Source organism: Ruegeria lacuscaerulensis (genome assembly GCF_013034685.1).
Taxonomy (GTDB): domain Bacteria; phylum Pseudomonadota; class Alphaproteobacteria; order Rhodobacterales; family Rhodobacteraceae; genus Ruegeria; species Ruegeria lacuscaerulensis_B.
Map to the genome: position 1 here is coordinate 448400 of NZ_WQGO01000004.1, position 57077 is coordinate 505476.

At 57.6% G+C, this 57077-nt stretch carries 53 protein-coding genes, 1 tRNA gene and 1 riboswitch (2 of these 55 running past the window's edge); of the genes, 17 read left to right on the forward strand and 37 right to left on the reverse strand.

Features of this window, described 5'->3' with window-relative positions; translation table 11 throughout:
• Positions 1 to 1772, forward strand: partial view of an AsmA family protein gene (locus GOV80_RS13310; RefSeq protein ID WP_170785367.1) — the 3' portion only. It extends 973 nt beyond the left edge of the window; the window shows 1772 of its 2745 coding nt (coding positions 974–2745); its start codon lies off the left edge, out of view; its stop codon occupies positions 1770 to 1772.
• A gap of 11 nt (positions 1773 to 1783) precedes the next feature.
• Here the strand turns inward: GOV80_RS13310 and GOV80_RS13315 are convergent, their stop codons facing one another.
• A complete protein-coding gene (locus GOV80_RS13315; protein WP_170785369.1) occupies positions 1784 to 2284 on the reverse strand; it encodes a hypothetical protein in 501 nt (166 codons plus the stop codon).
• Between the two features lie 466 nt (positions 2285 to 2750).
• On the opposite strand from GOV80_RS13315, the gene GOV80_RS13320 reads away from it, so the two are divergent.
• Complete coding sequence (locus GOV80_RS13320) at positions 2751 to 3800, forward strand: GlxA family transcriptional regulator (protein WP_170785371.1); 1050 nt, start codon at positions 2751 to 2753, stop codon at positions 3798 to 3800.
• On the opposite strand, the gene GOV80_RS13325 is transcribed toward GOV80_RS13320, so the two are convergent.
• The 8 genes from GOV80_RS13325 to GOV80_RS13360 all read right to left on the reverse strand — a co-directional run bounded on the left by GOV80_RS13325 (position 3760) and on the right by GOV80_RS13360 (position 12461).
• Complete coding sequence (locus tag GOV80_RS13325; RefSeq protein ID WP_170785373.1) at positions 3760 to 4692, reverse strand: 3-hydroxyacyl-CoA dehydrogenase NAD-binding domain-containing protein; 933 nt, start codon at positions 4690 to 4692, stop codon at positions 3760 to 3762. The genes GOV80_RS13320 and GOV80_RS13325 overlap by 41 nt on opposite strands.
• The gene (locus GOV80_RS13330; RefSeq protein WP_170785375.1) at positions 4692 to 5423 is read right to left on the reverse strand and encodes an SDR family NAD(P)-dependent oxidoreductase; all 732 of its coding nucleotides are present in this window, start codon (positions 5421 to 5423) and stop codon (positions 4692 to 4694) included. The genes GOV80_RS13325 and GOV80_RS13330 overlap by 1 nt, the downstream gene beginning before the upstream one ends.
• A complete protein-coding gene (locus GOV80_RS13335) occupies positions 5423 to 6841 on the reverse strand; it encodes an aminobutyraldehyde dehydrogenase (RefSeq protein ID WP_170785376.1) in 1419 nt (472 codons plus the stop codon). Before GOV80_RS13335 ends, GOV80_RS13330 begins: the two co-directional genes overlap by 1 nt.
• 10 nt (positions 6842 to 6851) lie before the next feature.
• A complete protein-coding gene (kce, locus tag GOV80_RS13340; RefSeq protein WP_170785378.1) occupies positions 6852 to 7784 on the reverse strand; it encodes a 3,5-dioxohexanoate:acetyl-CoA acetone transferase in 933 nt (310 codons plus the stop codon).
• The gene (locus tag GOV80_RS13345; protein WP_170785380.1) at positions 7784 to 8578 is read right to left on the reverse strand and encodes an SDR family NAD(P)-dependent oxidoreductase; all 795 of its coding nucleotides are present in this window, start codon (positions 8576 to 8578) and stop codon (positions 7784 to 7786) included. The genes kce and GOV80_RS13345 overlap by 1 nt, the downstream gene beginning before the upstream one ends.
• Positions 8578 to 10110 carry a choline-sulfatase gene (betC, locus tag GOV80_RS13350; protein WP_170785382.1) on the reverse strand — a complete coding sequence of 511 codons (1533 nt, stop codon included), beginning with the start codon at positions 10108 to 10110 and terminating at the stop codon, positions 8578 to 8580. Before betC ends, GOV80_RS13345 begins: the two co-directional genes overlap by 1 nt.
• Complete coding sequence (locus tag GOV80_RS13355; protein ID WP_170785384.1) at positions 10107 to 11228, reverse strand: aromatic ring-hydroxylating oxygenase subunit alpha; 1122 nt, start codon at positions 11226 to 11228, stop codon at positions 10107 to 10109. The genes betC and GOV80_RS13355 overlap by 4 nt, the downstream gene beginning before the upstream one ends.
• A gap of 375 nt (positions 11229 to 11603) precedes the next feature.
• Entirely contained in the window at positions 11604 to 12461 is an 858-nt protein-coding gene (locus GOV80_RS13360; RefSeq protein WP_170785386.1) for an amino acid ABC transporter substrate-binding protein, read from the reverse strand.
• Between the two features lie 840 nt (positions 12462 to 13301).
• Between GOV80_RS13360 and GOV80_RS13365 the strand changes: the two genes are divergently transcribed.
• The 3 genes from GOV80_RS13365 to GOV80_RS13375 all read left to right on the forward strand — a co-directional run bounded on the left by GOV80_RS13365 (position 13302) and on the right by GOV80_RS13375 (position 17740).
• Entirely contained in the window at positions 13302 to 14399 is a 1098-nt protein-coding gene (locus GOV80_RS13365) for an efflux RND transporter periplasmic adaptor subunit (RefSeq protein WP_170785388.1), read from the forward strand.
• Positions 14399 to 17491, forward strand: coding sequence for an efflux RND transporter permease subunit (locus GOV80_RS13370; RefSeq protein WP_170785390.1), 3093 nt, complete (start codon positions 14399 to 14401; stop codon positions 17489 to 17491). The genes GOV80_RS13365 and GOV80_RS13370 overlap by 1 nt, the downstream gene beginning before the upstream one ends.
• 78 nt (positions 17492 to 17569) lie before the next feature.
• The gene (locus GOV80_RS13375) at positions 17570 to 17740 is read left to right on the forward strand and encodes a hypothetical protein (RefSeq protein WP_170425586.1); all 171 of its coding nucleotides are present in this window, start codon (positions 17570 to 17572) and stop codon (positions 17738 to 17740) included.
• A gap of 141 nt (positions 17741 to 17881) precedes the next feature.
• Here GOV80_RS13375 and dxs read toward each other — a convergent pair whose 3' ends face one another.
• The 6 genes from dxs to GOV80_RS13405 form a co-directional block, all read right to left on the reverse strand.
• The gene (gene dxs / locus GOV80_RS13380) at positions 17882 to 19810 is read right to left on the reverse strand and encodes a 1-deoxy-D-xylulose-5-phosphate synthase (RefSeq protein WP_170785392.1); all 1929 of its coding nucleotides are present in this window, start codon (positions 19808 to 19810) and stop codon (positions 17882 to 17884) included.
• Between the two features lie 16 nt (positions 19811 to 19826).
• Positions 19827 to 20693 (reverse strand): polyprenyl synthetase family protein, encoded by an 867-nt coding sequence (locus GOV80_RS13385; protein WP_170785394.1) that lies wholly within the window; start codon positions 20691 to 20693, stop codon positions 19827 to 19829.
• Positions 20694 to 20936, reverse strand: a complete 243-nt coding sequence (locus GOV80_RS13390; RefSeq protein ID WP_170785396.1) for an exodeoxyribonuclease VII small subunit — start codon at positions 20934 to 20936, stop codon at positions 20694 to 20696.
• Positions 20933 to 21859 carry a histone deacetylase family protein gene (locus GOV80_RS13395; RefSeq protein ID WP_170785398.1) on the reverse strand — a complete coding sequence of 309 codons (927 nt, stop codon included), beginning with the start codon at positions 21857 to 21859 and terminating at the stop codon, positions 20933 to 20935. Before GOV80_RS13395 ends, GOV80_RS13390 begins: the two co-directional genes overlap by 4 nt.
• A gap of 67 nt (positions 21860 to 21926) precedes the next feature.
• Complete coding sequence (locus tag GOV80_RS13400) at positions 21927 to 22628, reverse strand: response regulator (protein WP_170770751.1); 702 nt, start codon at positions 22626 to 22628, stop codon at positions 21927 to 21929.
• Complete coding sequence (locus tag GOV80_RS13405; RefSeq protein WP_170785400.1) at positions 22625 to 23137, reverse strand: MarR family winged helix-turn-helix transcriptional regulator; 513 nt, start codon at positions 23135 to 23137, stop codon at positions 22625 to 22627. Before GOV80_RS13405 ends, GOV80_RS13400 begins: the two co-directional genes overlap by 4 nt.
• Before the next feature lie 159 nt (positions 23138 to 23296).
• Between GOV80_RS13405 and GOV80_RS13410 the strand changes: the two genes are divergently transcribed.
• The 4 genes from GOV80_RS13410 (at position 23297) to GOV80_RS13425 (ending at position 27417) form a co-directional block, all read left to right on the forward strand.
• Positions 23297 to 24163 (forward strand): branched-chain amino acid aminotransferase, encoded by an 867-nt coding sequence (locus GOV80_RS13410; protein WP_170785402.1) that lies wholly within the window; start codon positions 23297 to 23299, stop codon positions 24161 to 24163.
• 125 nt (positions 24164 to 24288) lie between these two features.
• Positions 24289 to 25239 (forward strand): AraC family transcriptional regulator, encoded by a 951-nt coding sequence (locus GOV80_RS13415; protein WP_170785404.1) that lies wholly within the window; start codon positions 24289 to 24291, stop codon positions 25237 to 25239.
• 110 nt (positions 25240 to 25349) lie between these two features.
• A complete protein-coding gene (locus tag GOV80_RS13420; RefSeq protein WP_170770758.1) occupies positions 25350 to 25715 on the forward strand; it encodes an SPW repeat domain-containing protein in 366 nt (121 codons plus the stop codon).
• Between the two features lie 133 nt (positions 25716 to 25848).
• The gene (locus GOV80_RS13425) at positions 25849 to 27417 is read left to right on the forward strand and encodes an alkaline phosphatase D family protein (RefSeq protein WP_170785406.1); all 1569 of its coding nucleotides are present in this window, start codon (positions 25849 to 25851) and stop codon (positions 27415 to 27417) included.
• Positions 27418 to 27470: 53 nt separating this feature from the next.
• On the opposite strand, the gene cobO is transcribed toward GOV80_RS13425, so the two are convergent.
• The 5 genes from cobO to GOV80_RS13450 all read right to left on the reverse strand — a co-directional run bounded on the left by cobO (position 27471) and on the right by GOV80_RS13450 (position 31437).
• Complete coding sequence (gene cobO / locus GOV80_RS13430) at positions 27471 to 28070, reverse strand: cob(I)yrinic acid a,c-diamide adenosyltransferase (protein ID WP_170770762.1); 600 nt, start codon at positions 28068 to 28070, stop codon at positions 27471 to 27473.
• Between the two features lie 58 nt (positions 28071 to 28128).
• Positions 28129 to 29064 carry a DMT family transporter gene (locus tag GOV80_RS13435; RefSeq protein ID WP_170785408.1) on the reverse strand — a complete coding sequence of 312 codons (936 nt, stop codon included), beginning with the start codon at positions 29062 to 29064 and terminating at the stop codon, positions 28129 to 28131.
• 32 nt (positions 29065 to 29096) lie between these two features.
• Complete coding sequence (locus tag GOV80_RS13440) at positions 29097 to 29771, reverse strand: HD domain-containing protein (protein ID WP_336510155.1); 675 nt, start codon at positions 29769 to 29771, stop codon at positions 29097 to 29099.
• Positions 29755 to 30855, reverse strand: a complete 1101-nt coding sequence (gene aroC / locus GOV80_RS13445) for a chorismate synthase (RefSeq protein WP_170785410.1) — start codon at positions 30853 to 30855, stop codon at positions 29755 to 29757. The genes GOV80_RS13440 and aroC overlap by 17 nt, the downstream gene beginning before the upstream one ends.
• Positions 30856 to 30996: 141 nt before the next feature.
• Positions 30997 to 31437, reverse strand: coding sequence for a 6,7-dimethyl-8-ribityllumazine synthase (locus tag GOV80_RS13450; protein WP_170785412.1), 441 nt, complete (start codon positions 31435 to 31437; stop codon positions 30997 to 30999).
• A 69-nt stretch (positions 31438 to 31506) separates the two neighbouring features.
• A riboswitch (FMN riboswitch) is annotated at positions 31507 to 31656 on the reverse strand.
• Between the two features lie 55 nt (positions 31657 to 31711).
• Between GOV80_RS13450 and GOV80_RS13455 the strand changes: the two genes are divergently transcribed.
• On the forward strand, positions 31712 to 32326 hold the full coding sequence (locus GOV80_RS13455) for an FMN-binding negative transcriptional regulator (protein WP_170785414.1): 615 nt from the start codon (positions 31712 to 31714) through the stop codon (positions 32324 to 32326).
• A 2-nt stretch (positions 32327 to 32328) separates the two neighbouring features.
• Here the strand turns inward: GOV80_RS13455 and GOV80_RS13460 are convergent, their stop codons facing one another.
• Positions 32329 to 32772 (reverse strand): c-type cytochrome, encoded by a 444-nt coding sequence (locus GOV80_RS13460; RefSeq protein ID WP_170785417.1) that lies wholly within the window; start codon positions 32770 to 32772, stop codon positions 32329 to 32331.
• 489 nt (positions 32773 to 33261) lie between these two features.
• On the opposite strand from GOV80_RS13460, the gene petA reads away from it, so the two are divergent.
• From petA to GOV80_RS13475, 3 genes are read left to right on the forward strand one after another with little or no spacing between them, the layout of a single operon-like run.
• Entirely contained in the window at positions 33262 to 33846 is a 585-nt protein-coding gene (petA, locus tag GOV80_RS13465) for a ubiquinol-cytochrome c reductase iron-sulfur subunit (protein ID WP_170785419.1), read from the forward strand.
• Between the two features lie 11 nt (positions 33847 to 33857).
• Positions 33858 to 35189 (forward strand): cytochrome b, encoded by a 1332-nt coding sequence (gene petB / locus GOV80_RS13470; RefSeq protein WP_170770774.1) that lies wholly within the window; start codon positions 33858 to 33860, stop codon positions 35187 to 35189.
• Between the two features lie 17 nt (positions 35190 to 35206).
• Entirely contained in the window at positions 35207 to 35992 is a 786-nt protein-coding gene (locus GOV80_RS13475) for a cytochrome c1 (protein ID WP_170785421.1), read from the forward strand.
• A 142-nt stretch (positions 35993 to 36134) separates the two neighbouring features.
• Here the strand turns inward: GOV80_RS13475 and mtaB are convergent, their stop codons facing one another.
• Both mtaB and dapF read right to left on the reverse strand, forming a co-directional pair.
• A complete protein-coding gene (gene mtaB, locus GOV80_RS13480) occupies positions 36135 to 37391 on the reverse strand; it encodes a tRNA (N(6)-L-threonylcarbamoyladenosine(37)-C(2))-methylthiotransferase MtaB (RefSeq protein ID WP_170785423.1) in 1257 nt (418 codons plus the stop codon).
• Positions 37388 to 38230, reverse strand: coding sequence for a diaminopimelate epimerase (gene dapF / locus GOV80_RS13485; protein ID WP_170785425.1), 843 nt, complete (start codon positions 38228 to 38230; stop codon positions 37388 to 37390). Before dapF ends, mtaB begins: the two co-directional genes overlap by 4 nt.
• A gap of 211 nt (positions 38231 to 38441) precedes the next feature.
• Here dapF and GOV80_RS13490 point away from each other — a divergent pair.
• Positions 38442 to 38517, forward strand: a tRNA-Lys gene (locus GOV80_RS13490).
• A 239-nt stretch (positions 38518 to 38756) separates the two neighbouring features.
• Here the strand turns inward: GOV80_RS13490 and GOV80_RS13495 are convergent.
• Positions 38757 to 39815: a hypothetical protein gene (locus tag GOV80_RS13495; RefSeq protein ID WP_170785427.1), complete on the reverse strand. Its 1059-nt coding sequence runs from the start codon at positions 39813 to 39815 to the stop codon at positions 38757 to 38759.
• Between the two features lie 607 nt (positions 39816 to 40422).
• On the opposite strand from GOV80_RS13495, the gene GOV80_RS13500 reads away from it, so the two are divergent.
• Positions 40423 to 41523, forward strand: a complete 1101-nt coding sequence (locus GOV80_RS13500; protein ID WP_170785429.1) for an enolase C-terminal domain-like protein — start codon at positions 40423 to 40425, stop codon at positions 41521 to 41523.
• Positions 41524 to 41547: 24 nt separating this feature from the next.
• Here GOV80_RS13500 and GOV80_RS13505 read toward each other — a convergent pair whose 3' ends face one another.
• The 6 genes from GOV80_RS13505 to GOV80_RS13530 all read right to left on the reverse strand — a co-directional run bounded on the left by GOV80_RS13505 (position 41548) and on the right by GOV80_RS13530 (position 47756).
• Positions 41548 to 42411 carry a sugar phosphate isomerase/epimerase family protein gene (locus GOV80_RS13505; protein WP_170770787.1) on the reverse strand — a complete coding sequence of 288 codons (864 nt, stop codon included), beginning with the start codon at positions 42409 to 42411 and terminating at the stop codon, positions 41548 to 41550.
• Between the two features lie 12 nt (positions 42412 to 42423).
• Entirely contained in the window at positions 42424 to 43314 is an 891-nt protein-coding gene (locus tag GOV80_RS13510) for an NAD(P)-dependent oxidoreductase (RefSeq protein WP_170785431.1), read from the reverse strand.
• 200 nt (positions 43315 to 43514) lie between these two features.
• Complete coding sequence (gene uxuA / locus GOV80_RS13515; RefSeq protein WP_170785433.1) at positions 43515 to 44696, reverse strand: mannonate dehydratase; 1182 nt, start codon at positions 44694 to 44696, stop codon at positions 43515 to 43517.
• Entirely contained in the window at positions 44693 to 45745 is a 1053-nt protein-coding gene (locus GOV80_RS13520; RefSeq protein ID WP_170785436.1) for a Gfo/Idh/MocA family protein, read from the reverse strand. Before GOV80_RS13520 ends, uxuA begins: the two co-directional genes overlap by 4 nt.
• Positions 45742 to 46743, reverse strand: coding sequence for a Gfo/Idh/MocA family protein (locus GOV80_RS13525; protein ID WP_170785438.1), 1002 nt, complete (start codon positions 46741 to 46743; stop codon positions 45742 to 45744). Before GOV80_RS13525 ends, GOV80_RS13520 begins: the two co-directional genes overlap by 4 nt.
• Complete coding sequence (locus GOV80_RS13530; RefSeq protein WP_170785440.1) at positions 46740 to 47756, reverse strand: Gfo/Idh/MocA family protein; 1017 nt, start codon at positions 47754 to 47756, stop codon at positions 46740 to 46742. Before GOV80_RS13530 ends, GOV80_RS13525 begins: the two co-directional genes overlap by 4 nt.
• A gap of 102 nt (positions 47757 to 47858) precedes the next feature.
• Here GOV80_RS13530 and uxaC point away from each other — a divergent pair, with 102 nt between their 5' ends.
• A complete protein-coding gene (gene uxaC, locus GOV80_RS13535; RefSeq protein ID WP_237215823.1) occupies positions 47859 to 49223 on the forward strand; it encodes a glucuronate isomerase in 1365 nt (454 codons plus the stop codon).
• A 1-nt stretch (position 49224) separates the two neighbouring features.
• On the forward strand, positions 49225 to 50421 hold the full coding sequence (locus tag GOV80_RS13540; protein WP_170785442.1) for a mannitol dehydrogenase family protein: 1197 nt from the start codon (positions 49225 to 49227) through the stop codon (positions 50419 to 50421).
• A 6-nt stretch (positions 50422 to 50427) separates the two neighbouring features.
• Here the strand turns inward: GOV80_RS13540 and GOV80_RS13545 are convergent, their stop codons facing one another.
• The 7 genes from GOV80_RS13545 to GOV80_RS13575 all read right to left on the reverse strand — a co-directional run.
• Positions 50428 to 51309: a DMT family transporter gene (locus GOV80_RS13545; protein ID WP_170785444.1), complete on the reverse strand. Its 882-nt coding sequence runs from the start codon at positions 51307 to 51309 to the stop codon at positions 50428 to 50430.
• A 3-nt stretch (positions 51310 to 51312) separates the two neighbouring features.
• Positions 51313 to 52200: an NAD(P)-dependent oxidoreductase gene (locus tag GOV80_RS13550; protein ID WP_170770803.1), complete on the reverse strand. Its 888-nt coding sequence runs from the start codon at positions 52198 to 52200 to the stop codon at positions 51313 to 51315.
• A gap of 62 nt (positions 52201 to 52262) precedes the next feature.
• Positions 52263 to 53267 carry a Gfo/Idh/MocA family protein gene (locus tag GOV80_RS13555; RefSeq protein ID WP_170770805.1) on the reverse strand — a complete coding sequence of 335 codons (1005 nt, stop codon included), beginning with the start codon at positions 53265 to 53267 and terminating at the stop codon, positions 52263 to 52265.
• 68 nt (positions 53268 to 53335) lie between these two features.
• Positions 53336 to 54283: a phytanoyl-CoA dioxygenase family protein gene (locus GOV80_RS13560; protein WP_170785446.1), complete on the reverse strand. Its 948-nt coding sequence runs from the start codon at positions 54281 to 54283 to the stop codon at positions 53336 to 53338.
• Positions 54284 to 54293: 10 nt separating this feature from the next.
• Positions 54294 to 55916: a TRAP transporter large permease gene (locus GOV80_RS13565; RefSeq protein ID WP_170785448.1), complete on the reverse strand. Its 1623-nt coding sequence runs from the start codon at positions 55914 to 55916 to the stop codon at positions 54294 to 54296.
• Complete coding sequence (locus GOV80_RS13570; RefSeq protein ID WP_237215826.1) at positions 55916 to 56758, reverse strand: TRAP transporter small permease subunit; 843 nt, start codon at positions 56756 to 56758, stop codon at positions 55916 to 55918. The genes GOV80_RS13565 and GOV80_RS13570 overlap by 1 nt, the downstream gene beginning before the upstream one ends.
• Before the next feature lie 16 nt (positions 56759 to 56774).
• Positions 56775 to 57077 carry the final stretch of a mandelate racemase/muconate lactonizing enzyme family protein gene (locus tag GOV80_RS13575; RefSeq protein ID WP_170785450.1) on the reverse strand. It continues 867 nt past the right edge of the window, so the window shows 303 of its 1170 coding nt (coding positions 868–1170); its start codon lies beyond the right edge, outside the window — the gene reads right to left on this strand; its stop codon occupies positions 56775 to 56777.

The following is a 57077-nucleotide window of genomic DNA, read 5'->3' on the forward strand; positions in this document are numbered from 1 at the left end:
GTTCAATAGATGACCTCTACACCGCTCAGGGCGTTGATCTGCTTTTCAACGCACGGCTTCATCCGGAAGGACAGCCGCCGCCAGCAGCAAAAAGTATCCAAGAACTGAAGTTTACTGGCTTTGAAATGCATATGGTCGGATCCCTGGCTTCCTTCGAATTCGAGAAGTTGCTGTTCCAAACCAATGCATTTGACCAAGGGCTGGACGTAATCGGCCCAGCCTCAATCGAAAGCATTCGCCGCATGCCAGACGGACGGCTCGCCATGTTGGGCATTGCGCTACAAGCCGGTCCAATTGACGAGCCTGTCCTGAAAGCCGAAGGTGAAATCCTCGATCTGCTTCAGCTTCAGAACGTGACTTTCGATGGTTTGCTAAACGGGCCCGCCAAGTTGATTTTGCCCAACCTCAACGAAGACTATGTTGACCAGTTCGGCGGCGTCAAAGCCGATTTCAACATATCCAATGCGGGCGGGCCAGTTTCTCTCAACAGGTTCAACGCGACCACTTACGACACCGATCTCTGGGCGCTCGATCTTGCACTATCTGTCAACGAGCTAAAAGGGCTGGCTGGTCTCGATTTTGATGTGAAACTGGACGTCGACGACAGCGCCCAGTTTCTGACCGCGCTCAACCTGCAACCTGTTGAAATCGGAGCACTCGCTATCGATGCTGAAACCTCCAGGCAGGGTGAAGACTTTGATGCCGCAATCCAGTTCGAGGCTGGGTCCTCGCATCTTCTTGCGGCTTTGGATGCAAAGTTTCCCGAAGGTGCACCCGTCATCCGTGGCAACATTACGAGCGAGCGTCTCGATCTCAACGACCTAAAGAACCTGACTACTGTACTGGACCAACTGAAAAGTCTGCTAGGCGAGACCACGAAGGAACCTGAAGCCGAAGTTCAACCTTTGGTTTTACCGAAGGAGACAGACGTCCAGCCCTTGGTATTGCCAAAGGAAAAAGGGAAACCTGCCGATCTTCTGGATGTGCAGCGCGTGCTGCTAGAAGCTGACGTTGAGGTACAGATCGAATTCAAAGAGATTGTAGGCCAGCAAGGAGTAACGTCCGTTTCAAGTCAATTGTCTGCCAAAGATGGAACTGTGGATTTCGGACCTCTTCAGATGGCTTATGGCGGTGGAAACTTCAGCTTGCGGGCGGTCATGGATCTGATTGACTCTCCTGGTTGGCTTTCATTGTCGGGATCGACCTCGGGATGGGAATTCGGCGAAATCTTGGATGAGTTGGGCATTGGTATTGAGGCCTATGGGCGTTTGAGCGGTGAGTTCAACGTTTCTGGCAGTACCGCCTCGGGCAAGGCCTTCATCAATTCCATGCGTGGCAATGTATCTTTGTCGATGTCACAGGGCTATATCAGTACCAGTTTGCTGGAGTTAGCCGGGCTGGGCATCTTCCCATGGCTGTTTTCGGAGGAGTTCCGACAAGGTTACACCGACATCACTTGCGTGGTCGCCCCGGTTGATATTCAAGCTGGGCGGGTGAGCTCAAACTCCATCGTTATTGAAACGGGATCGGTTCAATTGGTTGCAAAAGGGCAATTGGATTGGCTGAACGATACGATAGCAATAAGAGCGGAGCCGCGGCGCGTTGGCAAACCCCTATCCCGAAGCGCTTGGCCCTTTGATGTGACGGGCCAGCTTACCTCACCAAAGTTCAAGCTGCATGTGGGTGGGTCGAGAAACAAGGCCCCGGAAGGCGCTGATGCCATGCCTGCCGACAGGCAGCCATGTGTACCGGACATCAATCAATTGCAATAATCGGGCGCGCCCTAGTTCTTCAGCGGTTCCGGCTGCTCGGCCTGACACGCCAGAACGGCCTCAATGGCTTTTGCAGATCCGCTGAGATCGAGTTCAACCTCGGCCCCGCTTTCGCCAATGATCGTAACGCTTTGGCGCTTTCCAAACTCGGTTACAAACGCCGGGTTGTCGAAAAAGGCGTAGCCACCGGGAACTCCATTCTTGTAGACACCCACGGCTTCTCCTTCGAATTTCGCATCACCAAAGTCGAACCTTACGATGCCCGTCGCACCGTCTTCGATTTGAACCCAGGCCGGATTAAAGGCAGCAAAGAAGCCGCCAGCCTGATTGGGCGCTGCACCAATTTCAACGGTCATGTCGTTTTCAAAGGGCTTCCACGCGAGACAGCCGTTGCCCTTTTCGGGATCAATCAGGATTGTCCAGTCCCCGGAATCACCCCACCGCTCCATACCAGCGGCATGAAGTAAGCTTGCACAAAACAAAGCCAATGTTGCCAGCACATACCTGTACATTTTTAACCCCAGATTAGTTTTGAAGGTTTACCCATCCTACCGATCAAGGAAGATCAATCAAACGATACAGAAGAAGCTTAATCAGGTCGCAAGTTTTTGGTGCGCAACAGTGAAGTCTGCTTCCTGCTCATAGCCGTATACGCTGCTATTGGAAGGAATGCCCGGTTTGAACAGTCTGCTGCACTTTGCAAAGTCCGCTTTCTGCGCATTGCTGTCATTGGGACATCGCGCGGCAGCGGTCAAAATGGGCTCGCTGCCGTCGTTAGTTGCGGTTTGCCCAAATGACCGTTTCGCGGACAAAGCGGATAGTCAAATGAAGTGCAGGAATTTCTGCTGTCGACCAGTTGCTGACATCTGGCATTTACCGTCGATGCAGAGATGCGGCCCCCCAAGGCGACATTCGCTGCGGCCGCAACATAAACGCAGTTCATTTGACAAATTCAGACGCGTTTTGACAAAATCAGACATGTCCAGTCCAATCATAACCCAGCATGAAATAATCGCTCTCGTGACTCCACATTTCAATGCGTCGGCGACAACGTCGTTCATTGATCCGTTTCGCGTGGCTAACTACTTGTCAGGGAGAAATAAGTTTTCGTGGACCCTTGTCTCAGAAAACGGCGGCGGGATCGAGGCCAGCAATGGGATGCTGATTGAAACCGCCCCCGTTAAAGACGTCAATGCAAGCAACCCTTGGCTCGTTCTTGTTAGTTCAAGCTGGACGCCCGAGCGCTACACGTCGCACGAGCTTCGCAATTTGTTTCAAAAGTGGTGGCGGTCGGGCGCGATCATCGGTGGATTGGACACAGGCGCGATCATACTTGCAAACGCAGGTATGCTGAAGGGAAAGACAGCGACGGTTCATTACGAACATATCGATGCATTCATCGAAATCGCCCCGGATACGGACGTGTCTGAGAATATGTTCGTGCAAGATGACCGCATATTCACGTGTTGCGGGGGCACGGCGTCTACTGATGCGGGGCTGCGGTTAGTGCATGCGGTGGCCGGCGAGAGCATTGCGAATGCGACGGCGCGGTATCTGTTTCATCACGAGGTTCGAGGCGAAGGGCGTTCGCAGAACCCCAAAGTCGTCGAGCCAATGGGCTATGTCACGTCTGGCGTTGTGCGAGCGGCAATCGACTTAATGGAAGCCCACCTCGAAACGACGCTGTCGATACCTGAGATCGCGGAAAGACTGGGTGTCTCACAACGTCAACTCAGCCGATTGTTCGATCAGTACGTGTACAAATCACCTGTCGCCTATTATCGCGACATTCGCTTGGACCGGGCCCGCGGACTGGTTACCCAAACCGAATTGAAATTCAGTGAAATCGCGGCCGCATCCGGGTTCAACAGTCAGGTTCATTTCAGCCGCGCCTATAATCAACGGTTCGGTTTAACACCAAGCGCAGATCGGATCGAAGGTCGCGTCCCTTTCGAGTTCCGCGCCTGGCCGATGTACAAGCCGGATCTCAAGAGCGATGCGGACGCGTCGCGATCTGCATCGCCGTAAGCATTTTGTCCCGCTTCGCGGATAGCTCCGCCGTGGTTTTGCCCTCGGATGCTTTAACCATGCCGTCGACCAACAGTTTTACGGTATAGTCGTCTAGTCGTGGATCGCCCAGATCGTCCCACCATCCGTTAAACGTGTCTTTGAAATGGTCGCAAAAACCCTGTAACCCGCCCTCACCGGCGCCAAGGTGAAACAGGGTTGTCGGCCCCATGGCAGCCCATCGCAGTCCCGGCCCGGCCCACATGGCTTTGTCGATGTCTTCGACGCTCGCCACGCCTTTGACAACCATGTGTACCGCCTCGCGCCAGATGGCCGCTTGCAGACGGTTGGCAACATGTCCTGGCATCCCCTTGTTGATGCGGATGGTCACCTTGCCGATGTCGACGTAGAAGGCTTCAGTCCGGTCTAACACTCCCGCCCCTGTTTCTGAGTTAGCCGTAAGTTCGACCAAGGGGATCAGGTGCGGTGGATTGAATGGGTGACCAAGGATTAAAGGGCTTGGGTCTTTCCAACCTTTTTGTAACGCCTCCAACGTCAGACCGGAGGTCGAGCTTGAGACAATCACGCCGGGTTGCAGCACGGGCTCTATCTCTCGGTAGGTTGCGTGTTTGAGCGTCAGCCGTTCTGGCACGTTTTCCTGCACGAACTGGGCAGTTTGCACCGCTTCACCCGCGCGCGCAACAAAGCGCAATGCGTCAGGCGTGGCGCGCGCGGTTAGCCCTAATTCGTCCAAGGCGGGCCACGCCCTTTCAATGTACTTTCGCACGTTGGTTTCCGCGTTCGGATCAGGATCGAACACCGTCACGCAGCGCCCCGCTGCAAGAAAAAGCGCAGTCCAACTCGCGCCAATGACGCCAGCACCTAAGACGGCTGTATGTACAATCTCGTCCATCAGAAAAGCCCCGGGTAAAGCGGTGACGCAGCGGTCATACCGCCGTCAATTACAAAGAGCTGACCTGTCGCGAATGCAGCTTCGTTCGAGGCCAACCAAACCGCCATGGCGGCAATATCGTCAGGCTTACCGAACCGGCGAACAGCGTGACGGGCCAGTGCGTCCTGCTTCGCTTTTGCAGGGTCGTCAGCAAGATCAAACCCTGCATCGAGCATTCCGGTTTCGATCCAGCCAGGACAAATTGCGTTGCAACGAATGTCTGGTCCGTGATCCACGGCGATGGAACGCGTCAGCCCGTGCACGAAAGCTTTTGACGCATTGTAAAGCGCCATGGACGGGTCCGCGACGTTGCCAGAAATCGAGCCGATGTTAATAATCGATCCGCCTTTGGGCATAAGCGGGACAAACGCGCGGCAGCAGTTAAAAACGCCACGTGCATTTACGCCCATCACCAGTTCCCAGTCGGCATCCGTGGTATCAACCACAGTTTTCTCGACCTGCACACCCGCATTGTTGACCAGAATGTCCGTCGCCTCGGCGATGATGTTCACTGCCGCAGGATCTGACACGTTGAGCTCATGCCAAACGACATCTTCAGGCAGTCCGCCGGGTCGAGGCCCACGTCCGCAAGTCGTAACGGTCGCGCCCTCGCTCAAAAACGCGTTTACGATACCGCGGCCGATGCCTTGCCTGCCGCCCGTCACAAAAGCGCACTTGCCCGCCAACCGCATCAGTGTGCCACCATCACGTGCCGGATCGCGGTATAGGCATCCAAGGCGTAAACTGACATGTCGCTGCCTGTACCCGAGCCTTTCATCGCGGCCCACGGCATTTCGGGCGTGGCAACGCCGTGGGTGTTCACCCATGTGAAACCATAGCGCAGCTTAGAAGTCATATTCATGGCGCGTCCCACATCGCGGGTCCAAACCGAGGATGCCAAACCATAGCTGGCTGAATTTGCGATCTTCAATGCCTCTTCCGCATCCGAGAACCGGGAAACGGTGACAACAGGACCAAAGATTTCATTACAGGCAACCTCCGCGTCGTTGTCTACATTGGCGATGACTGTGGGCTTGTAGAAGAATCCGTCGCCGTCGCCTGCGGCGCCGCCTGAGACGATCTCCGCAGCGTTGCGCGCGCGGTTAACAAAACCAGCGACACGGTCGCGTTGAGAAGCGGACACAAGCGGCCCCATTTCCGTGCCTTTGGCCTTAGGCGCACCGATCTGGATCTGGTCAACCTGATCCTGAATTGCAGCTACGATCTGGTCATAAACACCATCAGCCACCATGATGCGGCAGGGTTGCGCGCAGTCCTGACCGGCGTTGAAATAGCTGCCATATCGAATCGTCTCGGCTACGGCATCAAGATCTGCGTCTTCGAATACTATGACCGGGGCCTTCCCTCCCAGTTCAAGATGCACGTGACGGATTTGCTGAGAAGCCGCGCGCATGGCCGCCATGCCGGTAGCTGGTGACCCCGTGATCGTTATCGCCTCCATCTCTGGGCTGTTGATCAACGCGTCACCAACGGACGGGCCGCGTCCGTGGATCACGTTCAGCACGCCCTTGGGAAGGACATCCTGTAATAGCTCCGCCAGACGCAGCGTAGACAGCGGCGTCAGTTCAGAGGGTTTCAGTACTAAAGGACAGCCTGTCGCAACCGGCGCGGCCAGCTTCCATGACGCCATCATCAACGGATAATTCCACGGCGCAATTGCAGCCACAGGCCCGACTGGATCACGGCGGATCATGGATGTGTGGCCTGCAACGTACTCGCCGGTCGCAGACCCCGTCATGGTGCGAGCAGCGCCTGCGAAGAAACGAAAGACGTCGATGGTCAGCGGCATCTCGTCATCGTGCGCAGATGGCCACGGTTTGCCGACATCCAAGCTTTCCAGCTCGGCCAGTTCTTGGCTATGCGCTTCGATCACATCAGCGATCTGCAGCAGCAACGCCGCGCGCTCTGCCGGAGGGGTTCTCGCGAATGCGTCAAACGCTTCTGCAGAGCTGCGGGTCGCCGCCTTAATCTGCTCCGGGCTTGCCTCGCGTACCGCCTCGAGCACCTCGCCTGTCGCTGGGTTCAGGACATCGAGTGCCTCGCCTGTGCCTTCGACCAGCTCGCCGTTTATCAGCATTTTCGTTTGCATAGGTCCCTCCCTAGAACCCAACCTGATCGCCGCCCTTTAGCGCCAGACGCGCGCGCGCCTCTTCTGGAGTAGCAACTGTCAGACCCAGATTTTCGATGATGCTGCGGATGCGAATGACCTGCTGCGCATTTGACGTCGCAAGCTCGCCTTTGCCGATAAAGAGGCTGTCCTCCAGCCCGACGCGCAGGTTTCCGCCGCGCATCGCGCTTAGGGTGGCAAAGGGCATCTGATGCCGCCCTGCCGCCAGCACTGACCATTCGTAATTCTCGGGCCCAAACAGTTTGTTAGCGGTGTTGTGCATATGAACCAGATGATCGGGATCCGCAGCAACTCCGCCCAAGATGCCAAAGACCATCTGAATAAAGAATGGCGGCTTGATAATGCCCTGATCTACGAACCATTTGACGTTGTATAGGTGGCCCAGGTCATAGCATTCGAACTCGAATTTGGTGCCGTGATCGCCGCCGAGCTTTTCGATCGCATAGCGGATCGTTTTGAACGTGTTGGGAAAGATGAAATCTTCGGTCATCTCAAGAAACGGGCGTTCCCAGTCGAATTGAAATTCGGTGTACTTTTGCAGCATCGGGAAGATGCCAAAATTCATCGACCCCATATTCAAGCTAGCCATCTCCGGGCTGGCAGACGTTGCCGCCAAAAGCCGGTCATCCATCGACATCCCCAGCCCGCCACCTGTCGAGACGTTTATCACAGCGTCAGTAGACTGCTTTATGACCGGCAAAAACTGAGCAAACAGTTCGGGACGAGGATCAGGTTTGCCAGTCTCTGGATGGCGCGCGTGCAGGTGGATGATCGATGCACCGGCTTGGGCGGCTTCAATGCTGGCGGTGGCAATCTCAGCAGGGGTAACCGGCAGGTGCGGCGACATGGAAGGGGTATGGATACCGCCCGTGGGTGCGCAGGTGATGATAACGGACTTTGGCATCAGAGTTTCATCTGCTGAACTTGCGCCGACAGCCCGCCATCGAGCACCCAAAGCTGACCGGAGGCATAGCGCGCTTCATCTGAGGCCAGCCAATTAACCAGATTGGCAATGTCCGTGGGTGTGCCATAGGTGCGCATCGGATGCACGTCTCGCACGGCCTTTTGCAGTGTTTCAATATTGCCGCCACCCCCGCCAGAACCATCACCGTTGAAAAAACTCTGTAGCATCGGTGTATCGATGTAGCCTGGGCAGATCGCATTGACGCGGATGCCTTCGGGACCATGATCGCAAGCCATGGCGCGAGTCAGCGCATGCACCGCGCCCTTCGTGGCGCAATAGGCAGCAAGGCCGGGATCGGCGATGAACCCGTCATACGAACCGAAATTGATCAGGCTGGCGCTGCTGCCCGACTTCGCAGCTTCACGCATCAGCGGCAGTGCGTATTTTGAAGTCAGGAATGTCCCCGTCGAGTTCACAGCAAAGCTCTGATTCCATTCCTCAAGCGTGGTTTCCTCCACGGTCTTTTCGATTTCGATCCCTGCGGCGTTCACCAGAATATCCAGTTTTCCCTGTCCACGTCGCACTGCTTGCATTGCGGCGATAGCATCGGCCTCTTGCGTTACATCAAGTTTCAAAAAGATGCTGCCATCGTCGTCATGGGCATTGAGCGATCCATGGGGTGTGAGATCGGCAGCGTAGACCGTCGCACCTTCCTTTATGAACCGCGCCACAATCGCGCGTCCTATGCCGCCGCGTGCGCCAGTCACCAGCGCGATTTTTCCGTCAAGCTTCATCAATTCTGGTCCTTCAAAGGGGGATAGCGGTAGCGATTTGCGGCTGCGGTCCAATCCATATGGTTTCGCACGTATTGCTGGCTGGCGTCGCTCGGCGGGTTGTAGTCCCAACTTTCGCTTGCACCTGCTTCCATCGCAGCGTGCAGGGCCCGACGAGATTTTTGCGTTGCGATGATCTGTTTGCGCAGTGCTTTGCCATCCCAACGCGCGGCAACCTCCGCCGCAAAGTTTGACGCCGCATCGGCATATTCCGCATCTGCCGCGACATTGCGCATTTCCAAGGGATCTACGCTGAGATCATAAAGCTGAGCTGGATCACTGTCGCAATGAATGTATTTCAACACCCCGCGCCGGATCATTATCACGGGATAGCCCGTCATCTCTGCGCAGTATTCACCAATTGCTTCGTCAACCGGGTCGTCCTCGCCACTCATCAAGGGGACCAAACTGCGCCCGTCTATCGGTTCACCGAGCATTGACAGGTCGCCGCCGGCAAGTTCGATAAACGTTGGCAAAAGATCCACGAGCGAAACAGCATTACGCGCTGTCCCGACAGCAACGCCCGGCCCGGCCATGACCATGGGCACCCGGGCTGAATGTTCAAAGAAGTTCATCTTGTACCAGAGGCCACGCTCGCCCAGCATATCGCCGTGATCAGCAGTGACTATGACAATAGTGTTGTCCAGTTCTCCAATTTCCTCGAGGGTCTGAACAAGCTCACCTATCTTGCTGTCAAAATAGCTGACATTGGCGAGATATGCCCGGCGGGCACGGCACACTTCCTCTTCCGTCAAGGGCACATACGAGGCTTCGATCCCGTCCAGCAAACGCCGAGAAAACGGATCTTGATCCTCAAGCTTTGGCACAAACGCCGGCATGTCGATGTTATCATCGGAGTAAAGGTTCCACCATTCGGGACGCGCCACATACGGATCGTGCGGATGGATGAAACTCGCCACCATAGCAAAAGGCGCATCCAGCCCGAGCGCCTTGTCCCTTGCGGCATTGATCAGCCAGCGTTTGGCGGCAAAAGCGACCTCGTCATCAAAATCGATCTGGTATGTCGCATGCGCCAGACCGCTTTCTTTAACGGTCTGCATGTTGTGATACCACTTATCGATCCGCTCGTCAGGAGCTTCCCAATCCGGGGTCCAGGCAAAGTCCGCGGGGTAGATATCGGTGGTCACGCGATCCTCAAACCCGTGCATCTGATCGGGACCGACAAAGTGCATCTTGCCGGACAGGCACGTGCGATAGCTGAGCGATTTCAGATAGTGTGCAAAAGTGGGCACTGACGCTTTGAATTCAGACGCGTTGTCATATGCCGCAATCCGGCTGATGTTCTGCCCTGACATAAAGGCAAAGCGCGACGGGGCGCAGAGCGGCGAGTTGCAATAAGCTGCATCAAAGCGCATCCCGCGCGCAGCCAACGCGTCCAAATGCGGAGTCTTGGCGATCTTATGTCCGTATGCCCCGGTGAAATGCGGCGCCAGTTGGTCCGCCATGATCACCAGAATATTCGGCCGCGTCACGCGGCACCTTTTTCGTAGGCGTCCAGAACAAGCCCGTGGAAATGGTGAACCGCGTGTTCCGATTTGCCCGAGCCATCGGGATCATGAACAATCCGCCCTTGCGTGAACGCCGGCGTATTCATCCCACGCTGTACACTTTCCACGAGGTTGATGTCTTCGACCTGAAGCACTTCGTCCAAGTATCGGATCGCATCTAACTCCATCTCGTCAGGCTCAGGCGTTTCAAGGAAAAAGTCGTAGGTTTCCAGTGTCCGATCCGGGTTCACGGGAATGATGTTCAACACAATCATGCTGGAGCGTCCGGGATAACGCATCAGGCACGTTGTCGGGTAAAGCCACCAAACGGCATGAGTCTTAACTGTCGCATTGGAAACGTCATAGGCGCTATTCGCGTTTTGACCCGCGTCCGCCATATGGCTGGAATAAATACCGTGGGTCGTCACCTTATAGGTGTCCATATCCACCAGATCGCAGAAGTCCTTGTGCGCGGTCGGGCAGTGATAGCACTCAAGGAAATTGTCGACGACGTTTTTCCAGTTCGACTTGATATCATAGGTCAGCCGATGGCCGAATGTCAGCTGATCCACATCAGGTGCCCAATGGCGCACCTCCGTTTCAAGGTTCCCGGATTGTTCAGCGAGGGGTCGCGCATTCGGATCGAGGTTAACGAAAACAAAGCCGCAGAATTCTTCGACCTGCACTTCATCAAGGCAAATTTCACCCGGGTTGAAATCAACAAGGCTCTCAGTATGCGGCGCGCGCGCCAACTGCCCGTCCAGCTTGTAGACCCAAGCATGATAGGGACACATGATCCGCGTCGTGTTGCCTTCTCCTGACAGAAGCTCATGCGCGCGGTGCTTGCAGACATTATAAAAGGCCCGCAGAATTCCTTCCTTGCCGCGTACAATCGCAATCGGATTGCCCGCGATTTCCACGGTGCAATAAGCGCCCGGCTCGCGGGTCTTCTCAACATGACAAACCCATTGCCAAGTCCGAGCGATTACCGATTTCAGATCCGCATCGAACCACGAGTGATCCGTATAGGCCTCTGCCTTCAGGGAGTAGGAACGGGCTGGATCGCTACTGTAACCGCCAGAGATTTCAGCATCGTCGTTCATAACGTCCTCCCTTGCTTTGCAGCAGTGTAGGCAATCCAGCTGAAACGGTTTAACTAAAACCGCCGCAAGTTTAACATTTTTAGGCTTCGCTCGCCTATATTGGTCCCTTCGACTTTTTGGTCGTGTTCGCCTAGTCAAACGTCATTATGTTGGCTGGGAAGGATGCTTCAGGTTATGCCCAACTCGAAATGCGCACCCGCAGAGAACGTCTGCTCTCCGGCCATATCAACCGATGCTGCGTCCACAACTAGCGTCGCCTTTTGTCTTGGTGCGTACCTTCGCTGAAGTTCGTCCCAACTTCCGCTTTGCGAACAAACCAGCATAAATTACAAAAGGACAATTGACACTTAGCAAAACTGTTTCATGCAATGCGTCTCAAGGATTGGTAGGGGCGATAACATAAAGAGCCTTCAATGCTTCGCTGGGCTCGATCCCTGGCAAAGCAATGCGAAAAATCTCTTCCATTGTGCCTTGAGCGTACATCTCTGACAAAATGCGATCTATTAGCAATCGAAAATCATAGTCTCCTTTCGGTATCGCCAATCCTTGCTTTTCTATGGTTAGTATTTCTTGGGACAACTTGAATTTGCCCTTTAGTCCGGCAGCAATGTAGTTGACCAACAAAATCGACTGATCCGCAAAATACGCATCGATTTCGCCGTCTCTTAGCGCCTTGATACCGTCTGGGTGTGAACCGAACCGCACCATATTTGCTTCGATACCCTCCGCTTCAAAGGAATTGAGAACGGATGCTTCTGTTGTCGTGCTGCTTCTCATACCAATCTTCTTCCCCGCCAGCGCACTCATAGTGCCCTCGGCTTCAATTGGTAATAATATGGACGTGCCATCGACATATATTGGAAGCGAGAAATCAACGGCTTCGCGACGGGAAAGTGTTATAGTCGCAGCCCCACAGAGCATATCTATTTCTCCCGAGGCAACTTTGTCGAAACGATCCTTGGAGTCGACCGGAATGAACTGGACGTTCAATTCATTCAATTCCAGTTTCTTCGCGAGACGCTGTGCGACCTGATCGCAAATCAAGGGTGACAAGCCAAACGGCCGACCTTGGTCGTTGACGTAAGATAGTGGCGCAGCATCTATTCGAAAACCAAAGCGGATTTCGTTATTTTTTGTTATCCGTTCGATTGTCTGAGCAACCGCTCCGGTTGTGAATAGAACCATCACACTAAGTACAGAAAGCAAGCGCATGGGTTTTATTTCTTTAATCATTGTCCGTCCCACAGGAGTACAAGGCATCTCATGTCGAGAATAATACACATTGAGGCTCAAAAAGTCAGATTATTAACGACAAGAGTTTCTGGGCGAGGGAAGAAAACCGCATCTTGGCACCGTAAGTAGCTGACTCAGTTTAGACTAGGGCATAGATTATTGGGCTGGGCTTAAGTTCGATTGTCCAGCATGGAATACATCTATTGGATGTCGCGGTATCAAACTAACACTGAACTGACTTTTTTCATGACAAAAAGTTAAAACATTCCGCTTTGGGCTCAGTGCAGCCAACAGTCACCGTATGGCACTCTATGCGTTTTGTGTGACCTACCGAATTGGGTTCAGCTGATACCATCGCTGCCGCGTTTCTGAAGGTTAGGCCCGAGTAAATAGGGCTCAAAGCGGTTATTCGCTTCACTCGGCATGAGCGGTTGCTTTGCGGACAAAGCTGCCATTAGCAAATAATCAGCAATGGCAGCGGTTCACGAAAGGGGGACATTTCAGCTCCACACGTAGGTCCGGACGACGGCCTGGACTTTAATCAATCACAGTTTGCCCTCCGCACGTTTACCTTTTAACGCAGTTACACTAACTCGAAACACGGCCTTCTGTGCTACCGATATGACAAACGGCAGCGTCGAGGCGACATCGTACTGATAAATTGTCTTGTCAGTTTGCCAAAGTCTACTCGGGTTTCTCTCCGCCACCACTAAACAAATTCGTATTTTTGACTTTGTTTGGTAAGCGCGTACAATTGCAACAGGTTTAGGCGCAAAATCCGCAAGTTAGGCCACCTTCACAGCGACGAAGTGAGGAACGCGGGCTGCACGGGAGGGGGATATGAAGAGAACTTTTGGTTGGCTATTTGCTTTCGTGTTGCTTACCGGCTGCTGGGAGAAGGAAGAAGATGCGACCCAAACACTTATTCGACCTGTCAGAGCCACCGAGATTTCCGACCTCTCCAGTTTGCATGACCGATATTTTGTCGGAACAGCCAGGGCCGCGCGCGAAGTCTCTTTGGCCTTTCGCGTACCGGGCAATGTTGTTGGCGTCGATGTTCAGGTTGGCGACCTTGTAACTAAGGGTGACATTATGGCAGCCTTGGATCCAGCCCCGTACCAGGCTGAAGTAGACCGGCTTAACGCCGAACTCGAAAGCGCACAGGCAACGTTTGAGAACGCCAAGTTGCAAACAGATCGGCAACGATCGCTGGTCGAAAAGGACGTCGCTGCTCAGGCTACACTCGACCGATTTATCGCTGGCGAGACATCCGCTAAGGCGGCCATCAATTCTGTTCAAGGCGCTCTGGACAGAGCCACTCTGGATTTAACCTATACGAGTTTGGCGGCACCGTTCGATGGTCGTGTTGTCGGCAAATACATTGAAGATTTCGAAGAAGTCGCCGCTCAGACTCCGGTGCTGCGCATTTTGGATGCCGAACGCATCGAAGTGGTGATCGATATCCCCGAACGATACATCGCCCTGATCCCTCACATTGAAGACATCACCGTTACTTTTGATGCTCTGGGGGATGTGGTTCTACCGGCGGAAATCAGCGAGATTGGATCCGAGGCTTCGGCGACGACCCGAACCTTCCCTGTCACGTTGATTATGGATCAACCGGAAGACGCACTTGTTCTTCCGGGTATGGCAGGGCGCGTCCGTGGCCAGCCAAAGGAAGGGCACGAACCATTCGATGCGATCATGGTTCCTGCCAGCGCGGTTTTCGTGCCTGAAGGGGAAACAGATCCGCATGTCTGGGTATTCGATGCCAGCTCAGAAACCGTAACGGCAAGGAAGGTTTCGCTTGGCACGCCCCGGTCGCAAGGGGTGGCCGTTAGTGAAGGTCTGGAATTTGGTGATGTGGTCGTCACTGCCGGAGCGAATTCTTTGCGAGAAGGCCAAAAGGTTTCACGACTTTCCGAGGATACAGAGTAATGGGTCTCGCGGCGTTCTCCATCCGCAACGCCAAATTCGTTTGGTTCACGGTAGTCATGCTTACGTTGGGCGGCATTTCGGCTTTCTTTAGTCTGGGGCAGCTAGAAGACCCCGAGTTCACTATCAAAACTGCGGTTGTGACCACCCTCTATCCCGGCGCCAGCCCTGAAGAAGTTGAGCAAGAGATCACAGAACGGATCGAGCTGAAACTCCAGGAAATTAAGGAGATTGATTACATCTCGAGCGAAAGCAGGGCGGGTGTGTCGACGATTAAAGTCGAAATTCGCCCGAACTATTGGTCGGACCAGCTACCGCAAATCTGGGACACACTACGTCGGAAAGTCAGAGACGTGGAAACAGACCTGCCCCCTGGCGCGGGTCGTCCTGCCATCAACGATGATTTCGGTGATGTCTTCGGTCTACTGCTGGCTATGACGTCCGATGGGTTCTCCGCTCAGGAGCTTGATGGGTATGCCGAAGACTTCAAGCGAGAGCTCTCGCTGATCGACGGTGTCGGCCGCGTCGATCTTTGGGGAGAACGCGACAGGGTCATTTATCTGGAAACACGGGAAGAAGCCTTGGCCGCATTGGGAGTTTCGGCTCAGACAATTCTCAACACGTTACAGACCCAGAATGCGATCGTGGATGCAGGGCGGGTAAACGTCGGTGACTACCGCATGCGCATTGCGCCCAGCGGAACCTTCACAAGCCCAACTGACATCGCAGATTTAGTCGTCCGACCAAGTGGTCTGGATCAGGCTCAAAGCGGTCAACGTCGTGGGCCAGAGTTGCTAAGGCTGGGCGACATCGTTGAGGTTAAAGAAGGCTACATTGACCCACCGATAACTATGATGCGTTATAACGCGCTTCCATCTATTGGTTTGGCCATATCCTTCCAGTCTGGGGTCAACGTTGTCAGTGTTGGTGAGGCGGTAGATGCGAGAGTATCAGAACTGATCGCAAGCCTGCCGATGGGCATCGAGGTTGAACGGGTTCATTGGCAATCCGATGACGTAAACCTTGCGGTCAGCAGTTTTCTGGTGAGCCTTGCCCAAGCCGTCGCAATCGTCCTGGTCGTTTTAACTTTGGCGATGGGTGTTCGGATGGGGATCATCATCGGCAGCGGGCTGATTCTAACAATCCTAACCACCTTCATACCCTTGGCAGCACTTGGCATAGATCTTCAGCGCATGTCCTTGGGTGCATTGATCATTGCGCTCGGCATGATGGTAGATAACTCGATCGTGGTAGCGGACGGCGCCATGGTCCGGATGTCGCAAGGAATGGACCGTGCAAAGGCCGCGATTGAGGCCGCAACGCGTCCCGCTATGTCGTTGCTTGGGGCCACGTTTGTCGCGGTCATGGCTTTCTACCCGATCTTTGCATCTGTCGAGAGCGCAGGGGAGTACTGCCGAACACTCTTCTCAGTTGTTGGGATCGCGTTGCTGGTCAGTTGGTTGCTGTCGATGACGGTAACACCACTGCAATGCGTTGCCATGCTACCGGAGCCAAAGGGTGGAGCAAGCGAGACCTTTGACACCGGTTTCTATGCGATTTACCGCCGCTTTCTGGCTGCGGCGATCCGCGTGCGTTATCTGACGATCGGGGTGGCTTTGGGTGCTTTGGTCATTGCCGGGGTTGGCTTTGGGTCTATCACACAGCTGTTCTTCCCGACCTCGTCGATGACCAAATACATGATCGACTATTACGCGCCTGAAGGAACTCGGATTGAAGCCGTGTCAGAAGCGATCTCGCGGATCGAAGAAAAGGTTGAAATGGACGATCGTGTCACTGGCATCGCCAGCTTTATCGGAGCTGGCCCGCCGCGTTTCTACCTGCCGGTCGACCCCGAGGGAACCAACCCATCCTACGCGCAAGTCATTGTGAACGTCGAGGATTACCGCGACATTCCAGAGATGACCAAAGAGATATCGCTTTGGATATCAGCCAATATCCCCGAGGCGACCTCTTTCACACGCCAATTTGGTGTAGGACCTAGCAATACATGGGCGTTCGAGAACCGCATCGTCGGCCCGGCGGATGCTGATCCTGAGACATTGCGCAAAATTGGTGACAGAGCGGTTGCGATATTAGATCAGCATCAATGGACGAAAGTGGCGCGCACCGATTGGCGCAACCGTGTCCTGAAAACAGTCCCAGCCTATGACCAGGACCGAGCGCGATGGACCGGCATCACCTATGAAGATCTTGGTAACACGACAAAACGTGCATTTGACGGGCGTTCGGTCGGCCTTTACCGCGAAGGTGACGAGTTGCTGCCAATCATCGTTCGGCCCGGCGCAGAAGACGTGGCTGCCGTCGACAACTTTGAACTGTTGCAACTTCAGTCACCGTTTTCTGTTGAGCCTGTGCCATTGGCGCAGGTCGTACGCGGCGTGAATATCCAGCCCGAAGATCCAACGATCAATCGTCGCGACCGGCGCCGTGTTCTGACTGTGCAAGCCAATTCAATCGATAGCGTAACTCTGCCAAGCTATCGCGCCGCAGTTCTTGCCGATTTTGAAGCTTTGGAGGCTGACTTGCCGCCGGGCTACAGCATGGAATGGGGTGGAGAGTACGAGGACACAGTTTCTGCGCAAGCGTCTTTGATTCCGGGTATGATCCCCGCGTTTTCGATCATGGCATTGATTGTAGTTGGGCTGTTTAACTCATACCGCAGACCGCTTGTCATTTTCCTGACTGTACCTTTTGTGCTGATAGGTATTGTTCCGAGCCTGCTCCTCACAAACACACCGTTTGGGTTCGTTGCCTTGCTCGGGGGCATGAGCCTGGCGGGCATGATGATCAAAAACGCAATCGTTCTGATCGATCAGATCAACGATAACTTGGCCGAAGGTCAGCCGGGCTACGACGCCGTTTTGAATGCCGGAGCCTCAAGACTGCGCCCTGTCGTACTGGCCGCCGCCACTACAGTTTTGGGTGTGATACCGCTACTGCCAGACGTGTTTTGGGTGGGTCTTGCTGTAACGATCATGGGCGGTTTGACGGTGGGTACGATGCTCACAATGATCCTGGTACCGGTCTTGTTCGCCACGCTGAGCGGCATTCGACAGTCACCGAAAGCCGTTTGACGTCATCTATAGCGGTCTTTGGATCGTTTTTTTCGAGCATGTACTTGTTGAGTGTAAACAACTCATTTGGGGGTAAAGATGGACAATACAGTACTCTACTTTCTGGTCGGCATCTTCGTGGTTGGCCTAGTCTCACTGGGATATTTTGCCAAAGGTAGCGGAGCACTGCTTGTGATCGTGATATTGGTTGGTGTGTTGTTAGCGATGATCGCATTTTTTGGGGGTTACTTTGGCGAGACACCGAAGTGAGCTTGTAGTGGCATCATTGAAGACGCCTCGCGAGTTACAGGAAACGCCAGTTGATCCGAGAAGGAGGCTCATTGGATTTGACGCTTGGTGACTACTTTGTTCAGTGCCATCTATAGGCACCATTTTCTGCGAAAACAGAGATCAGGCGCGCTTTTCGCCGATTGTGGCCACGCCCAGAACCGACAGTACTTTGGCCTCGATCTGCTCGGCATTCATACCAGCTACCGCGTACATATCCGCCGGGCTGGCCTGATCGATGAAGATGTCAGGCAGCACCATCGAACGGTATTTCAGACCCGCATCAAACACGCCTTCATCCGCCAACAATTGCGCCACGTGGCTGCCAAAGCCGCCAATCGCCCCTTCTTCAATGGTGATCAGCGCCTCGTGATTGGCGGCCAGATCCAGAATCAGGTCGCGGTCCAGCGGTTTGGCAAAACGCGCATCGGCGATCGTCGGCGTGATGCCCTTGGCGGTAAGCGCCTCGGCGGCTTTTTGAACTTCGGCCAGACGTGTGCCGAAGGACAGCAGCGCAACCCGTGCGCCGGTTTGGATGATGCGGCCTTTGCCGATTTCCAGAACCTCACCGCGTTCGGGCAGGTCTACACCTACACCCTCGCCTCGCGGATACCGGAAGGCGATGGGGCCTTCGTCATGTGCGGCGGCGGTGGCGACCATGTGCATCAGCTCGGCCTCATCCGAGGCGGCCATCACCACCATGCCCGGCAGGTTGGCCAAATAAGCGATGTCGAACGATCCCGCATGCGTCGCGCCATCGGCCCCCACAAGCCCCGCGCGGTCGATGGCGAACCGGACCGGCAGGCGTTGAATGGCAACATCATGCACAACCTGATCATAACCGCGCTGCAGGAAAGTCGAATACATCGCGCAAAACGGCTTCATCCCACCCGCAGCCAGCGCGGCGGCAAAGGTCACGCCGTGCTGTTCAGCAATCGCCACGTCGAAACAACGTGAGGGGTAGCGTTCTGCAAACAGGTTCAGCCCGGTGCCGTCTGGCATCGCCGCAGTCACAGCCACGATCTTGTCGTCGCGCCCGGCCTCTTCCACCAACGTGTTGCCAAAGACCGAGGTATAGGACGGCGCGTTTGATGGCGCTTTGTGCTGTTTGCCCGTCACTACGTCGAATTTCGCGGTTGCATGCCCCTTGTCGCGAGCTTGCTCGGCGGGGGCATAGCCCTTGCCCTTTTTGGTCAGCACGTGGATCAGGATCGGCCCGGTCGCCCGTGCCTTGACGGTACGCAACACCGGCAGCAACTGGTCGATGTCATGCCCGTCGATGGGACCGATGTACGAGAATCCCAGCTCCTCGAAAAACGTGCCGCCCATGGCCATGCCCTTAAGCATCTCTTTGGCGCGTTTCGCCCCCTCGCGGAAGGGTTCCGGCAGCAGGGACACCGCGCCTTTGGCGGCGGCTTTCAGATCGTGGAACGGGGCCTCGGTATATATCCGCGAAAGGTAACTGGAGAGCGCACCAACCGGGGGCGCAATGCTCATCTCGTTGTCGTTCAGGATTACGATCAGGCGTTTTTTCAGGTGGCCAGCATTGTTCATCGCCTCGAACGCCATGCCTGCGGACATCGAGCCATCGCCGATCACAGCAATCGCATCGCCTAACCCTTCGGGCGTGACACCGCCCAGATCGCGCGCGACGGAAAACCCAAGCGCAGCACTGATCGAGGTGCTGGAATGGGCAGCCCCGAACGGGTCATAGGTGCTTTCGCTGCGTTTGGTAAAGCCGCTGAGGCCGTCTTTCATGCGCAGAGTGCGGATCCGGTCGCGCCGTTCGGTCAGAATTTTATGAGGATAGCACTGATGCCCCACATCCCAGATGATCTTGTCGCGCGGGGTGTCAAAGACGGCGTGTAGCGCGGTGGTCAGCTCGACGACACCCAAACCAGCGCCCAAATGCCCGCCGGTGACGGAAACGGCCGAGACGGTCTCAGCCCGCAATTCATCGGCGATCTGCCGCAACTGCGAATCCGAAAACTGCTTGAGGTCCGCAGGGCGGCTCACAAGGTCCAGCAGGGGCGTATTCGGGCGGTCAGACATATGGCGCGTTCCTGGCTTAGCTGTCCCGGGCAATAACGAAGCGGGCGGCGTCCTTCAAGGTTTCAGCAGCAGGCCCATAGCCATCCAGCGCAGCACAGGCCTGATCCACCAGCTCCGCCGCGCGGGCCTTGGCGGCGTCCAGCCCCAGCAGCGAGACAAAGGTGGCCTTGCCCGCCTTTGCATCCTTTTGCAGACGTTTTCCGGCTTTTTCGGCATCACCCTCAACATCCAAGATGTCATCCGCGATCTGAAAGGCAAGGCCCAGAGCACGGGCATAGTGGCGCAGCGGGTCCGGGTCTGCCTGAGCCAGCCATGCCCCCGCGCAGGCAGACCATTCGATCAGCGCCCCGGTCTTACCTGCCTGCAACCGCGTGATCTGTTCCAGCGTCAGCGGAGCCTCCGCCGTTTCCGCCGCGATATCCAGCGCCTGTCCCAGCACCATACCTTGCGCACCGCTGGCTTTTGCCAGTGTTAGAGTCAAATCTGAGCGAATTGCGGCCTCGCCAACCTGCGCGTTCCCGCAAAGCTCAAACGCGAGCGTCTGCAACGCGTCCCCGGCCAGAACGGCCGTACCCTCATCCCATTTTACATGAACCGTGGGCCGCCCCCGGCGCAGATCATCATCATCCATGCAAGGCAGATCATCATGGACCAGCGAATACGCGTGCAGCGCCTCTATAGCCGTCGCGGGCCAAATGGCTCGTTCAGTCTCAACACCATGCAACCGCGCACTTTCCAATACCAAAAATCCGCGCAGCCTTTTGCCGCCCTTGGTGGCATAGGCCATCGCCTGGGTCACATCCAGATTGTCCAGCGCCCCCAGAACCCGATCAAAATGGGCTTGAATCCGCGCCGCATCCTGCGCCAGTCTGTCACTGAACATTTACTGACCTTCGACAGGCGTGGTCCCGGTCGGCTGACCATTGGCGTCCAGCGTGATCGCCGCCACTTTTTCCTCGGCCCGCTTCAACTCATCCTCGCAGCGTTTCTTCAGCTGCGCCCCGCGTTCGTACAGAGCAATGGACTGGTCCAATGCAACATCGCCACGCTCAAGCTGACCAACCACGGCCTCCAGCTCTTTCATAGCCTGTTCGAATGTCATCTGGTCGACGGGTGTCTCGGTCATTGGGCTGCCTTCATCAATTCTTCCACATGAGCACGGGTGGCCTCGGCCAAGGCTTTCAGATCATACCCGCCCTCCAGAGTCGAGACGATACGACCCTCACACACCTCTGCCGCGATCTGGCACAGCTCTGACGTGAGCCAGGCAAAATCCCCGGTGGACCAGTTCAATTCGGCCAGCGGATCATCCTGATGCGCGTCAAACCCGGCCGAGATGACAATTAGCTCAGGTGCAAAGGCACGCAGACGCGGGAAGGCCAACCGTTCATAGGCCGCACGCATCTCGGCCCCACCTGTACCAGGTGCCAGAGGGATATTCAGCACCGTGTCATAAGCACCGGTTTCATTGGGGCGCCCGGACCCCGGCCACAAGGGCATCTGCTGGCTTGTAATGACCAACGCGCGCTTTTCGTCCCACAGCAGACCCTGCGTGCCATTGCCGTGATGCACGTCGAAATCCACAACGGCCACGCGGCTCAGCCCGTGATGATCCAGCGCATGTTTCGCCGCCAGAGCCGCGTTGCCGAATAAGCAAAACCCCATGGCAGTGTCAGTCTCAGCATGATGCCCCGGAGGCCGCACCGCGCAAAACGCATTCGGCGCCTCACCACCCAGCACCAAATCCACCGCCCGAACAGCCGCCCCCGCCGCGCGATATCCCGCGCTCACCGACCCCGGCGACATGATTGTATCGCCGTCGATCTGCCGAAACCCGTCCACAGGCGCGCTGCGCCGAATGTCTTCAATATAGCTGTCCGGGTGAATACGCCGCAGATCATCATCTGCTGCCAAAGGCGCAGTCTTGCGATCCAAATCCAGCGGCTCCAAGGCATGCAGAATATGTTCCAATCGCGCGACCCGCTCAGGGTGGCCGTCCGGCGTCACATGTCCAAGACAATCCGCATGAGTCAAAAGCGCAGTCTTCATCAGGATCCCATCTTCATCTGGCTAAAAATATCCTCGCCGAAGGCAAAAAATCGCCGCGCAGCGGCCCTTAGTCCGGGGCCAACATGTACCCTGCACCGCGCACAGTTTGCAAATACCGCGGCTGCTTGGGGTCCTGTTCGATCTTGCGCCGCAAACGGGTGATCTGCACGTCCACCGCGCGCTCCTGCGCCTGGCCTTTGTCGCGGCCCAAATCTTCAACCAGCTTCGACCGGCTGATCGGCTCACCCGGTTGGGCTGAGAAAATCTTCATCAACTGACTTTCCGTAGCCGTCAGACGCACAGGTTCTTCGCCCTGCCACATCTCGCCCTTCTCAACATCATAGCGGATGGGTCCGAGGTTCAGGATCTTGCTAACCGTCTCTTGCGCAGGTGTCTCGGGCATCCGACGCAGGATCGCGTTGATCCGTAGCAACAATTCCTTGGGTTCGAACGGCTTGGCCAAATAGTCATCGGCCCCAGCCTCAAGCCCCGCGATCCGATGCTCGGTCTCGCCGCGCGCGGTAAGCAACAGGATCGGCGTCGAATGGGTTTCGCGCAGCGCCTTCGTTAGGCTAACACCATCTTCGCCCGGCATCATCACATCCAGCACGATCATGTCGAAATCCAACCCCGACAACACCCGCCGCGCGTGGGCTGCATCACGGGCCGACGTCACCAGAAACCCGTTCCGCATCAGAAACTTCTTGAGCAGATCCCGAATGCGTTCGTCATCGTCAACGATCAGCAGATGCGCGTCCATATCGCTCATGAGGTGGTATCCCGCAATTTCCTGTATGCATGACGCATATCAGCATCCATCATCGCTTCAAGCACTTTACGAAACCCTGAAACGGCCTCGGGGCCCGCTTCCTTGTACGCCGCCCGCATCCGAACGCGCTGCGACTCGGACAATGTAGTCTCCAATTCTCGGCCTCTCTCTGTCAGAAATAGGTGCCTTTCACGTTTGTCCACGGTTCCCACCCGACTTTCGACCAATCCGTCGTCAATCAAGGTTCGCAACACCCGGTTCAGAGACTGTTTCGTCACGCCCAATATGGCCAGCAGATTGTTCACCGTGGTTCCCGGAGCCCGGTTGATGAAATGAATGGCCCGGTGATGCGCGCGACCATAGGCCAGTTCGGACAGGATACGATCAGGGTCCGCCGTAAACCCGCGATACGCGAAAAACATCGCCTCAATCCCTTGCCGTAACTGCTCATCCGTCAGAAACAGCAGGCTTTCTCCGCCAAAGACCTGGGCGGGACGGGTGTCGGACATCTTGTGCCTCATTCGTTACTTGGGTCGAGTTTATGTCAGCGTTATTGACATTCCAAGGGCAGACAGGTATCGAATCGCAGTTTTTGCGCAACATTATGTCCGCTTCGGACTTAAATAACGCAACAATCGGAAATTTCAGCCCGGTTCAGGAGGTTTCGCATGTCGGGATATGATGATCGTGATGGTGTCATCTGGTTGGATGGCAAACTGGTGCCCTGGCGCGAGGCCAATGTACACATCCTGACCCATGCGATGCACTATGCGTCTTCGGTCTTTGAGGGCGAACGCGCCTATGGCGGCAAAATCTTCAAAAGCCGCGAACATTCCGAGCGTCTGATCGCCTCGGCCGAGGCTCTGGACATGCCAATGCCGTATTCGGTGGACGATATCGAGGCCGCCAAGGAAGAAACCCTGAAAGCCAGCGGACTGCAGGACGCCTATGTGCGCGTTCTGGTCTGGCGCGGCTCGGGTGAGGATATGGGCGTGGCCTCGGCCAAAAACCCGGTGCGGATGGCCGTGGCTGTCTGGCCTTGGGGCGCTTACTACGGCGACGCCAAGATGCAGGGTGCGAAGCTGGATATCGCAGAATGGAAACGCCCCAGCCCCGAAACCATCCCGGTTCACGCAAAAGCGGCGGGTCTCTACATGATCTGCACCATCTCCAAGCACAAAGCCGAGGCCAAGGGATGCTCGGATGCCTTGTTCATGGACTACAACGGCTATGTGGCCGAGGCTACCGGCGCCAATGTCTTCTTCGTCAAAGATGGTGAGGTTCACACCCCTCTAGCCGACTGCTTTTTGAACGGCATCACCCGCCAGACCGTCATTCAGATGCTGAAAGACAAGGGCATCACTGTCCACGAACGCCGCATCAAGCCCGAGGAAATGGCCGAATTCGAACAATGCTGGCTGACCGGTACAGCGGCCGAGGTCACTCCGGTCGGGCAAATTGGCGATTATACGTTCGAGGTAGGCGACCTCACCCGCGAGATCGCCTCGGACTATGAGGCGTTGGTCCGCGCCTGATCCCAAACAACCAATTCTAACGAACCCCCGCGGATCCGCGGGGTTTTCTTTTGCCAAACGTGCGGGACTTATTGCAGATCGTTCGAACCCATGGATGTATGCGCATAATCGTTTAGGTTAAGCATATGTTAGACCTGCTCAGCGATATCCTCACGCGCCTGTCCCTAAAAGGCACGTTCTACTTCCGCACATCGTTCACGCCGCCCTTTGGCGTCCAGGTGCCAGCCTTCGAAAACGTGGCCCGGTTTCACTTTGTACAGCGGGGCGAGCTGAAGGTGCATGTCTCGACCACTGGCGAAACACTGCGGCTACGGCAAGGCGACCTGATCCTGATCCCGCACGGGTCCGCGCATGCTCTGCTCTGCAATGAGGTTAAACCGCTGGACGCTTTGCCTTTGGAAGAGGTGCTGGAAAAATCCGGCTACCAAGGCGACGGCGTTCTGGTCTATGGCGGCGAGGACAAAAGCCGGGATACGCAGCTGATCTGCGGGCATTTCTCGTTCACCGGCCCGCCGGGGCGGCAGGGCACGGGACATATGCTAATCGACCGGCTGCCCCCCTATATCCTGATCGAGAACTACGGCGAAGAGGCCGGAGCCTGGATCGAATCGACCCTGCGCATGATCGGGTCCGAGGTCAGCGGCGCCCGCATTGGCGGCGATCTGATTGCGCTGAAACTATCCGAAGTGCTGTTTGCCCAAGCCATCCGCGCCCATCTGGAACATCAAAGCCCCAGCGAATCTGCCTTGGCTGGGTTTGCTGATCCCCGCGTGTCACGCGCGCTGACAGCTTTCCACCAGTCTCCGGCGCAGGACTGGAGCGTCGAGTTGCTGGCCCGCGAGGCCGGGATGTCACGCACGGCCTTTGCCCAATTATTCGCCGAAAAGATGGGCACGACTCCGATGCAATACCTGACCGACTGGCGCATGCAGATCGCCTGCCATGGTCTGACCGAAAGCCGCTGGAACGTCGCGGACGCAGCCGCCGAAGTGGGCTATGCGTCCGAGGCCGCATTCTCGCGCGTGTTTAAAAAACAGGTCGGTCTGTCCCCGGCAGCTTATCGAGCCATGCACTGAAGCGACGATTTTTTGAACGATCTGCAATATCATGCGAACGAGCCGGACTGATACGTTCGGGGTTACTGATCTAACTTGGACTCATACCAAGCTAAGGAAAGGAACCTTCCATGTCTGCCCGTTTCGTGACCCGCAACATTCACGCCTATCTGGATTACCCCGTTGCCATTGCGCTGATGACCTTGCCATTCATACTGGGTCTAGGCCAATCCAACCCGCTGGCGCTGTGGCTGTCGGTCGTGACCGGCGTCGCCGCATTTGTGCTGACCGTGCTGACCGATCACCATCTGGGGATTTGGCGTGTGCTGCCCTATAAACTGCACCTGACAGTCGATCTTCTGGTCGGGCTGACCTTCCTTGCTGCGCCCAGCCTGCTTGGATTTTCCGGCCTGGATGCGGTATTCTACTGGGTGAACGGTGCGGCAGTTGTTGTGGTGATCGCACTCAGCGCGCCGGAACAGGACGTCACGGCCTAAGCACCTTGTCCACAAGTGTCACAATATCATCGTGATACTTTCAAAAAACTGAGCCGCTTGTTTTACAAACAGGCGGCTCACTGCCGCTCACCAATCGCGTGGTCCCTAAGGACCACCAGACAGGAGAGCCCAAATGACCCGAATCCTACGCCCCAATCGCCGAGCCTTTCTGGCCGGCAGCACCGCCTTCGCCGCATCACTGTCCATGCCAGCCATCAGCCGCGCATCCTCGCGCCCGGTTTTCACCCACGGCGTTCAGTCGGGTGATGTTGACACCACCTCGGGTATGATCTGGACTCGCACCGATCGACCGGCTCGCGTGATGATGGAAGTGTCCACCACCGAGAGCTTTACTGATGCGCGCAAGCTGACCCCGATGGATGCAATCCCCAACAGCGATTTAGCCGTCAAGCGACTGGTCGACGGGTTGCCGTCGGATCAGGACATCTTCTATCGGTTTACCGCAGCGGATCTACACGACATTAGCACCATATCAGAGCCTATTATTGGCCAATTTCGCACTGCACCGACCTCACGCCGGAATATCCGCTTTGCCTGGTCGGGCGATACCGCTGGGCAGGGTTGGGGCATCGACGACGAAGGGATGCGCACCTACGCCACCATGGCGCAGCACAAGCCCGATTTCTTCATCCACTCGGGCGACACGATTTATGCCGATGGTCCGATGCAGGATGAGGTCGTCAAAGATGATAAACTGATCTGGAAAAACACCACCCTGATCGACGAGAAACGCAAAGTGGCTGAAACGCTGGACGAATTCCGTGGTCAGTGGAAATACAACTTGATGGACGAGCATGTGCGCACTATGAACGCCGTCTGCCCGACCTTCTTTCAGTGGGATGACCATGAGGTCGTGAACAACTGGTCGGATGCGAAAGACCTGATCTCGGACGACCGCTATTCTGAGAAATCGGTGCACGTGCTGCAATCCCGCGCTGCCCGTGCCTTCCACGAAATGACACCGCTGCGCATCACCCCGGCCGAGCCGGGGCGGGTGTATCGCAAGATCGCATATGGTCCAATGCTGGACGTGTTCTTTTTGGACCTACGCAGCTATCGCGGGCCGAACGGGGCCTCGATGGAGGATGAGATCACTGATCAGTCCCGCATTCTGGGGGCCGAGCAACTGGCTTGGCTGAAACGGGAACTGGCCGCGTCCGAGGCGACGTGGAAGGTTATCGCATCCGACATGCCAATCGGTCTGATCGTCTGGGACAACTGGCGGGAACAAGCCGGGGCCGAAGCCATCGCAAACGGTGATAGCGGCCCCGCCAAAGGGCGCGAGTTGGAGATTGCCGAACTGCTGCAATTTATCAAAACCGCCGGGATCACCAATACGGTCTGGTTTACCGCTGACGTTCACTATACCGCCGCGCACTATTACGACCCTAACAAAGCGCAATTCCAGGATTTTGAGCCGTTCTGGGAATTCGTCTCGGGCCCGCTGCATGCCGGAACTTTTGGGCCGAACGCCTTGGATGGGACCTTCGGCCCCGAGGTCAAATTCGTCAAAGCCCCGGCCGAGGGACAAGGTGTCAATCTACCCCCCAGCGCCGGTCTGCAGTTCTTTGGATTGGTGGATATCGACGGAGCCACCGAGCAGATGACAGTGCGTCTGATGGACCGCGCCGATACCGAGCTGTGGTCGATCACGCTGGACCCAAAGTCTCGCGCAATTTAATGGGATCAGAGCGCCCCAGACTTATGATCAGGGGCGCTCTGTCATTCCAACACTTAAAAATCCACGCCGCGCTGGGCTTTGATACCAGCTTGGAACGGGTGTTTCTCTTCCGTCATTTCGGTGACAAGATCTGCATAGTCACGCAGCGCCTGCGGCGCGTCGCGGCCCGTAAGAAACACGCTGGTTTTGTCCGAGCGTGCATTCAGCCCATCAATGACCTGCTCGACCGACAGATACTCGTACCGAAGGGCAATGTTGATCTCGTCCAATACCACCAGGTCATAGTGCCCGCTGGCCATCAGGTCACACGCCTTGCCAAAGGCGGCGTTGGCCGCGGCGATGTCACGCTCTCGGTCCTGCGTGTCCCAGGTAAAGCCCTCGCCCATTGTGTGCCATGTGACCAGATCGCGTTCTTCAAAGAAACGCCGCTCACCCGTTTTCCACTTACCCTTGATGAACTGCACAACGGCAACTTTCTGGCCCCAGCCCAGCGCCCGAATGACCACACCAAACGCAGCCGAGGATTTACCCTTGCCCTTGCCGGTATTGATCAGGACCAACCCGCGCTCGGGGTCTACGGCCTCGGAGACTTTCTTGCGGTGCTGGGCCTGCACCTTCTGCATCTTTTCCTTGTGATCCTGCGCATCACTCATGGTGGGAACCTTTCCTTGTGTTGCGCCCAACCTAGGTGAAGTTCGCGAAAGGTAAAGATCAGCCTTTGGGATCCGTGACTGAACGCGCTTTTGCCCGCTCCAGCCCCAGTTGCCGTTCGCGCAGGATCACCACCACATTTCCCGCGATAACCAACGCTGCCCCACCCAACATGACCAAAGTCGGCAGCTCGTCGAACCAGACATAGCCGATGACCACCGCAAACAGCATCGTGGTATAGTCATAAGGTGCCAGCATCGAGGCTTGCGCGAACTTGTAGGACGTCGTGACCAATATCTGTGCAACCCCTCCTGTCAGCCCTACAAGTGCCAATATTAGGGTCTGTTCAAGCGTGGGCGCGGTCCATCCCCAAAATGCCGTCAAGGCGGACAGCAGCGTTGCCGTAACAGAAAAGTAAAAGGCCACGGCGGCGGGGTGATCGACCTGAACCAGTTGTCGGATATGGATTTGCACGAATCCTCGCGCCATCGTGGCAACCAGAACGCATAGCGCGCCGAGGGTTGCCGTGCTTTCCATGTTGTTGCCGCCCAGCCGGGGCCAGATCATGATCAGAACGCCCAGCAGCCCAAGGCCGACAGCACCGATACGGATCATGCGAATGCGCTCACCCAGAATGACGGCCGCCAGAATCAGCGTGAAGATCGGCGTGGCGTAGCCAATGGCCGTGACCTCGGGCAGAGGCAGCAGGGCCAGCCCCGTAAAGGTCAGCCCCATGGCCGAAGTTCCCAGAACACCGCGCCAGACGTGGCCCATCGGCTTTCGGGTGATCAACCCTTGCGCCAGCTCTCCACGCCAAAGCAGCCAGCCAATGATCACAGGGATGGCAAAGAGCGAGCGGAAAAAGACCATCTCGCCCGGCGGGAACGTATCCGACAGCGCTTTAACCAATGCGGCCATAGCCGTGAACAGGAACAATGCGCCCAGCTTCAGACCCACCGCCAGGGCGGGTCGATGCGATGTTAAGGATTTTGCCATGGGCCGGACCCTGCGCCTTTAACGGGCAAAGATCAACCGGTCGCGTCGCCGTTTATCCACGTCCGCGGCAGGTCACTGCCGATTTCCTCGGCGAATTCGTGCAGAAAACGGATCATACGCGCGGTCCTTGCTTTTGCGATCTGCCGCCCGGTTTCAGTCAGCATGTCATCAGACAGACTCAGCAGCTTCACTTTCCAATGGTCGAGCGAATAGTGCAGATCATCCAGCGCGCGATCAGCCGCAAAGGGGTCGGCTGCATCATAGAGCGTGCGCCCCAAGGCACCCGACACCGAGAAGTTCCGTGCAATCCCGATGGCGCCCAGCGCATCCAGCCTGTCGGCATCACGCAGGATGCGTGCCTCGGACGTCTCGGGCGGGATATTGGCCGAGAAGCTATGTGCCTCAATGGCATGTTTGGTGGCGTCAACCTGGGCGCAGCTAAAGCCGAATCCACTCAGAATAGGCACTGATTCCGATGCGGACTTGCGCGAAGCCAGATGGCGATCTGGGTCATCTTTTGGCAAGTTGACCAGATCGTGCAGATAGCTGGCGGCAAGTAGGACGGTCATGTCAGTCTGGTCATCGGAAATGGCCCGAGCGTTTACCCAGACGCGGTCCAAATGGGCCAGATCATGGGCCGGGTCCGTTTCCATGCGTTGCGCCACGACAGCGCGCAGGCGGCTACGCAGGTCAGCCGATATGTCCACGGTTTTCTCCGATCTGACCGCGATGCAGCAGCAGGTGGTCTAGGATCACGCAGGCCATCATCGCCTCACCCACCGGTACCGCGCGGATACCGACGCAGGGGTCGTGGCGGCCTTTGGTGATGATCTCGGTCTCCTCACCCGATTTAGTGATCGTCTTGCGCGTGGTCAGGATGGATGAAGTCGGCTTTACCGCAAACCGCACTACGATGTCCTGCCCGGTCGAGATGCCGCCCAGAATACCGCCCGCGTGGTTGGAGCTGTATTGCGGGCCGTTCTGCCCCATGAAAATCTCATCGGCGTTGGACTCACCTGTCAGTTCGGCGGCGGCCATGCCTTCGCCTATCTCGACACCTTTGACGGCATTGATCGACATCATTGCGGCTGCGAGATCAGTGTCTAACTTGGCATAAATCGGAGCGCCCAGCCCAGCGGGGACGCCCCGCGCGACGACTTCGACCACAGCGCCAACCGAGTTTCCGGATTTGCGCAGGTCATCCAGATAGGCGGCCCAGTCGTCGGCGGCTTGGGCGTCAGGTGTCCAGAACGGGTTCTGTTCGATCTGCGACCAGTCGAAGTTGGCGCGGTCGATTTTATGTGGGCCGATCTGGGTCATATAGCCGGTGATTTGCACATTGGGCGCGATCTGTTTGATCGCTTCACGCGCCAGCCCTCCGGCCGCGACGCGCGATGCGGTTTCACGGGCCGAGCTGCGCCCGCCGCCGCGATAGTCGCGGATGCCGTATTTCTGCCAGTAGGTGATATCGGCATGTCCCGGACGGAACTTGTCGATGATGTCGCCGTAGTCCTTGGAGCGCTGGTCGGTGTTCTCAATCATCAGCTGAACGGGCGTGCCGGTGGTTTGACCTTCGAACACACCGGACAAGATTTTCACCTGATCGGGCTCGCGGCGCTGGGTGGTGAACTTATTCTGCCCGGGTTTGCGCTTGTCCAGCCAGTGCTGGATCATGGCTTCGTCGATGGCGACACCCGGAGGGCAACCATCCACCGTGGCGCCCAAGGCGGGGCCATGGCTTTCACCCCAGGTGGTAACGCGGAAGAGGTGTCCAAAGCTGTTCATCGACATGGGGCATGCTCCTTTAGAAATCGTGATTAGCGGGGAGTGTCTTTGGCCTCAAGCGGATTTGCATGCGGAAAGTGGGGAAGGGGGCGCTGCCCCCGTCGCACGGGTGCGACTCCCCCGAGGTATTTTTGAACAGAAGAAGGATCAGGCCGCTTGTACGATTGTGGTGCGGGTTTTTGAGATTGTCAGAGCCGCCTGGGCGGCCTCGCGGCCTTTTTCGACGAAATGGGCGCGGTAGATGGCGTTGTGATGGTCGGTTTCCTGATATTGGTGAGGGGTCAGCGAGACCGACAGGACCGGCACGCCCGTGTCCATCCCCGCGCGCATCAACCCGTCGACCACCGCCTGCGCCACGAAATCATGCCGGTAGATACCGCCATCCACTACAAAGGCGGCGCAGGCGACGGCCGCATAGCGCCCGGTTTGCGCCAGGTCGCGGGCCAGCAGGGGCATTTCGAACGCACCAGGGACATCGTAGACGTCTATCTGGTCGGCGGGAATAAGCTGTTGGAATCCTTCCAGCGCCTGATCGACAATATCGGAATGCCAGTTGGCTTTGACGAAAGCATAGCGGGTGTGTGTCATTTGTGATCTCCTACGTAAACAGACACGTCACCCAAGGCGATCACGAGCAGCCGCGCCGGGTGGCACGCTGCACGTTCTCTTTCATCCGGACTTTGACCGTCGGCTCTGGCCTCTCACCAGATCTGCTGACACCCCGAATAACTCGGGACCGCTCGCGGGCTTACGGGTCATCGCCCGCATACCGCCGGTGGGGAATTTCGCCCCGCCCTGAGAACGACGGGGACCTTGCCAAGATCGCTGCGAATCTGCAAGGCATTCCGTCAGGAGATTTGTGATGCACCCAAACCCAGCTTTCCGCACTGAAGATCAGGCCCTAAGTGTCGAATTTGCTCGTTCGCGGGCCTTTGGCGTATTGGCGCTGTCCACCGCAGACGTACCGTTGATCAGTCATGTGCCTTTCCTGCTGAGCGAAGATGGCATGGTCGCTGAATTGCACCTTGTGCGGTCGAACCCGATTGTCCGCGCGCTGGCAACACCTTGCACGGCGAAAATTGCCGTGGCCGGGCCGGATGGCTATGTCTCACCCGATTGGTACGGGGTCGAAGACCAAGTGCCGACTTGGAACTATGTTGCCGTCCATCTGACGGGAGTACTGGAACTGCGGCCGCATGATGAGTTGCAGGGCCTTTTGGACCGTCAGTCAGCCTTTTATGAGCAGCGGCTGTTACCCAAACCACCCTGGACAACAGACAAGATGACGCCCGAGGCGCTGGACCGGATGATGCGCATGATCGTGCCCTGCCGGATGCAGGTGGACGATATTCAGGGCACTTGGAAGCTGAACCAGAACAAACCCGATGCTGTGCGCTTGGCGGCGGCGGATCAGGTTGCCGGTGGGATCGGGGTGGAATTGGCGCAGCTGGCCACGCTGATGCGCGGCCAGCGCTAGGGTCAGTTGCTGAAGGTGGCCAGATAGGCGGCGATATCTTCGGCGCCTTTTTTCAGCTGCACGCTCATGTTGGGGCGGGCGGTTTCGTCGTCCAGGTAGTCTTTGATGAAGCGGATCGGATCTTTTGAATAGGCGGCAATGTTGTCTTCGGTCCAGACAAGCCCCTCTTGCCCAGCGCGGATCATATCATCGGTGAACATGCTAATAGGCAGGCGTTCGCTTCCATTCAAGTAGTCAGTTTCTGTACCCGCAACGCGCCCGACCACGCCAAATAGATTCGGTCCGGTGATTCCACCTTTGACCAGAACCTCATCACCCTTGATGATCGCGTGGCACGAGGAACACCGGTTATAAAGCGCCTTTCCTTTGGCTGCGTCCCCGGCGGCGCTGACCTGCGAGGACAGCGACAGAGCGAAAACAAACGTGATCAGGGGAAATTTGGGCATGGGATGCGTCCTGCTGAGAATTGTCCTTGCCCGCGCCTTCTTGCATTCATCTTTGAAGTGCAATCGAAATCGCGTCTCAACTGGGCATTCTGAAATATCTAATTTGAACTCATATATTTAGCTGGGTCAAATCTGCCGAAAGTTGAAATTTTCATGGCCAAAATCAGGAAAATTATGGGTGATTTCACCTGAAATCTCCGGCCAGAATACTGAGACCCATCAGGGTGACGGGCGTGCCCAAAGCAAACCGAATCACCCCAAGCAGACGTGGGCGAGCAAAGGTGGATTTTTCCGGTCAAACCGGCCCGGACCTTGAAAAAATACCCTGACGTTGTGACATGAATGCCCAGATGCGGCGTAGTGCGCGCCTATGACCGCTGGACGAACCGATTTCTCCCGGATAGATAGCCGCGATGAGACGCCGCTTTGATGCGGTGCTGATGCATGTTTGCCCGGTATCCTCCGGGCGCCGGAATCGGAGAAAACCTCGTGTCCCACGCAGAAGACCACGAAGGCACCCGCAGAGATTTCCTCTACTACGTCGCTGGCGGCGCAGGTGTCGTTGCGACGGGTGCAGCCGTATGGCCCCTGATCAACCAAATGAATCCCTCGGCAGACGTTCAGGCGCTGTCCTCGATCCGTGTGGACGTGAGCGGCGTTGAGCCGGGGACGCAGCTGACTGTGAAATGGCTGGGTAAACCCGTCTTTATCCGTCACCGCACCGGTGCCGAGATCCAAGAGGCCAAAGAGCAGGACGCCGAAGGTCTGGATGCGCTGCCCGATCCACTGGCTCGCAACTTCAACCAACCGGCTGATGCGCCTGCGACCGACGAAAACCGCGTGATGCCCTCGCCCGAGGGCGAAGCCCCCGGTGCCTGGCTGGTTCAGATGGGTGTGTGTACGCACCTGGGCTGTGTGCCGCTGGGTGATGCCGGTGACTTTGGCGGCTGGTTCTGCCCCTGCCACGGTTCGCACTACGACTTGGCTGGCCGAATCCGTAAAGGCCCCGCGCCTGAAAACCTGCCTGTTCCGCCTGCGGAATGGACAGACAACAGCACCATTAAACTCGGCTAAGGGAGACCCAGATGTCCGGAATTCCCCACGATCATTACGAGCCGAAGACAAACGGCGAGAAATGGCTGAACAGCCGCCTGCCCATCGTCGGCCTGATTTACGACACCATCATGATCCCCACCCCCAAGAACCTGAACTGGTGGTGGATCTGGGGCATCGTCCTGGCGTTCTGCCTGGCGCTGCAAATCGTCACCGGTATCGTTCTGGTGATGCACTACACCCCGCATGTTGATCTGGCCTTTGCCAGCATCGAGCACATCATGCGCAACGTGAATGGCGGCTATATGCTGCGCTACCTGCACATGAACGGCGCATCGCTGTTCTTTGTTGCGGTCTACATCCACATCTTCCGTGGCCTGTTCTACGGCTCGTACAAAGCCCCGCGTGAGATCACGTGGATCATCGGGATGCTGATTTACCTGATGATGATGGGTACTGCCTTCATGGGCTATGTTCTGCCCTGGGGTCAGATGTCCTTCTGGGGAGCGACCGTGATCACCGGACTGTTTGGCGCGATCCCCTTCGTTGGCGACGCGATCCAGACCTGGCTGCTGGGTGGACCCGCGGTGGACAACGCTACGCTGAACCGCTTCTTCTCGCTGCACTATCTGCTGCCGTTCGTGATTGCGGCGCTGGTGATCGTGCATATCTGGGCCTTCCACACCACCGGCAACAACAACCCCACGGGTGTTGAGGTTCGCCGTACGTCGAAAGCCGATGCCGAGAAAGACACCCTGCCCTTCTGGCCGTATTTCGTGATCAAGGATCTGTTCGCACTGGCCGTGATCCTGGTCGTGTTCTGGGCGGTTGTCGGCTTCATGCCGAACTATCTGGGCCACCCCGATAACTACATTGAAGCCAACCCGCTGGTCACGCCGGCACACATCGTGCCTGAATGGTACTTCCTGCCATTCTACGCGATCCTGCGTGCCTTCACCGGCGAGGTCTGGGTTGTGCAATTCGCCAGCTTCATCACCGGCGGCATCATCGACGCCAAATTCTTTGGTGTTCTGGCGATGTTCGGTGCGATCCTGGCGATGGCGCTGGCCCCGTGGCTGGACACATCGACCGTGCGTTCGGGCAAATACCGTCCGATGTTCAAATGGTGGTTCTACCTGCTGATCGTCGACTTCTTTGCCCTGATGTGGCTGGGTGCGATGCCCGCCGAGGAGCCCTATGCGACCTTCTCGCTGATCGCGTCCGCCTACTGGTTCGCCTATTTCTTCGTGATCCTGCCGATCCTGGGTGTCATCGAAAAGCCCGATGCCCAGCCGGAGACGATCGAAGAAGACTTCAACGCGCATTATGGCAAGGCTGACGCCGACGCCACGCCGGCCGAGTAAGAAGAGGGACCGGAAACATGTTCAAGAAACTTGCAATCGGTGCCGCGTTTGCCTTGGCCCTTACCCCTGCTGCGTCTTTCGCCGCAGGTGGCGGCGAGCAGCATATCGAGGATTTCCACTTCTCGTTCGAAGGGCCGTTTGGCACCTGGGACAAGCACCAGCTGCAGCGCGGTCTTCAGATCTACACCGAGGTCTGCGCAGCCTGCCACGGCCTGCAATATGTACCTCTGCGTGATCTGGAAGCGCTGGGATACTCGGAAGAAGAAGTGATCGCCTATTCGGCAGAGAACTTCGAAGTGTTCGATCCCGAGCTGGATGATTTCCGCGCGGCCATCCCGACCGACCACTTCCCGGCCAACAATGGCGTTGGTGCACCGGACCTGAGCCTGATGGCCAAAGCACGTGCCGGATTCCACGGCCCATACGGTCTGGGGATCAACCAGCTGTTCAAAGGCATGGGTGGTGCGGAATACATCGCCTCACTGCTGGACGGTTATACCGGTGAGGAAAAAGAAGAGGCCGGCACCATTCTCTATGAGAACAAGGCTTTCCCCGGTGGCTGGATTTCAATGGCACCTCCTATGTCGGATGATCAGGTTGAATTCGCCGATGGCCACCCCGCCACGGTCGAAGCCATGTCCGAGGATATTGCGGCCTTCCTGATGTGGACGGCTGAGCCCAAGATGATGGAGCGGAAGTATTCCGGTTTTGTGGGCGTGATCTTCCTGTCGGTTCTGTCCGTGCTGCTGTATCTGGTGAACAAGCGCCTGTGGGCCGGTGTCAAAGGCAAGCGCAAGGACTAATGTTTATGCATCGCTGAAATTGAAAACCCCCGCGCCATCCGGTTGCGGGGGTTTTTTGTTGCAGGCGAGGTGAAGGGGCCAGCCCCTTCTAGGCCTGTGGCCAATTCATCCCCGAGATATTTATGGCCAGATGAAAGGCGGATCAGGCTTTGAGTTGGCTGCTCGTGTGACCGGTGATCGTGGCGGTGACGATCTGCCCTTCGGGTTGGGGGGTGGTGAAGGTGACTTCAGTGAATTGCTCAGTGCGGCCCATATGCGGGTTTTCCATCAGGATGTGATGGGTTTTGCCAAGTTGAGCTGTCAGGTGTTCGGCGACCTGAGCGTCTCCGGCGGCGCGCAGCCGGGCGGCGCGGGCTTTGATGATGGTACCGTTGATTTGCTGTGGGATACGGGCGGCCGGTGTGCCTTCGCGTTTGGAATAGGGAAAGACATGCAGCCAGGTCAGGTCGCAATCCGCAACCAGTTTCAGCGAGTTTTCGAAATGGGCGTCCGTTTCGGTGGGGAAGCCTGCGATGATATCCGCGCCAAAGGTCATGTCAGGGCGCAGCTTGCGGGCCTCTTCGGTGAAACGGATGGCCTCGTCGCGCAGGTGGCGGCGTTTCATGCGTTTCAGGATCAGGTCGTCGCCATGTTGCAGCGACAGGTGCAAATGCGGCATCAGGCGCGGTTCGGTCGCGATTGCCTGCATCAGGTTTTCATCAACCTCGATCGAGTCGATCGAACTGATCCGCAGGCGCGGCAGGTCCGGCACCAGCTTGAGGATACGCATCACCAGATCACCTAGCTTCGGCTGAGCAGGCAGGTCAGCGCCCCATGAGGTCAGGTCGACACCTGTAAGCACAACCTCGTTAAAGCCCCGGTCCACCAGCCGCTTGATTTGGTCCACCACCACGCCCGCAGGGACGCTGCGCGAGTTGCCACGGCCATAAGGAATGATGCAGAAGGTGCAACGATGATCACAGCCGTTCTGGACCTGCACATAGGCGCGGGATCGCGTGCCGAAGCCGTCGATCAGGTGACCTGCGGTCTCGGTCACGGACATGATGTCATCGACCTGTACCGCCTCGGTCTGACCAATGAAATCGGCGGCCATGCCTTTCCACGTGTCGGGCTGCATCTTTTCGGTATTACCGATGACCGCATCGACTTCGTCCATTTTGGCGAAGGTTTCGGGTTCGGTTTGGGCCGCGCAACCGGTCACGATCAGACGCGCATCGGGGTTCTCGCGACGCAGCTTGCGGATTTCCTGCCGGGCTTTACGCACGGCCTCGGCCGTCACGGCGCAGGTGTTCACCACAACGGCGTTGGACAGACCCGCCTGTTGCGACAGTTCTTTCATCGCCTCGGTCTCATAGGCGTTCAGGCGGCAGCCCAGAGTGGTGAACTTGGGTGCGCTCATCCCAGAGCCCCCAGAAACTCAGGGGTCAGCGTTCCCGAGAAGACATGGGCCGTGGGGCCGGTCATCCAGACGCCATCCTCGCGCCAGTCGATCCAGATCGTGCCACCGTCCAGTTCGATCTGCACCTTGCGCCCGGTCAAGCCGCGCCGTGCAGCCGCCACCGCTGTGGCACAGGAGGACGAGCCAGAGGCCAGCGTGATGCCCACGCCGCGCTCCCACACGCGCATACGGATGTGATCGGGGCCGATGATCTGCGCCACCTGAACGTTCGTGCGTTCGGGATAAAGCGGGTGATATTCGTAGCGCGATCCGAATTCTTCCAGCGGGATTGCCTCGGCATTGTCCACAAAAAAGGTGCAGTGCGGGTTGCCCATTCCAGTCGCCGAGGGCCCGCCTTCGATGGGCAGTTCGAGTGTATCAACCTCTTCAGCCAGCGGGATCTGCTGCCACTCCAGCTGCGGTGGACCCATATTGACCGAGGTCAGCCCATCGCCCGCGTCGCGCGCATAAAGCGTACCGCGTTCCGTCGTCAGGGTCAGCTCGGGCTTGCCGGTTTCCTCCATCAGGAAGCGGGCGATACAGCGCGTGGCATTCCCGCACGCAGCCGAGGTCGACCCGTCCGCATTATAGAACACCAGATGCGCATCCGATTCGCCGTTTTCGATGACTGCCAACTGATCAAAGCCGACGCCAAACTGACGGTGCCCGATTCCCTTTGCCAGGGCGGGCGTCAGTTCAATGCTTTGCGCACGCGCATCCACAATGACAAAGTCATTGCCCAGCCCGTGCATCTTCATGAAGGGCAAACCCGAAGTCAGTATTCGTTGCATGGCGGGCATATAACCCTGCCTTTGAAATGAATCCACCCTATCGCGCAGATTCCTGAAAAAAGGGGTTGACCCCCCTGCGTCCCCTGCCTAATTAGGCCGCCTATCGGGTCGCCGAAACGTAAGAAATTACAGGCGGAACGAAGCGTGAAATAAGGACTTGCACCCGATCGGGAAAATGCCTTAGAGAGCGCCACGGATCGAAGGATCTAGACAAAAGAGTGGGCCGTTAGCTCAGTTGGTAGAGCAACTGACTTTTAATCAGTGGGTCGCAGGTTCGAATCCTGCACGGCTCACCACTTTTTTCCTTTCTACAATGTTGTGTGGGTGATTTCTGGTCTTCTGCCATCGGGGTTTGTCTAACAGAAGCAATGTAACACGGTTTCTGGTGTTGTTGTTCTACGGCCGCATGGCAATGCGCCACATGGTTTGGATCGTTTTGTCATCCAGTTTGTAAGGTTTTCAATGGTCCGAAAAGAGGCGAGGCCCATATCCGCATAGCGAACAGCTTTGAGATTTTGAAAAACATCAAGTTGGGTTACTCAACCGCCACTTCCTGATCCAGAACCATATTTAGAACAAACTCTGTTGCCGGGTCTGTTAGTTCGTGATCGGCAATGGCCTTGAACTGTTGGTGCAGTGGTGTCTGTCCCCAATTTCGCGTAGCGAAAGCAATCCGAGCCGCGAGGGTACGATCTCTTTCCAGAACCGTTAATAGGATTGCGATAATCTCACCTCTGAACCTCGGCTGAGACGATCCAGCCTCTGTTAAAGCCCGGACGAACGCCCATTTGTCATCATCCGTCATTTGATTACCTTGAAGTACCAGATCAATCGATTTGATTGCCAATGCTCCATCTGCCTCTATGCCAGCAAGCGCCCATTCAAATGCGTTTAGGCCCCCGTTATTTAGTGCTTTGATGTATCGCTGACGTACGATTGAGCGGGCATGCGTGTCGCTTTGCAGGCCAAGCAGGCGTATGACGGTGGGCCTGTAGACAAAGCGATCCAGTCTATTGAGCTCTTCCAAGATCTGGTTCGTTGAAACCCTGTCTCCTATCGGGCGCACCAAGTCGTAGGGTGCTCGACCAATTTCAACCAAGGCAGTGCTGTGTAATACGTGATCAGAGTGCCACAGATAGTCAGAGAAGAACGAAATTCGGTCAGAGCTATCCGTTTCTCCATAACTCCAAAGCTGACCGACGGAGCGAAGTTTCCCGATAAACTCTTTTCGCTCTGGGGTCATCGTGAATATGCGTTTCCATCCCCTCGAAAAACTGCGCCCGGCTCTGTCTGTGCGCGTTGCTCCATATGTGAAAAGAACTGTATTCGTTGGATCAGAGCGGAATGCGCGCCTCGTTACGCTATCAACCAGAAATGGAATTTCGGGAATTTCTTTTAACCTGTCGTCCGAGCCCTTTAAGACTCGTCTAATTGAGAACTTGAATGGGTTCCCTGACGTGGGGCCAGCCAATACGATGACCTCGGCGGCAAGGACGTGATCAGCAATAGAGGCTTTTGGAAGCTCTACACACACCGTACAAGCATGCAAAACGCGAGGAGCTGTTAGCCCAACAAAGCAGGTCAGAACGATCAAAAAACTTCGTATACTTGAACGCATCGTGTTTTCATCTTTTTCAAAACGACAAACAACAACATCGTTTTATAGAGATTTTTGTGTCCACAGGATAGTCAATGCCGGGAATAGTCTCCTCGCCAATCAACGAGAGCTAAGAAAAGGTTTGATTTCCGCACACTCCAGACTTTGTGTAACCAGTCCCGAACGTCAAAATGTGCAGGCGGGTCGGAACGGGCTTCAATGCTGTTCGAATGGTCACGGTACAAAAGAACTAAGATACGCTTCTACAACGCCTCGGTAGCGGATCTCAGGTCCAAATCCTCCACGGCTCACCACTTTTTCAGAACAAATTACGCAAATGATTTAAGTCAGGTAACTTTCATCCATTACTTTAAACATCCGGTGGGCTTTCCTCGAAACTGAACCTGTCGCGGTGACCAACTAAATGGGTTGAATATCCGGACACTGACAAGGCACGGAAATAGCGCCTCGCCCATCTTTTCCAAACCGAATGTCATTTTTCAAAACGACACTAGGGCTTACTTACCGCTGATCTTGGGCTTTCTTTTTCCATTTACCCTCTTACAGTTTCCAAACATCGACACATCAAAAGAGGCCTTGGACCGTGGCACGTATCGAAAACCTCTCGGCGCGATTGTTCAATGTTCCGCTGGCCGAGGTGCTGGTGGACGCAAAGCACGGCGATCACACGTTTTTCCAGCTTGTCACCGTCACGGTTCGCACGGATGACGGGGCCGAGGGGGTTGGCTATACCTATACCGGAGGCAAAGGCGGTCATGCCATTCTTGCGATGATCCAGCATGACTTGGCACCTTTTCTGGTCGGAAAGGACTCGGATCATATAGAAGATCTGTATGACGCCATGCAGTGGCATGTGCACTACGTGGCGCGGGGCGGCATCGCCTCATTTGCGATCTCGGCCGTCGATATTGCGCTGTGGGACCAGCGGGGCAAACGCACCGGCGCACCGCTTTGGCAAATGGCCGGGGGTACAGCGGACCGCTGCAAGGCTTATGCGGGGGGGATCGACCTGAACTTCTCACTCAACAAGTTGTTGCACCAGACCGAAGGGTATCTGTCACGCGGGTTCAACGGGGTGAAGATCAAAGTGGGTCAGCCTGATTTGGCTGATGATCTGGACCGCGCAAAAGCCGTGCGTCAGATGTTGGGACCGGATAGGTTCTTCATGGTCGACGCAAACTATTCAATGACAGTGGATCAGGCGATCACCGCCGCTAAGGGATTCGCCGAGCACGATATCCTGTGGTTCGAAGAACCCACGATTCCTGATGACTACAAAGGCTATGGCCGTATCGCTGACGCCACGGGTGTTCCGCTGGCCATGGGGGAAAACCTGCACACCATCCATGAGTTCGAATACGCCTTTGACGACGCCAAACTAAGCTTCATCCAACCCGACGCGTCGAATTGCGGCGGCATCACCGGCTGGCTGCGGGTCGCGGCGCTGAGCGCCAAGCACAATATCCCGGTTTGCAGTCACGGAATGCAGGAGCTGCACGTAAGTCTTGTGTCCGCGCAACCCAACGCGGGTTGGCTTGAGGTTCATTCTTTTCCCATCGACCAGTACACGACCCGCCCTCTGGTCGTTGAAAACTGTCTGGCGGTGGCCCCGAATACGCCGGGCATCGGGGTCGAGTTTGATTGGGACAAGCTGAACGCCGAACATATGGAAGTGCCCGCGTAAGTCACGCGGGCACAGGTGCGCGCGTTACGCAAACACTTCTTTGAACCGGTCCACGCACAAACGGAACCCGTCCTCGAAATTACCATTGCCGGGGTGATAGACACTTTCGAAGGACACCACGCCATCATAGCCATCCGAGCGGAGCGCAGCGGCAATCGGGGCGAACAGATCGGCCAGCTGACCCTCGCCCATCCGGCGCACTTCGAGTGTTGCGCGTGGCGTGTCCACCTTGACGTCCTTGATGTGGATATGCCCCAGATAGCCGCCGCGCAGCTCGTCATACCCGTCGGGATAGGCCAGTTCATGACACCAGCAGTTGTTGCCGGGGTCCCACAGGACCTTCAGCACATCTTTGGCGTCAAGATCGTCAATCAGCTTGCGCGCGGTGTAGTTCGAGTTCACCAGCGTACCGTTCCCGGTCTCGACAACCAGCGTCACGCCCTCGGCTTTAGCCAGTTCTACGGCAGGCGCGATCAGGGGCGGCATCGTATCCCAGACACCATGGGCAACGTTCCATTTCTCGGCCCCGTTTTTGCCCCACAGAATCTGTTCTTTCCTTTGGGTCATGATCCGTACCAGCGGAGAGCCGACGATATGCGCCATGTCGATCACCCGCTTCAGCGCGTCCATATGTTTGACATGCAGCTCGTCTCCGGGCTGGTTGGCGGCTGTCATACCCGCGAAAATATGGCGCGACAGGCATGAGACGGGTTTGCCCCGATCCCGCAACAGCGCATCAATCTCGGCAATCTCCTGCGGGCTGTGATCGCCCACTTCGGTATCGCCGACGAATTGAAGTTCAGCATAGTCCAGACCGAATTCATCCATAACATCGACCGCATGTTTCAGATCGCGGGAAATCCCGTCGCAAATAACTCCTAATTTCATGACGGGCCTCCTTTAGCGATGCAGTTCGGCGCCGATGATCTCTTCGATCACCTTTGTGCAGATCCAGTTGTCGCCATCGGGGTATTTCGTTTTCCCGGCGTGAAAGATCTGCATCGCGGACGCGGCGGTCTGCATCGGAACCCCAAGCTCTCCGGCCACGGCCAGCGATATGGTCAGGTCCTTGTGCATGGTGGCGATATGGCTGCCGGTGGCGACAAACTTGCGATCAATGATGTTTTCAAGCGCCGTGTTCACCACGCCGCAGCCCGCGCTGGAGGACGCGAACACGTCCAGCAGGGCCTGACCGCTGACACCAGCCTTGGCAGCAAGGGCCGCAGCCTCGAACGTGGCCGAAAAGATCGAGCCGATCAGCGATTGCAGACAGGCTTTGACGGTCTGTCCGTCGCCGGCATGTTCCCCCACCCGGTGAATGGTGCCGGAAACGGCCTGCATCACCTCGGCGTTCTGGTCCAGAACCTCGGGCGCGGCGGCGGCCATCATTGTCAACGTGCCATTCTGCGCGCCGGGAAACCCGCCCGAAACGGGTGTGTCGATCAGGTGAATGCCTGACCCTTCCATGTCCTGCGCAATGCCGCGCGCTTCGGCGGGTGTGATCGTGGCCGACAGGATCACGGTTCCGCCCTTGGTCATGTTGGCCACCAGCCCATCCTCGCCCAGAATGACCGCGCGGGCCTGATCGCCGTTCATGACCATGACAAACACGCTGGCGGCGTGACGACCCACCTGACCCACGCTGTCCTTTGCCAACCCACCCATATCGGCAAATGCGGCCATGCGTGTTTCGCTCAGGTCAAAGCCCGAGGTTTCAAAGCCATTCTTGATCAGGTTCTTGGCCAGCCCGCTGCCCATATCCCCAAGACCGACTACGCCTGCGGTTTTCATTCGGAAACCTCCCGTTTTTCAGCCCTGTCGGAGCGGGCTGACGCTGTGAAAAAGATGCGTTCCTGCATCGGTTTTCGCGGGGGTTTCACGCGTCTTGCAAAAGACGTCGGGCGCGTCCCAAAGACACCCCGCTGCCCGGTTAGGTGCGATCAGTAAACGGGGATTACTGCCGTCAGGCAAGCACTTAAATGCAGTGTCAATCAGGTAAAGGCTGCCATCAGACCGCGCAGTTCGGCCAAGCCGCGCATCCGGCCGATCAAAGGGTATCCCGGCGTGCTGTGGCCACCTCGGTCAGACAACAACTCCTGCCCATGATCAGGACGCATTGGAATTTGCCAATCGCTGCGGCCTGCTTGTTTTCGTCGTTTCTGCTCGGCCATCAATTCCCGCACGGTGCCCGCCATGTCGGTGTCGCCTTCCAGATGCGCGGCCTCGTAGAAATCGGGTTTTTCCGCGTCCGACCCTGCAATTCGTTTCGTGTTGCGCAGATGCGCGAAGTGTATTTTGCCGCCATGCCTGCGGACAAATTCCGGCCCGTCGAAACTGGCCGCCACACCCAGCGATCCGGTGCACAGCGTCGCGCCATTTGAAGGCAGATCAACCGCGTCCAAAACGGCGCCGTAATCATCCGCGCTGGACATCACGCGCGGTAGCCCGAGCAGAGAAAACGGCGGATCGTCCGGGTGACAGCACAGGCGCAGACCAAGGTCCTGCGCTGCCGGGGCGACTTCGGTCAAAAAGTCGACCAGGTTCGCGCGCAAGCGGGTGCGGTCAATGTCGCAGTAGGTGTCCAGCAGGGCGCGGACATCCTCGACGCTCCACTGGTCATTGGCGCCCGGTAGCCCGGCGGTGACATTGTGTTGCAGCCGGGCTTTGGCGGTGTCGGACATTTCGGCGAACCGTTTGGAGGCCGCGTGCTGGACAGTTTCGGAATAATTCTCGGACGCGCCGGGACGTTTCAGGATGTGGATGTCGAACGTGGCAAAATCAGCCAGATCGAACAGCATGGCAGAGCCGCCATGGGGTTGCGGCGCGCGCAGGGCGGTGCGCGTCCAATCGAGGATCGGCATAAAGTTGTAGCACACCACCTCAATCCCGCGAGACGCAAGCGCGCGCAGGCTGGATTTATAGGCCTCAAGATGCGCTGCCATGTCCGTCGTCTGTGTCTTGATCGCCTCGGAGACGGGCAAGCTTTCGACGACGTCCCATTCAAAGCCAGCCTCGGCCAGCATGGCTTGCCGGTCGGTAATGGCTGGGACGTCCCAAGGCTGACCGGGCGGGATGTGGTGCAAGGCGGTGACGATGCCCTGAACGCCCACCTGATGCAGATCGGACAGGGCAATCGGGTCTTCTGGGCCAAACCAGCGCCAGCATTGTTTCATGGCAGCCATCCTTCATAAAGCGGGTGATCGGGTGTGATGGGCAGTGCCACACGCTGCCCACTGCGCGCCGCATGGTAGATCGCGGTAACAATACTGACCGAGGCCGCACCTTCGGTAAGCGTCACCGCCGCGTTCGGCTGCCCGCGCAGGGCTTTGCTGATTTCTGCGAAAAACCCCTCAAATCCTGCGGGTTCCGTGGGTGCGCGGCTAAGCGCGGTGTCGATGTCTTCTTGTCGGGCGGGGCCGCGGGCCGTGAAAGTCCATTTCGCTTGACCCGGTGCGTAAGGTTCGGTGCCCGACGTCGCGGTCAGGTGTTCAAACACGATCCGCAGCCGTGTTTCATCCGTGGCCGCGCCCAGAGTGATGTTGCTGGTGCTCAATGCGCCCGATGTCATGGCAAAGCAGATGGCCGCGCAGTCTTCGGTTTCGATCGGGTTGACCCGCGTTGTCACCATCGCCGAAACCGACGCAATGTCGCCCGCGATATGGGTCAGCAGGTCGTGGTTGTGGATCGCATGACCCAGCACAGCCCCACCGCGCTCGCCCTCCCACGTTCCGCGCCAGGGGACAGCATAGTAATCGGCCCCGCGCGACCAGTGTGTTTCAAGCGCGGCAGTCTGGACGGCGCCGGTCAGACCTTCGTTCTGCAAGTGCCGCAGCTGCGACAGGGCCGGACCCCAGCGGTATTGAAAGACCGGGAACACCTGCTTGCCCGTGTTTCGCGCGGTTTCGATGATCTGGTCCACATCCCGCATCGAGGTGGCCAGAGGTTTCTCGCACACCACGTGCTTTCCGGCCTTCAGCGCGGCCAGCGTGATCGGCACATGCAGATGCGGCGGCAGGCAGATATCAATAAGGTCGATGGAGGGATCATCCAGTGCATCCTGAATCTCGGTGAGCGCCGCGAAATCAGCATCGCCCCTGATCTGTTCAATCCGGGCTGCATCCTTATCGACAACGGCGGCCGCGCGGAACCTTTCGCCAAGCTGAGACAGCGCCGCCAGATGTTGCGCTCCGATACCCGCGCCGAGGATTGCGACATTGATCATGACGCCTCTGCCATGTCCTGCGCCCGCAACGCCAGTTCCATGACCGTGAAGCAATGCGCCTGCGTCATCGCGGTTTCGGTGCGGTGTTGGATATCATGGGCCAGACGCGCGAAATACGGCAGGTCAGCGCCTGAGGCGTCGATCTTTTCACACCGCTCACCATTGACCAGAATCAGGTGATCTGTACCGGGTGCGCCGCCTACGTCCACATATTTACGCAGTTCGATATACCCCTCGGTTCCCAAGATCGTCAGCCGCCCATCACCCCAATTGGGCAGCGCATCGGGCGTGTACCAATCCACCCGGATATAGCCAGTGGCATGGGCGCTGCGCAGGCTCAGCTCTCCGAAATCCTGCAACTCGGGGTCGTCGGGATTGGCATAGTTGGCGACAAATGCGTTGGTGATCTGGGCCGTATCCGACCCAGTATAGTGCAGAAACTGATCAATCTGGTGCGAGGCGATATCAGCCAAAATCCCCCCGTACCGGTCGCGTTTGAAGAACCAGTCCGGTCGGGTGGGTTTGTTCAGGCGGTGCGGGCCCAACCCGATGGTCTGCACGACCCGCCCGATGGCCCCTGCCGAAACCAACTCGCTGGCGCGGGTGCTAACGGCGGTTTCGAACCGTTCCGAGAAATTAACCGACCATATGCGTCCGGTTTCGGCCACGGCCCGTTTGATCTGATCCAACTGTTCGAAGGATGTGCAGCCGGGCTTGTCGCTCATGACGTCCATGCCGTTTTGCATGGCCTTGACCGTCAGCGCCGCGCGGTCTGCCGGAATGGCCGAGACCAGAGCCAGATCGGCACCGCAGCCCAGCGCGTCCTCCAGACGGTCAAACCGGGGGATGTCGGGGAACCGTTTGACATAACCGGGCAGAGTGACGGGGTCTCCCTCCGTCCAATAACCGACACAGACAACCCCCGTTTTGCGCATGTTTTCAGTCATGCCATAGATATGGCGGTGATCCAGCCCAAGGGCGACGCAGGTCAGGCTCATGCGGATACTCTCGTTTTCAGGCCGGTTTCGCTGGCGATTTGCATCGCATCAATGACCGCATGGGTCAAAAGCGCGCTGCGGCCCGTGGCCATGGGCGGGCGTCCCGTGCGGATCGCCTCGGCAAAATCTTCGATCACCGATTGGTGCCATTCATGGGTAAAGGCCATCGGATCGGCGCCACCCCCGGTCGTTGCCGTTTCGCCGAAGGTTGTCTGAGTTCCATCCATCGCGGTGATCGTCAATACGCCTGCGCCCAGATGCGCCTTGGCGCGGGTGCCTTGGATCGTGATGGTCTCGGCCATGCCCGGAAATGCGGCGGTGGTGGCCATCAAACTGCCGATGGCGCCGCTTTCAGTTTCGAATAAAGCACCGGCCCAATCCTCGGCCTCCAGATCATGCAGAGGCGTCTGCCGCATCATGGCCTGAACCGAGGTGATCGGCCCCAGCAGCCACATTGCCAGATCCAGCGTATGGATCGCCTGCGAGATCATCACACCACCGCCATCGCGCGCATAGGTGCCGCGCCCCGGCGCGTCATAGTAGCTTTGGTCACGCCACCACGGCACACAGATATCGACCGTCGCGATTGAGCCCAGCTCGCCTGCCTCCAAGGCCGCCTTCAGCGCAGCCGAGGCCGCTCGTGCGCGGTGTTGAAACACGATGCCCAGCGGCACCCCGGCAGTTTCGCACAGTTCGACGATCCGGGTGGCGGCTTGTAAATCCCGCTCAACCGGCTTTTCCATGAGAATAGGTTTACCTGCCGCTACAAGGGTTTGCACAAGTGACGAGCGCTGGTCCGGTGGGGTGGCGATGATTGCGAAATCGACGGATGGATCATTGGCGATCTCCTGAACCGATGCATAGGCCCGCGTGCCATGCCGGTTCGCAATTTGCGCGGTTTTTCCAGGGTCACGCCCCAGAACACCAGCCAGCGTCAAGCCGGGGTCCGATGCGGAGATCGCAGCAACATGGGTGCCCGCAACCATCCCCAAACCAATCAGCGCAATGTTCATTCTTCCCCCCGGTTCCTGGGATCAGTCTGAGGCTTTGTACCCGAAAGATGCAAGCCGTAAAAAATGTGTTAACTGTTCCTTGGGCAAAGCACGGAGGGGAAATTGACAGGCAATTTAAAGGGCATGGCAGAAGACCTGTATCTGGGCATCAAAGACCTGCCCATCGTGTCCCCGCACGGTCATTGCGACCCAAGCTGGTTCGCGCAGGATGCAGCCTTTCCCAACCCGGCCGAGCTGCTGGTGGTGCCCGATCACTATGTGTTCCGCATGCTCTATTCCCAAGGCGTTCCGCTAGAGCAACTGGGGGTGGGCCCAGCGGGGCGCGATGCGGACCCGCGTCAGGTGTTTCGCGCTTTTGCCACTCATTGGGACCTGTTTCTGGGCACCCCGTCGCGGATCTGGATCAGCTATGTTCTGCGGGAAACTCTGGGGGTTTCTCAAGATCTGTCGCCGGACACCGCCGATGCGATCTATGATCAGATTGCCGCCCGTCTGGCGCAGCCCGCGTTCCGGCCAAGGGCGCTCTTCCAACGGTTCGGGATCGAGGTTCTGGCCACCACGGACTCGGTTCTGGATGATCTGGCCCCTCACAAAGCGATCCGCGACAGCGGTTGGAGCGGGCGCGTTGTTCCAACTTTCCGCCCCGACGGGGTTCTGGATGGTGCGGACCCGGATTTCGTCCAGAACTTGACTGCACTGGGTGCGATGACCGGTTGTGATGTCGGTAGCTTCAGCGGCTATCTTGAAGCCCTGCGCCAGCGGCGTGCCGCGTTCATCGAGTTGGGTTGCACAGCCACCGACCACGGGATCGAGAAGGTGCAGACCGAATGGCTGGACGATCCCGACCCGATCTATCAACGGTTGCGGCAGGGCGCAGGCAGCGCCGAGGATGCCCAACGGTTCTATGGTCATATGCTGATCGAAATGGCGCAGATGTCGGTCGAGGACGGGCTGACCATGCAAATCCACGCGGGCAGTAGACGCAACACCAACCGCGCTGTGATGCAGGGCTTCGGGCGTGACAAAGGGGCCGACATTCCCATTGCGATGAATTGGGTGCATGGGCTGGACGCGCTGCTGAACCGTGTTGGCAATTCGCCAAAGCTACGTATCATCCTGTTCACACTGGATGAGGGCACCTATGCCCGAGAGCTGGCCCCGATGGCAGGTCACTGGCCCTGTCTGCGTATTGGTCCGCCGTGGTGGTTCCATGACAGCCCGGCGGGGATCGCGCGCTATTTCGATCAGGTGGTGGAAACGGCAGGTTACTTCAATTTGGCCGGGTTCAACGACGACACCCGCGCCTTTCTGTCGATCCCGGCGCGCCACGACATGTGGCGGCGCGGCGTGGCGCTGCATCTGTCCCAGCAAATCGAGCGTGGATATTTCGGGATGGTCGACGCCAAACGGCTGGCGCAACTTTTGACCACTGATCTGGCGCGGCAGGTCTACGGGCTGGAGCTATAGTATGGGGCTGATACTGCATTTCGGTCTCGGCAACTTCGCTCGTGCGCATTTGCTGGACTACACCGATCAGGCGCAGGGCTGGGATTTGGTCGGAGTCAGCTTGCGGTCTACAGCGATCCGGGACGGGTTGGCGCAGCAAGGGTTTGACTATGACCTGTGCGTGCAGGGTCAAGGTGTCCGGCGCATCCGGGTTCTGCGCGACGTTTTGGCCCTGCCCGATGACCGAGACGCGATTTTCCAGGCCATGGCTGAGGCAGATATCATCTCGGCCACAGTGACCGAGAAGGGCTATCATCTGGACAGCGCAGGTCGGTTGCAGTTGGACGATCCGGCCATCGCCTCTGATCTTGCAGGGCAAGGCCCGTCGACCCTGATCGGATTTCTGGCCTTCGGGCTTGCGGGGCACGATAGCCCGGCAACGGTACTGAGTTGTGACAACCGGGTGGGCAACGGCGACGCCCTGAAAACGGCCGTTGCCGATTTCTCCGCGGCCGCAGGGCTGGACCTGAACTGGGACAGGCTGAGCTTTCCCAATTCGATGGTTGACCGGATCACTCCGGCGACCACGGATGCGGTGCGCGCCATCAGCGGCGATCCTATGGCGGTCCCGACCGAAGCGTTTTCGGAATGGGTGATCGAAGACGATTTTGCAGGCCCTCGCCCCGACTGGCCCGGCGTGCAATTCGTCCAGGATGTTGCTCCGCACGAATTGCGCAAATTGCGGATGCTGAACGGCGCGCATTCGCTGCTGGCCTATGCGGGGTTGGGACGTGGGCTGACCTATGTGCATGAGGCGATCCGCGACCCTGTTCTGCGTCCGCTTGTACAGGATTTGATGGCCGACGCAGGAAGAACGCTACCAGACGAGGTACAGGATCAGGTCCCAAACTATGCCGCCGCCTTGATTGCCCGGTTCGAGAACCCCGAACTCGCCCACCGATTGGATCAGATCGCCATGGATGGCAGCCAGAAACTGCCTTACAGGTTCATCCCCACCCTGCGCGAGACCGGATCAAAAGCGGTTGCCGAAGGGGTGCGGGCGTGGATTGCCTATTGTGTTTCAGAGACCGCCAAAGGACGCGCGTTGAACGATCCCTTGGCAGCAGACATCGCGCGGGCGACCCAGCAGGATGAGCCGGACAAAGCGCTGTTGCAGATCATAGGGGCGCAAGATGTGTTGGCTGCGGTGCGGGGATAAGGGCCGCTATCGCTTCTCCCGTTTCCAGATGATCAGCCCGGCGCCCATGATCAGCGCAGCCCCCGTCAGCGTGCTGGCGTCCGGCACGGTTTCGAAGAACAGATAACCCCAGATCGCCATGTAGATCAGGAAGGAATAGGTAAAGGGCATTAACTGGTTGGCGGTGCCAAAGCGATGCGCGTTTGTCAGCAATTGGTGGCCGCCCCATCCGAAGACGCCCAGTCCGATCAGCACGATCATGCTCCACAGGTTTTCGGGCTGCATCCAGAACCACACCGCAAAGGGCAACAGGACAACTGTTCCGGTGAGGCCCAGATAGAACTGCATCGTATCAACCGACACGACCCCGGACAGCCGCCGGGTCATGATCGAATACAGCGCCAGGGCCGTCGCGTTGTAGACGATCAGTAACATGGTGGGGTGGAACACCGCGCCAAAGGGGCGGACGATCACCAATACGCCAACAAAGCCCAGAAGGATGGCAAACCACCGCCACGGCCCTACGGCTTCCTTCAGGACAAAGACCGACAGGAAACACACAATCACCGGGCTTGAGAACATGATCGCAGACACCGCTGTCAGCGGCAGGAACCGAAGGGCGTAGAAGTTGAACACCGTGGCCGAAATCAGCAGCAGAGCCCGGCTGATCAGTTGCCACGGATGATCGGTATGAAACCGGCTGGGCTGGAAGCCCCCCTTTGCGATGACACCCAGCGAGATCACAAAATGGCCCGCATAGCGCATGAACGCCAGTTGAAAGGCCGGAAATCCGGCGACGGCCAGCCATTTCGCCCCCAAATCGACAAAGGAAAACAGCAGCCACGCCAGAAGCATCAACACGATGCCCAGACGCGGCAAATCTGCGGTCGATCGGGCGGCGACGGTCATCGCCTAGGGTTTGAACCGGTTGACGTAATAGTCGACCATCTGGCTGACCATATCGTCCGCCTGACCAGTGTCGCGCGCATCGTTCAACGCGGCCAAGGTGCCTTGAGACATCACGCTGCTGACTCCCGCATCGCGCGCCATTTGGTCGTAATACCCGATATCCTTGGCAGCGTTCTTGATCGCAAAGGCCAGTTGGTTCGGGTCCTGATTAACGCCATAGGCGGTGACGAAATCCATCATCCCCGAATGCAGTGGCCCCGCAGCCATCACATCGTACAACTGCTTGCGATCCACCCCAGCCACATCGGCCATGGCGAAAGCCTCGGCCATGGCATTGGCCACGGTCATGCCGAAGAAGTTGTTGATCAGCTTGATCGTGTGCCCCGAGCCGACGGCTCCAAGGTGGAACACGTTCTCACCCAGATCTTCGAGCACAGGTTTTGCGGTGTCGAAAGCGGCCTGATCCCCCGAGGCCATGATGTTCAGCTTGCCCTCCAGCGCGTGTGAGGGCGTGCGCCCCAGCGGTGCGTCCAGATAGCTGCCCCCGGCGGCAGAGACCTCATCCGCGAGGGTCCGCGTGCTGCCGGGCAGCGAGGTGCCAAAGTCCACCACAATGCCGCCGGGCTTCAAACCCGCAATCACGCCGTTTTCCCCGCGCATCCGCGCCTCGACCTGATCCGAAGTGCCCATGCACAGCATCACGATGTCACTGGCAGCGGCCAGATCTTTTGCGTTTTGTGCCTCAACCGCGCCGCGGGCGATCGCAGCATCCAGATGGGTGCGATTGCGGTTGCCCAGAACCGTGACCGCATAGCCCATGTCCAGCAACCGGTTGACCATGGCCCCGCCCATCAGCCCGAGGCCAATAAATCCAACAGAAGGTTTGCTCATGCGAATTCCTTTCCATCAATTCGTCTTATGTGTCCCTGCGCCCATCCTTTGCGAGCGCGTGTTCAGGCCTGCACCGGCAAGCCCGCGTTCTGTTTCGCCAACGCTTCTTCAATCCGGGTGGCGACCGCAAGGGTACGCGCGGCGTCGGCCACATCAATCAGCGGAGCGGCCCCATCCATCACGCCTAGAAAATGATCCAACTGCGCGTCCAGCGGCACGCAGCTTTGGGCCGGTTTGTCGAACTCCACGCGCTCTGACGGGGTGCCCCAGTCCTTGCCCTGCCACAGGGTCAGCGACGGGAAACTGATGGCCCCTCTTGTGCCGGTGATCCACATCATGTCCTGATGGGTGGTGCCGATATTGGGATTCTCGCCGATCCCGGCCTCGAACCCCCAGGGGCTGGGCGCGGTATCGGCGAAGCTGATGGTTCCCGTCGCCCCGTTTTCAAATGCAAGCGCCACCGCGCCGCTTTCAATCCTGTCCGTCCCGCGCAGCGAAGCGCCTCGCAAGGCGGCAATCTCGCTAATCTCGCCGATGACAAAGCGTAAAACGTCGATGTCGTGGACAAGATTGATCATCACCGGGCTGCCGCCCGAGGTGCGCCAGTTCTGTTCGAAATAAGCGTCCGGCTTTCGCATCGCCCATAAAAGCGAGACATTGATGACCCGCCCGATGACGCCCTCGGCGATCTTGGCCTTAAGATGTTGAAGGACTTGGTGATAGCGGCGATGGTGGCCGACCAGACTGCGGACCTGAGCCTGTTCAAGGGCACGGGCCAACGCTTGCGCCTCGGCCACGGTGCCAGCAACCGGTTTCTCGATCAGCATGTGCCACCCGCGTGCTGCTGCCGCCATGCCATGCGCGGCGTGAAGATGGGTCGGGGTGGCGATGATGACGCCGTCCACATCGTCCTGAACGTCATCCATACTGGCGAACCGGGTTGCGTCCACACGGATCGACATGTCCGGGTCAGCAAGCCCCACAAGATGACAGCCCGGATGTTGCTTAACGGCTTGGATATGGCGAATGCCGATCAGCCCGCCGCCAACGACGAGGATACGTTTCACTGCGCTGCTCCTGTTGCGCACGGCGTGGAGCCGTTATCTGCCAGAACAGATGTCATGTCCGGTTTCCCTCATGCGCAGAACGGAGAGGTCGAGTCCCACCGATGAATGTCGATATGCGGCTGGGTGGCCAGACGCGCGCGGGCGGCCTCCCAGTTCGAGCGACAGACACGCCAGTCGTGCAATTCGCGGTCAGGGTTGACGCGGGACCGGGCCACGAAATCCGGGAAATGCCCGCGCCCTGTGGGTTGCCCCGTCGCGCTGTAGCGTATGTCGAAGGACCAGCGGAATTGATCCGTGGTGTTGACCCGCGAGGCATGTGGGGTCAGAGGGTGAAACAGGACGATGCCTCCGGCTGTGACCGGCAGGGGGACAGCGGTCGTCTCATCCACAAACCCGTCCGCGATCCCGGTCTGGGTGCGCGCGCAATGGGGCAGGATGTCCTGATCCGGGGCTTTGGCCTGCACTTGCAAACAGCCGTTTTCGACCGTCGCATCGTTCACCGCGATCCAAACAGTGACCATGTCGGTCTGGTCCGCATCCTCCAGCGCAACAGCCCGGTCCTGATGCCAGTCCGTTGCAGTAATATGCGCGCGGATTTCATCATTTGCCAGCTTCCGCGCCGGAGGTTTCAGGCGCACGTGCTGAATGGGGTTGCTGGTCAGTTCCGAGCCGATCAGTTGCTCGACCACGTCCAAAAGCGGCTTGGCGGTCATCATCTCGAACACGGCGGGTCCGATGTGAAAAGGCGTATCGGCCATGATCCGGTCGCCGGGCAGAGAAATATCCATGGGCTGGAAATAGTCGCACCGGGCCTCGTAAGCGGCCAGCAGCTTGCCCCAGAAATCCAGACCCTCGGGGCTGGGCACCAGACCTCGCGCGAACCAGTCCGCATAAAGCCCATCCAGCAGGGTCGAGTATTCGTCGATCACCCGGTTCAGAATGTCAGGCGGAATAACGTCTGGCACGACCAGATAGCCATCGGTTTCAAAACGTGAGATTTGCTCTTGCGTCAGCATGGGTCGATCCTCACAACAGGATTGCGATGATATTGGGCCAGATCAGCAGCACCGAAAGCGCCAGAATCTGGATGCCGATAAAGGGCAGGAAGCCGCGGAAGATATCAGTCAGGCTGATATGCGGCGGGGCCACCGATTTCAGATAGAACGCTGCCGGTCCAAAGGGCGGCGACAGGAAGCTGACCTGCATGTTCATACAGAACACCACGCCGAACCAGATCGCTACGTGATTTGGCTGCAGCTGGCCGATCAGGCCGATCTCTTCGATGGGCAGGCGCAGCACGATGGGCAGGAAGACCGGGATGATCAGCAAGACGATCCCGACCCAATCCATGAACGCGCCCATGAACAGCAGGATCAGCATCATCACCAGAATGACCAGCATCGGTGGCAATTCCTGACCCACGATCAGATCAGCCACATATTGCGGTCCGCCCGCGATGGTATAGGCCCCCGCCAGCGAGGCGGCACCAATCGTGACCCAGATGATCGTACCGGTGGATTTCAGCGTGCGCATCAGGCTGTCCCAAACCAGCTCGAACGAACCTTCTCCGCGCAGGATGGCGATGATCAGAACGGCGAACGCGCCCATTCCGGCCGCCTCGGTGATGCCGGTGATGCCGCCGTAGATCGAACCCAGAACCACGCCGATCACGACCATCGGTGCGACCAGCCCTTTGCCCATATGCCAGCCAACGCGCGCACGCTCTTTGCCGAAGACGAAAAAGATCAGCAGCAGCGCGACAATTGTGACGCCTGCAAACCAGGGCAGGTAATCTGCCGTTCCGAACCGCGCGGGCTCGCCCTGACTGGCGGCATTCGATCCCGACAGTTCGAAGAACGCAGCCCGGATGAACAGAACGGTGGAAAATCCGGCAACGACGATACACATGAACGCGGCGAACAGCTTGCGCTTTTCGGTCGGCTCGGGGTCGTTCGGGTCGGGTTCAGGCAAGGGGGCATCATCGGGTTTCAGCCGGGTGCGGATGATGATGTAGAGGATGATCATCGACGCCAGCATGAAGCCGGGGATGAAGGACGCGGTGAACAGCGACTTGATCGAGGTTTCGGTGATCAGACCATAGATGATCAGCACGATTGACGGGGGGATCATCGTCCCCAACGAGCCCGAGGCACAGATCACCCCGATGGCGAGGTTCTGGTTATACCCCAGCCGCAACATCTGCGGCAGGGCGATCAGGCCCAGCAGAACGACCTCACCCCCGATAATCCCCGACATCGCTGCCATGATCACCGCCATGATCGAGGTGACGATGGCAATCCCGCCCCGCGTCCGCGACAACCAGATATTGAGCGAGGAATACATGTCCTTGGCGATCCCCGAGCGTTCCAGCAGAGAGGCCATGAAGATGAACAAGGGCACGGATATGAGCACGTAATCCGTTAAGAGCCCGTATATTTTCTGTGCCAGAATATAGAGCGGCCCCGTCCCCGGCCTGCCGGTCAGCAGCCCGTCGCCAAAGGAAAACGGGTTGAGCAGCAGGTTGGGCTCGAATTTCAGCACCAATACAAGAACCGCCAGCGAGGCCGAGGCCAGACCCAGCGGCATCCCGATGGCCAGCAAGACGATAAGTGCGACCATCAGGATCAGTGAGATTGTTCCAATATCCATCAGTCTTGCCCCACTGCTTTTTTCAGCATTTCAATCTCTTCTTCATCAGGTTCGTCAGTGTGAATCTCGGGTTCCTTGTTCCAATCCGAGATCAGGTTCACGACCGCCTGAAACGCCACCAGCGTAATGACGATCAGCACCATCGGTTGCAGGGTCGCCGGGATCGGCGGGTTGAAAGCCGAGCCGAACAGCTCCCATTTATACAACTTATTGACGAAGACCTGTTTGTAGCTGCCATAGACAAGGAAGAAGGCGAAAAGCACGATCAGAACGGTCGAGATCGTGTCGAACACCCGTTGCAGCCATCGTGGCACGGCGTCGTATAGCAGGAAAATGCGGATGTGGCTGCGCTGCTGCATCCCGTAGTAGCCAGACATCAGGAAGACGAAGCTGGCGAACCACAGGGTCATCTCGTTGGCCCATTCGGTGGGTTTTTCCAGAATGTAACGCAGGAAGACCTCGTACAGCATCACAATGGTCATGATGGCGATCATCATCATGGTGACGCGCCCAATGAACAGGGCGAATCGGTCGATGGCGCTGAGCCCGCCATACTCCATTGCAGCCGGGCGCACGGTTCGGGCACCGATCACCGCAAGTATCGGTGTCAGGATCAGCGCGAGCATGTCAAAAATGTCGATATGTCCGCCGAAGATGCCAGCGGCATTTGGCGTGATGTCGGCGCGCAGGTAAATCTCCTGCACCTGAGATTTCAGGGATTCCGAAGTGTAGGGCAGCCAATCCAGCAGAAAGGCAGGCAGGTGCCAGACCAGCCAACTGGCCGTTCCGACAAATGCCAAGGGTATCAGCCATTCAATAATTCCACCCGTGGATTTCTGCATTTCCTGCCCCCTGTCGTTATGTCCTGGCCCGGAAGTGATCTATGAAGACGCGGTCGGGCTCGACGCCGATGCCCGGCCCGGTCGGAACCGCGACACGGCCTGCGTTAGCTTTGACCTGACCCTGAATGTCCAAAGGAACGGTCAGCAGATCGTCCCGGAATTTGTTGTCCGTGGTGTCAAACTCCAGCATCGGCTCCCACGGGTGCAGGCCGCCCGGCATCGGCGGCATTGCTGCCAGCAGATGCAGGTTCGTGGATACGGCAATTGCGCTGCCCCAGACGTGATTGACGACCGGAGTGAAATGGGCGTGGCACAAGGC

Excerpts from the sequence above, each read along its gene's own strand:
- GOV80_RS13545 (WP_170785444.1), bottom strand. The coding sequence starts at position 51,309 with ATGACCGTCGCCGCCCGATCGACCGCAGATTTGCCGCGTCTGGGCATC.
- GOV80_RS13560 (WP_170785446.1), bottom strand. The coding sequence starts at position 54,283 with ATGCTGACGCAAGAGCAAATCTCACGTTTTGAAACCGATGGCTATCTG.
- GOV80_RS13530 (WP_170785440.1), bottom strand. The coding sequence starts at position 47,756 with ATGAACATTGCGCTGATTGGTTTGGGGATGGTTGCGGGCACCCATGTT.
- GOV80_RS13510 (WP_170785431.1), bottom strand. The coding sequence starts at position 43,314 with ATGAAAACCGCAGGCGTAGTCGGTCTTGGGGATATGGGCAGCGGGCTG.
- GOV80_RS13450 (WP_170785412.1), bottom strand. The coding sequence starts at position 31,437 with ATGACACACACCCGCTATGCTTTCGTCAAAGCCAACTGGCATTCCGAT.
- aroC (WP_170785410.1), bottom strand. The coding sequence starts at position 30,855 with ATGTCGATGAACAGCTTTGGACACCTCTTCCGCGTTACCACCTGGGGT.
- uxuA (WP_170785433.1), bottom strand. The coding sequence starts at position 44,696 with ATGAAACAATGCTGGCGCTGGTTTGGCCCAGAAGACCCGATTGCCCTG.
- GOV80_RS13475 (WP_170785421.1), top strand. The coding sequence starts at position 35,207 with ATGTTCAAGAAACTTGCAATCGGTGCCGCGTTTGCCTTGGCCCTTACC.
- GOV80_RS13330 (WP_170785375.1), bottom strand. The coding sequence starts at position 5,423 with ATGCGGTTGGCGGGCAAGTGCGCTTTTGTGACGGGCGGCAGGCAAGGC.
- GOV80_RS13385 (WP_170785394.1), bottom strand. The coding sequence starts at position 20,693 with ATGTTCAGTGACAGACTGGCGCAGGATGCGGCGCGGATTCAAGCCCAT.
- GOV80_RS13395 (WP_170785398.1), bottom strand. The coding sequence starts at position 21,859 with ATGAAGACTGCGCTTTTGACTCATGCGGATTGTCTTGGACATGTGACG.
- GOV80_RS13335 (WP_170785376.1), bottom strand. The coding sequence starts at position 6,841 with ATGCAAACGAAAATGCTGATAAACGGCGAGCTGGTCGAAGGCACAGGC.
- GOV80_RS13505 (WP_170770787.1), bottom strand. The coding sequence starts at position 42,411 with ATGAAATTAGGAGTTATTTGCGACGGGATTTCCCGCGATCTGAAACAT.
- GOV80_RS13455 (WP_170785414.1), top strand. The coding sequence starts at position 31,712 with ATGCACCCAAACCCAGCTTTCCGCACTGAAGATCAGGCCCTAAGTGTC.
- GOV80_RS13520 (WP_170785436.1), bottom strand. The coding sequence starts at position 45,745 with ATGATCAATGTCGCAATCCTCGGCGCGGGTATCGGAGCGCAACATCTG.
- GOV80_RS13420 (WP_170770758.1), top strand. The coding sequence starts at position 25,350 with ATGTCTGCCCGTTTCGTGACCCGCAACATTCACGCCTATCTGGATTAC.
- GOV80_RS13355 (WP_170785384.1), bottom strand. The coding sequence starts at position 11,228 with ATGAACGACGATGCTGAAATCTCTGGCGGTTACAGTAGCGATCCAGCC.
- cobO (WP_170770762.1), bottom strand. The coding sequence starts at position 28,070 with ATGAGTGATGCGCAGGATCACAAGGAAAAGATGCAGAAGGTGCAGGCC.
- GOV80_RS13525 (WP_170785438.1), bottom strand. The coding sequence starts at position 46,743 with ATGAGCCTGACCTGCGTCGCCCTTGGGCTGGATCACCGCCATATCTAT.
- petB (WP_170770774.1), top strand. The coding sequence starts at position 33,858 with ATGTCCGGAATTCCCCACGATCATTACGAGCCGAAGACAAACGGCGAG.
- GOV80_RS13370 (WP_170785390.1), top strand. The coding sequence starts at position 14,399 with ATGGGTCTCGCGGCGTTCTCCATCCGCAACGCCAAATTCGTTTGGTTC.
- GOV80_RS13390 (WP_170785396.1), bottom strand. The coding sequence starts at position 20,936 with ATGACCGAGACACCCGTCGACCAGATGACATTCGAACAGGCTATGAAA.
- GOV80_RS13325 (WP_170785373.1), bottom strand. The coding sequence starts at position 4,692 with ATGGACGAGATTGTACATACAGCCGTCTTAGGTGCTGGCGTCATTGGC.
- kce (WP_170785378.1), bottom strand. The coding sequence starts at position 7,784 with ATGCCAAAGTCCGTTATCATCACCTGCGCACCCACGGGCGGTATCCAT.
- GOV80_RS13400 (WP_170770751.1), bottom strand. The coding sequence starts at position 22,628 with ATGAGCGATATGGACGCGCATCTGCTGATCGTTGACGATGACGAACGC.
- GOV80_RS13345 (WP_170785380.1), bottom strand. The coding sequence starts at position 8,578 with ATGAAGCTTGACGGAAAAATCGCGCTGGTGACTGGCGCACGCGGCGGC.
- GOV80_RS13565 (WP_170785448.1), bottom strand. The coding sequence starts at position 55,916 with ATGGATATTGGAACAATCTCACTGATCCTGATGGTCGCACTTATCGTC.
- GOV80_RS13320 (WP_170785371.1), top strand. The coding sequence starts at position 2,751 with ATGTCCAGTCCAATCATAACCCAGCATGAAATAATCGCTCTCGTGACT.
- GOV80_RS13435 (WP_170785408.1), bottom strand. The coding sequence starts at position 29,064 with ATGGCAAAATCCTTAACATCGCATCGACCCGCCCTGGCGGTGGGTCTG.
- GOV80_RS13550 (WP_170770803.1), bottom strand. The coding sequence starts at position 52,200 with ATGAGCAAACCTTCTGTTGGATTTATTGGCCTCGGGCTGATGGGCGGG.
- GOV80_RS13540 (WP_170785442.1), top strand. The coding sequence starts at position 49,225 with ATGGGGCTGATACTGCATTTCGGTCTCGGCAACTTCGCTCGTGCGCAT.
- GOV80_RS13375 (WP_170425586.1), top strand. The coding sequence starts at position 17,570 with ATGGACAATACAGTACTCTACTTTCTGGTCGGCATCTTCGTGGTTGGC.
- GOV80_RS13410 (WP_170785402.1), top strand. The coding sequence starts at position 23,297 with ATGTCGGGATATGATGATCGTGATGGTGTCATCTGGTTGGATGGCAAA.
- GOV80_RS13415 (WP_170785404.1), top strand. The coding sequence starts at position 24,289 with ATGTTAGACCTGCTCAGCGATATCCTCACGCGCCTGTCCCTAAAAGGC.
- dapF (WP_170785425.1), bottom strand. The coding sequence starts at position 38,230 with ATGCCCGCCATGCAACGAATACTGACTTCGGGTTTGCCCTTCATGAAG.
- GOV80_RS13570 (WP_237215826.1), bottom strand. The coding sequence starts at position 56,758 with ATGCAGAAATCCACGGGTGGAATTATTGAATGGCTGATACCCTTGGCA.
- GOV80_RS13460 (WP_170785417.1), bottom strand. The coding sequence starts at position 32,772 with ATGCCCAAATTTCCCCTGATCACGTTTGTTTTCGCTCTGTCGCTGTCC.
- GOV80_RS13365 (WP_170785388.1), top strand. The coding sequence starts at position 13,302 with ATGAAGAGAACTTTTGGTTGGCTATTTGCTTTCGTGTTGCTTACCGGC.
- GOV80_RS13425 (WP_170785406.1), top strand. The coding sequence starts at position 25,849 with ATGACCCGAATCCTACGCCCCAATCGCCGAGCCTTTCTGGCCGGCAGC.
- GOV80_RS13360 (WP_170785386.1), bottom strand. The coding sequence starts at position 12,461 with ATGATTAAAGAAATAAAACCCATGCGCTTGCTTTCTGTACTTAGTGTG.
- dxs (WP_170785392.1), bottom strand. The coding sequence starts at position 19,810 with ATGTCTGACCGCCCGAATACGCCCCTGCTGGACCTTGTGAGCCGCCCT.
- mtaB (WP_170785423.1), bottom strand. The coding sequence starts at position 37,391 with ATGAGCGCACCCAAGTTCACCACTCTGGGCTGCCGCCTGAACGCCTAT.
- GOV80_RS13315 (WP_170785369.1), bottom strand. The coding sequence starts at position 2,284 with ATGTACAGGTATGTGCTGGCAACATTGGCTTTGTTTTGTGCAAGCTTA.
- GOV80_RS13405 (WP_170785400.1), bottom strand. The coding sequence starts at position 23,137 with ATGTCCGACACCCGTCCCGCCCAGGTCTTTGGCGGAGAAAGCCTGCTG.